This is a genomic window from Specibacter sp. NPDC057265, assembly GCF_042668835.1.
Taxonomy (GTDB): Bacteria; Actinomycetota; Actinomycetes; order Actinomycetales; family Micrococcaceae; genus Specibacter.
This window is the reverse complement of record NZ_JBHUYE010000022.1, coordinates 1-51,778: the sequence shown is the minus strand read 5'-3', so window position 1 is coordinate 51,778 and position 51,778 is coordinate 1. Positions and strand designations below refer to the sequence as shown.

Here is a 51,778-nt window from a genome sequence, read left to right as displayed (position 1 = left end):
GGAGGAATTCGAGCGTATCTACTATGATGAAAATTCCGGCTCGTTACCCGACGCTGCCGCCCACAAAACGGCGGCATGATTTCCGGGACGGTTCATATTGATGATTGCGTAGGTGTGGGTGCGTGAGTGAGTGTCGATACCGATGACGTAGTCGTATTTTTCTGCCACGATGGTCATAGCGGTGATCCTTCTTTCCAGTCGCGTGCCGTTATTGGTGGCACCGGTCTGGTATTGAAGTCTTGTCCGGCAAATCTCTAATGAGGCACGCAACCGCGTGGTTGCGGCCAACCTTTTATCAAGCCACGGCAAGGGGTCAGGCTGGTGCCGCCCCCTCAGGCGGACGAGTCGTGGAAAAGTCACCTGAAGCTCAGGGACTGATGTAGCGCGAGTCACGTATTCGAGGGCGAAACCAATCCTGCCAGCGGGTACCAGACCTGCCAACACCCATTAGAGATGTAGCGAGATTACACACCTACCCCCGGACCGCCCGTACCACCTACCCGGACTGGCCGTACCCTAAAGTCGTATTTGCCACCTGACCATCCACCAAGACACAGCGAAACCGGCAGCTGTTTCTGACATGGCCCGGCCTGAGCGGATCACGGCATCCACCAGATGGTCTCGGAGCCTGCTCGTGGAACGTGCCCGAGCAGGGACTTGGGTGGTGGATACAAAGAATGACGGCCGCTGGCACTGCAACTCTTGGCAGTACCAGCGGTACTTTCGCCACAACACTTCAATCCGGCCGGCAACGGGAATGTCGCGGATGCGTTGGAAGCGGCGTTCCTTCCGGCGTGTGGCCACGACACCACAACTCGGGCTCCCGGGCGGTTGCTCGCTTTCAACAAGAACTTGGCGGTAACCATCATCAGTCACGGTTGTTGATATGACGTGGTAGTCGGGCAGGTTGAAAAGGGTTGTGGCAGCGTCGACTACCAAAACGGTAGGCTCGTTCAAGGCTCGTGGTCCTGTTCCAAGTTGAATGCTTAGACACATTCATCCCAGCAGGGCCACGGGCCCTTTGCAAAGCTAAATCAAGAACTCAAACCCCCACCAACCACGAAGAGCCCCAAAACAAAGCCCCCGGCTCAAAAAATTACATCGTGATGTCAGGAGCCCTGAACCCTAATTAAAAGAGAACAAACAACCAAAAATATACGAGTATTGGTGGCATTCGTATGTGATAAATCGTTAGACATGTAGAACACTTGTCAGATTTTCGACAAGGTGTCCTGCCACAACTTGATGCCCCGCAGGACTGAGGTGGAGCTCATCGTAAAAGTATTTTGACTGGCCGTTAACTATTTGCTGAACGTCGATTAGTGGAATCGCATAATCTAGCGCCGTCTGCTTTAGGAGTGCAATCCATTGCCGGCGTCTGACCATTCCTCTGCGGAACCAGTCCTCACGTTCGTGATAGTTCTGCTTAAAAATAGGGTCGGTCTCATAGTCTCCTTCTCTATATGGCGTCGTCGCGAAGACTAGATGTAGACCCAAATGCCGCGTGGTTGAAACTAATAACTTAAGCACTGACTCTGCTGAAGCCATGCCGCGAGGAATGTCTACGTGACCCGCTTCCCCCGGAGGAAGAATTGTCGCACCGCGAGGTGTATTGCTCCAATAAGATCCCTGTTTATAAAGGTAGTCCCGATCGCTATGGGGTCCGAAGAATACGATCGTACCGCCCGGACCCGTCAAGGGGTAAACTTTATTGAGGATCACATTAATGAGCTGAAGTGTAGTAGAACCCGAGTAGCCGCCGTTTCGAAACTGAACGGAATGTCCTGCTTTGATTAGTTCCCGCTCAGCAACGGAAATGAACCGGTCCTGTTCGGGGCTATATACTGATTCGACAAAAGAATCACCGAGAAAAATTACCTGTCGAGGATCGGGCATCAAAGAATTCCCGGTTTCAATAAAGCCATTCAGGTCCGTGCGGCAACGAAAAGGTCCAGACCCCAGTGTCCCGTCAGTGCGCGCCAGATACTCCGGCGTGGGAACGCACATTTGGTCACTACCGGGCCTGTATTCTTTTAGTCTGATTACGCGCTTAGCCATACGTACTCCCAAATAAACTATTTTTTAAATTAATGAACTAACAAACGGATAAAAAATGCATAATATCACGAGGTGAGTACAGGATCCGCTACAACTCTCCCTCTAATTTCAGGAAACCCTGGCAGTCCACAAAGCTCTTCCTGTAGCTTGGAATAGTAGCTGGGCTGGTAGTGAAGGGGGCCGGGCCCCCAGGGATGATCGGCATCTCCTATGAGTCCAGCCGACAATCCAGAAATCTTAACCACGTCCATAACTTCACAGAAAACAGCCTCTAGTTTTTCCCAACGAAGATTGAGTGAACTTATTTCTTTGCTAGAAAATCGCCCAATTTTGTCGGTAGTGACGTACAACGAAGTTGCCCTAGCCTGGTTAACTACTATCAGACTGGAAGGAAAACTCTTCTCCCTAAATCTCTTGAACTTTATTGCGGCTGCTCTGAACTCCTCAATGTATTCTTCTTCATTATTTTTCATGCTTATAACCAATGGGTCATTTAAGGAACTGTAATAATCGGACGCTTGAAGCTTCCACTTATTGTTTGTCACCAAAGATTCACCCAGCTTCAATGCACCGTATTTGGCATCGGCCAAAAAGTCGATCAAAATAATGTCAGGAGAGTCTTCCGCGAGCTGTTTAAGGAACGATTTATCAAAGTCTTTCATCGTTATGGCTCGGGAGTGACGATCGAGATCAGAAAACTCGTCCTCCGATACGTGAACGGGGGAGGACATTAGCGATGTCAGGCTGCTCTGATAATATTCACTGTGGAGTGTATATAAATCTTTCCATTTGGGAACTAGTTTGGAATTAAATAAGTCGCGTGTAACGCAAGCTCCAAACACAGCTATCTGTGGCTTTTCGGCTTCGCTCGTGTCTTTTGTAAATTCTATGGTTCTGCCGGTATCTTTACTGAAAACTGAGTCGCCAAACCGCGCGCTAATGCGGACATTGTAAAGCCCGGGAAGTACGTGGCTGGCACTTACGCCCCGATATTTGAGTGTTGCAAAATATGATTTTGTATAATCATTCCATATATCGTCTATCATGGAGCTTGTTATTGCACGATGATCGCTAGCCAATGGTATTGTGTACTGCGTATCGCCCGTCTTGGGGTCGGAAAGAACAATGTAATAGGAAACGTCGTTATAATTGGGCGTCGCAAAACCTGGTTGTATAAAGTAGCCGCTTATGAATATTGTCTTTGATTCTAAGCGTAACTCTTCAACGTTGAAGATGGTGTCCTTGGAATCGAATCCGAGCGGGGAACGCCTAATAATACAAATGCCTGATTTGCTAGATGATATCTTGACGAGATCGTTTTTGACGATATTCCACGAAGATATACTCTTTGCTGACGTCGCCGGAACTGTTTTTTGTACCCCGCCGTGCTGTACGGATAATTTTAGGTAGGAAACTCCCAACGGAACAGCATCTAAATTGATTCCCTTAAACCCCGGTGTGGCAATAGCTGCATGAGAGTAGTCGCAGTACTCTGCCTCGTAATACAGATAAGAGAGGTTTGGATCTTTTACTGTTCCAAGGGAAAGGTGCCTTGAACCTTCAGGTGAGTCTAGGACCAGGTTTACTCTGACGCTCGAGTGTGACTCGGCTGCATTGCCCTTGACAAATGAATGCCCTTCAATGAAGAGCCGGTCATTGTCAATATCTACGCGTGTGAGGCTTTCTACAACTTCAGTTCGTTTACGTACATCGTCGATCGTTGGCTGTCGAATTGAGGATTGAAAAGCATCCGATCCATTGGTGACCTTGCCGAATTGGGGAACAGCTCGCTCGGTAATTGAACTTAGAATTGATATGATCAACGGTACGTTGTATCGTGAGACGATGCTATGACCGTCTACTATTGGACTTTTTGTTTCTATATAGTTAAAGTTTGAATATTTTGTGAGTCTGTCTATATAGGGCGCAACCTGATCCGCGTGTTGGGGATCGGCTTCCGATGAAAAAAGATAAATATTTCTCATCATCTCTTGATCACTAGAGATAAGGTCCGTTAGAGTTGCATCGAGTTTGTCAATCTCCTTTGCGGTTCCACTGCCCGTCATATGTTGGAGGACGGTAGGCCAGTGTTTATTTATATATGTCCCAATTTGGAACTGCGGGACTACGGAAATGATGGCTCCGTAGTTATATCTAAGCCCATAATAAATTGCCGCCGATCCACCCTTGGAAAATCCAGCCACAGTAACGTCACTTGTATTTAGTCCGAGGTTGATCCTAAATTTCTCTATTAGATCGAAAACAGCACGTTCAATCTGGTCGTTCATGTGCGTATTCAGATAATAACTGTAGTTATCATAGAATCGGTCTTGAATCCACAGTATATTAGCTCTTAGGCTGTCGGAGCTGCTGCCACTGAGGTCATAAGTGTCTTTCTTGCGAAATCCGGAGAATATCACAATTAGGTGCCGTCTGTCTTGCTTCGCTGGACGGAACTTGTAATCAATGTCAATATCTTTAGGGCTGTTGACACAGGTAGGATCTTCAGTGACTTTGTCACTGGTTTGATGCACTGTCTTTTCGGCATTAATGTTATTTGGAATCATTATTTACTTATCCTCGAGATAATCTTGGCTTCAATGATCTGGGCGTTTGCCGCGATTAGGTCATCTGCAACGTCGATTTCGACTGCATAGAAGGCGCTGATGTCCACTGGAGCCCACTGGACGTCGTCATTTTTGACAGTGAGCTCGACGCCACCTTCAAAGTAGTCTTGCTCGTCGACTGTCTTGAGGCGCTTTATCAGGGCCTTCTTGTCCTGCTTAGCCACATAGTTGATTCCCACAGCTTCACCTAGGGCAATATTTTGCGGGACGCGCTTGGAGAGTTCTTTGATGTAGCCGTCCTCGCCAACCGTGTACTTGACCTCTTCATCTGAAACGGACGAGACGTCTACAGTAATGAACGACTTGCCGGCAGCCATATGAGGTCGCAGCAGTTCCAGTATGGCTGGGTCAAAAACCACATCACCGTTCAACCACAGCACTCCGCCCTTGGTGGAGTTTGCCAAAGCCTTGAGCAGGCTCTTTGAGGTGTTGGTTTGATCAAAATTCTCGTTGTAGACAAAAGACGCATCCGGAACATGTTCCATGACTTGTTCCATCTTGTAGCCCACCACAATGGTGAGGCGAAGTTTTTTGCCAAACACGGCTCTCAAGTTGTCCACTTGCTGCTGCATGATGGTCCGGCCGTCCACCAGCTTGGTCATGGGCTTGGGATGCGGTCTGGCCAAACGCGTACCCATCCCCGCGGCAAGGATGACCACTTGCACCGTCATGAGCTAAATTCCACGAGGCGCTTGCCCAGGCCCACGAGCTCGGCGATGGCCGCTACGGTGCGTGCGGCCGCCTGGCCATCGCCGTAGGGATTGACGGCTGTGGCCATCAAATCAAAGTATTCGTTATCCGTCAGTAGGCCGTTCACTTCATCGACAATGGTGTCTTCCTCAGTGCCGATCAACTTCACTGTTCCTGCCACCACGGCTTCGGGGCGTTCGGTGTTATCCCGCATGACTAGGACCGGCTTCCCCAAGCTGGGCGCCTCTTCCTGCACTCCGCCCGAGTCGGTCAGGACCAGGTGGGAGAGGGCGATCATGCGCGTGAACTCACCATAGGCCAGGGGCTCCGTCACGATGACGTTGCTCTTGTCCCTAATGGCTGGCAGGACCGCTTTGCGTACCAAAGGGTTCTTGTGGGCCGGCAGCACAATCATCAGGTCCGGATGAGCGTCAGCCAAGCGCGCCAGAGCGCTCCCCACGCCCCGCATGGTGTCGCCTTGATTCTCCCGGCGGTGCGTGGTGACCAGCAAAATTTTTTGGCCCGTGGCGGCCAGCTTTTCAAGGGCTGGGTCCGTAAAGGGGACCTGCTTGTTCACCGTGGACAAGAGCGCATCAATGACCGTGTTGCCCGTGACCACGATGTCAGCCTCGGCAACACCTTCGTTCAAGAGGTTCTGCTTGGATGTGCCGGTGGGGGCCAGGTGCAAACTGGCGATTTGCGTGGTGATTTTCCTGTTCGCCTCCTCCGGGAAAGGAGAAAACAAGTTGTGGCTGCGCAGACCTGCCTCGGCATGCACCACGGGGATGCCGCGGTAGAACGCGGCAATGGCGGCAGCCGTCGACGTGGTGGTATCGCCTTGGACGACAACCACGTCCGGTGCATTCTTGGCGAATAAATCATCCAATCGTTTGATGGTCCGGGACATGATGCGGGACAGGGTCTGTCCCTGCTTGAGGATCTTCAAGTCATGGTCCGGCGTGATGTCAAACAGCTCGTTGACCTGATCCAACATTTCGCGGTGCTGCCCGGTCACCGTCACTACGCACTCAAAGTGCTCCGAAGCCTTCAAAGCGGCCACGATGGGCGCCATTTTGATGGCCTCCGGTCGAGTCCCATAGATCGGCATGACAATAGGCATAGTTCCCCCACTAAGTGAAATAGTATTCATCAAAGATTAGCCGAGAATTTACCCGGCCTTCGCTGTGCCGCTGTTATGGGGGCGTTAGCGAATGGGGGAGTCGCACTCTGGATTGACAATGACCGTGGCCAAGCCGGCGCTCTCAATCACAAAGCGCTTGAGCCACTGCCCTGCTGAGAGTTGCGGCTCAGTGGCAACCATCTGCACTTTTGACGGTGTGCATTGCCGCATCAAACGCTCTGAACGAACCACATGATATTTGGATGTCACCACCACTATGGAATCCCAACCATACTGCGTGGCTAATTGGCCAATAACATCGGCCTCGCCGCGGGTATCCATGCTGGAGGGCATAAAACAAATAACGTCCGGGTAAATGGCCTTGTTGCTGTGGGTATCGCAGTACTCGTCTGCTGTGGCGTTGCCTTTGGTGTCCGTATTGGAAAGAACCAAATACGGGGCATCAATTTCGGACCGCACCAGCATCGCGTCCAGCAGACGCTCCTTGCTCGCCCCACCCAGCATGACCACGGCATCGGCCTGGGTTGGCGTGGGCGGGTGCACATTGTAGAAAAGCTGGAAAGCCGTCACCAGCCACACCAGTGCCAGCGCAACCACGGCAGCCAGGGACCAGCCCAGCAGGGGCCGTTTGTTGGTGGTGGGCATGTCTTTAGCGCAGCAGTTCCACGCCGGGAAAGTCCAACTCCGGGAACAACGGGACAAGAGCCAAGGCCAGGCACACAATAGCAACCACAGCAGCGGCAGTGAACAGCAAAGCCAACACCCGGCGCTTGTTGCGAACCGAGTTGTCAATGTTGCGGTTCAGCCGCCGGAACGACGGCTGGGCAACACGACGGCGGCCACTTGCTGGCAGCTTCTTGGCCCGGGACATTGCACTCCATCAGTAATTTGCGGACTTTGCCCAGAATTTGTGATTTTAGGCCGGTGGATAGTCTACCGTGACCGGCTCAGACCAAGGCGCAGTCCGGCACCGTTCCGCCATTCCCCGCTGCACCACACGCCTGCGTGGATTAAGCTGGCCGGATGAGAACTGAATTCCTCCGCATCCATGGCCAAGAGCTGTATTCGGAAGTTGCCGGCGCGGGGGAGCCTGTTTTGCTGCTCCACGGGGGATTTTGTTCCCTGGAAAACCTGCGGGAACTGGCCAACACGCTGATGCAGGAGTACCAGGTTTTTGCCTATGAACGCCCAGGCCACGGGCGCTCGGCCGATCTTGCCGGTGACTACAGTTATGCGCGCGGGCTAACTGACACGCTTGCCTACCTTGACGCCCAAGGCTTGAAGTCGGTGCATGTGGTCGGTTACAGCGACGGTGCCATCCTTGGCCTCCTGCTGGCCTTGGAACACCCGGAACGGGTGCGTTCGCTCGTAGCCGTCAGCGCCAACTTGGATCCCGACGTCTTCACTCCGGCCGCCGGAGACGGCCCACGGTTGGACGCCCCGCCGCCGTCCGCGGCAGTGGGGGAGCAGGAGCCGGATTTGGAGCGCCTGCACTACGGGCGGCTTTCCCCGGATGGTGCCGGCCATGCCGAGGTGGTGTTGGCCAAACTCATGCGCCTGTGGACCACTGAGCCCCGGATTGAACCGGCCCGTCTTGCGTCCATCACGGCGCCCACGCTCATCATGTCAGGGGACCGGGACTCCATCCCGCCTGCCCACAGCCTGCTGATGGCGGCCTCCATTCCGGGCGCGCAGCTGGCCATTGTGCCGGGAACCGGCCATGGGCTGATTGCTCAACGCCCGGAGCTCATCCATACCCTCATCCGGGACTTCCTGGCCCAGGTGTGACGCACGTGGGCTAACCCCGCGAGCGCCGCAGCAGCCACACAAAGTAGGGCCCGCCAATGAGGGCAATCATGAGTCCGGCGGGTATTTGAGCCGGGGCGATGAGGGTGCGGCCCAGGATGTCGGCCACGGAAACCAGCAGGGCGCCCAGCAGCATGGAGACCGGGATGAGCCTGCCGTGCCGGGCTCCCACCAGGGCGCGCGCCAAGTGCGGCGCCACCAGCCCCACAAATCCGACCGCGCCAATGGCCACCACGCTCAAGGATGCCAACACGGCAGCCACGGCCAGCAGAAGCAAACGTGTCCGCTCGGACCGGATGCCCAGAATGCGCGGGGTGTCCTCATCAATGGCCAGCAGATCCAGTTGGCGGCGCATGAGGAACAACAACGGCACAGCAAGGACCACCGCCATGGCCACCGGGGCCACATCCGGGAGCGTCCTTCCGTAGGTGGTGCCGGAGAGCCAGGTTAAAATCCGGGGCGTGTTCCACGGATCGGCACGCAGCAGCAGGAAAGTGGTCAGGGCGCTGAGGCCATAACCACAGCCAATGCCTATCAACACAAAACGATCCGGCAGGAATCCGCCCCGCCACGCCAACACGGCAATCAGGGCGAAGGTGGCCAGTCCCATCACCACCGCCATGATGATCAGCAGGGGACGTCCGCCAGCCCCGGAGGTCACCACGCTGACGGCGCCCAATCCGGCCCCGGCAGTGATGCCAAGCAAACCAGGCTCCGCCAGCGGATTGCGCACGCTCGCCTGCACCACGCAGCCCGCCAAACCCAGTGCCGCGCCCGCCAGGGCGGCGGCGGCAACCCGCGGTCCGCGTTCATTCAATGCCCGGGCAATCAAGTCAGGTGCGTCGCCTTGGAACCACAACCCCAGATCGCCCAGACGCAGCCAAAGACTGCCTGCCAGCAGCCCCAACACCACGGCTATGAGCAGCAGCACCGTGGCGCTCAGCAGGGCAATGAGAAAGCGGCGGCGGGAGTGGATGCCCACGCGCGTGTGCGGCGGTTGGCGGATGGGTCCGGAATCCCGCATCCGCAGTGCGAGGATGACAATCACCACCGCGCCCAGCATCGCCGTCGGAATTCCCGTGGGGATGGAGGTGGCGCCTTCAGCGCTGAGGATGCCGCGCAACACGGCGTCGGCGAGCAGGATCAACAACGCGCCCAACAATCCCGACACCGGCACCAGCAACAGGTGCCGGTGCAGCGCCTGCACGCGATTGGCCAGGAGGCGGGCCAGGACCGGGGCCCCCAGGCCCACAAAGGCGATGGGCCCGGCCAGGGTGACGGAAATGCTGGTCAGCAACACGGCGCAAATCACGGCCATGAGCCGCGTTGAACGGATGGGCACACCCAGCGTTACCGCGGTGTCGTCGCCCAGCTTCAACACGTCCAGCCGGCGGCACAACAACAGCGCCACGCACAGGACCACAATGATGACGGGTGCGGCCCGGACCGAGGCGTCAAGGTTCAACTGGGCCAGGGAGCCGCTGCCCCAGGCGAACAGGCCGGTGGTGTTTTCCTTGAACAGGATCAGCAACATGGCCGTGGCGGCGTCCAGGGCCATGGCCGTGGCCGAGCCCGCCAAAATAAGCCGGGTGGTCCCATTGCCGGCGCTGTTCCCGGCCAGGCCCAGCACCAAGGCAGCTGCCAGCAGGCCGCCGACAAAGGCCACGCCGCTGGAGGCCCACAGCGGCACGGCCAAGCCGAAGGCGGCCACGAGCGAGAGCGCAAAGTAGGAGCCGGCCGTGACGGCCAAGGTGTCCGGGGACGCCAGCACGTTCCGGGTGATCGACTGCAGCAGAACGCCGGCCACACCCAGGGCAAAGCCCACCGCCACGCCGGCAAACAGGCGGGGGAGCCGCGAGCCGGTCACCACATCACGTACCGGCACCCCACCCACGCTCTCCTGCGCTCCGTTGAGCAGACACAGCAAATCACGCGGACCCACACCGGAGGTGCCCTGGGTCAAATGCCACAGACCCACCGCCACAATGGCAAGGGCCAAAATGCCCAGCACGCCAAGCCCCGCGGCAGTGCCGCGGGGCTTGGCGTTGGGCTGCAAGGGCTGGGCCTCAGCCCTTGCGGTGTGGGAGGGAGCGCTCACCCCTCGAGTGCGTCGACGAAGGCGTCAATGGCCTGCTGGCATGACAGCGGTCCGCCGGCTCCCCAAACCCCTGCCGGGAAGGCGTAGGCCCGGTTTTCCTTGACGGCCGGAAGTGCGCTCCAGATCGGGTTCTTGGCCAGTTCCTTCACGTAGCTGTCCGCCGTGTCGTCGTTGGAGTAGAACAAGTTCGCCGTACCCACCGCCGTCAGGCCCTCAATGTCCGTCTGGCCCAAGCCGTAGGACGGGTCCACGCCGCCGCTGCCGTAGCTCTTGTCAATTTCATCGGTCCAGGCGGTCTTCATGCCCAGCTCTTCGCCGAGCGCGGTGAACAAGGCACCCTTGCCATAGGGGCGGATGGTGACGTTGCCGCCCTCAATCCAGCCGTCAAAGAACAGGAAGTCCTGCGTGGGCAGCCCGGCAGTTGCCACCTTCGCCTTCGCGTCGCTGAGGTGCGCATCAAAGCCGGTCAAGACCGCTTCGGCCCGCTCGGTGCGGCCCGTGGCCTCGGCGATCATGGAAAACACGTTTTTCATGTTGCCAATGGGATCGGCGCCATTGGCGCCGAGGGTGGCCAGCACCGGCACGCCGCGCTGCTCCAAGGTGGTGATGAGTTCATCGTCGGCGCTGAAGGCTTCAATGATGATCAAATCGGGATTTGTGGCGTAGAGGGTGTCCAGGTCGGGCTCGCCGCGGGTGCCAATGTCAGCCACACCCTCGGGGATGGTCTCGGCGCTGACGTAGGTGCCGTAACCGGCGGAATCTGAAACGGCAACGGGGGCCACGCAGAGCGTGAGCGCGTCCTCAATCTGTTGCCATTCCAAAACGGCGATCCGTTCTGCGGGCTTGTCCAGTTCCACGGTGCGGCCCACGCCGTCGGTCAGGGACACGGCGTCGGTGGAGGTGGCAGTGGTGTCCGCCGAGCAATCCTGGGAGGCGGCTGCGACGGTGTCATTTCCGGCGCTGTCAACAGTGGTGGTGCCGCAGCCGGTGAGGGCCAAAGCGGCCACGGCCAAGGTTGCCGCGGCAGCCGTGAGGGAGGGAATACGGAGCATGGGTGATTCTTTCAGGTTGGGAGCTTTAGGAAAAATGGGGGGATCCGGCGCGCACCCGGGACGAATGGCGCCCCAGCGGATCAATGCGGAGCCGATGGGCGCGTTCATCGAAGCTGACCTCCACACGGATGGAATAGACCTGGCCAATGTTGCCGGCGGTGAGCACTTCCCGGGGAGGGCCGGACGCGTGGATTTTTCCTGCGGACAGCAGGAGCAAATCATCTGCAATGCGGGCTGCGTGGTCCAGATCGTGCAACACGATGCCCACGGCCACGCCATGGTCGTCGGCCAGCTCGCGGACCAGATCCAGGGTTTCCATTTGGTAGCGCAGATCCAGGTGGTTGGTGGGCTCATCCAACAGCACCACACCGGTCTCCTGCGCCACGCAGGCTGCGAGCCACACCCGCTGGACCTCGCCCCCGGAGAGTTCCCCGACCGGCCTGTCGGCCATGGCGTCCACTCCCGTGGCAGCCATGGCATGGTCAATGGCGCTGCGGTCCTTGGCATCCAGCCCGGCAAAACCACGCCGGTGCGGGTGGCGGCCAAAGGCCACCACCTCACGCACCGTCAATCCCTGGGGAGCGGGCCGGGACTGGGAGAAAAGAGTGACTTCCTTGGCAAATTGGCGGGCCGAAAGCAGGGCTGCGGGCCGCTTCGCCGCACCGTCGCGCCCGCCCAATGCCACGTGGCCGGCATCCATGCGGTGCAGGCGGGCCAGGGAGCGCAGGAGTGTGGACTTTCCGCTGCCATTGGGGCCCACGAGTGCCGTCACCCGGCCGGGTGCGAGGGTGAGGGACACGCCGTCGACCACTGTTTGCTTGCCATAGCGCAACACCAGCTGTTCCCCCTGCAGGGACGTGCCCGGCATCATGGTGCGCAGCCGGGGCGCGGCGCACGGGCGCAGTGGTTGGCGTGCAGCAGGGGTGCGGGGTGCATGGGTACCTCGGGCAGAAGCGGAAAATGTGACGGCGTGCAGGCCCATCCGGGCCAGCGGCATGCGCTTCCCGCAATCACTTACTTAGGGTCGCCTTGCCTAACAAAGTATATGGTTGCCCGGGAGTGTCCGCAATCGTGAATTCAGGACACACCACGCGGAGTAACGGACACGCGCCCTTTAACGCACCGGGCCCATGAACGTGCCCGGGGTGGCTCCCATGACCTGCCGGAAGGCGGCAATAAAGGAGCTGGACTGGGCGTAGCCCAGCTGCTCCGAGGTGCTGCGGATGTCCCAACCCCCGGTCAGCAGTGCCAGCGCCTGATGCATGCGCACGGCACGCCGCCACTGGGCAAAGGACAAGCCGGTGCTGTGGCGGAAGGCGCGCGTAATGGTGCGCCCGCTGATGCCCAGCAGCAGGGCCCAGTCCTCCAGCGAGCGGCCATCGGCGGGGTCATGGAGCAGCGTCTGGGTGATCGGATCAATCCGGCTGTCGTCCGGGACGGGGAGTTGCCGTTGTTGCCTGGATGGTTTGAGGACGTCGAACACCACTGACTCGGCCCGGGCCCGGGCCGCAGGGGAAAGTTCAGTGCTGGCCAAATGCCTGAGCAGGGATTCCAGCAGCGGGTCCATGGTGATCACTGTGGGCGCATCGAAAACCACCGGGATGCGGTGCGGGGTGAAGAAGGCGCTATGGAATTGAACGTTGGCGGTAAGCCGGCCGGCGTGGATCAATCCGGCAGGCAGCCAGAGGCCTTCGCCCTTGGACACCGTGAACAGTTGCTCTGCCACGCGTGCGCTCAAGGTGCCGTTGCCCACCCAGACCAATTCATGCAGGGGGTGGCGGTGCGGTTCCCATTCCAAGGGGGAGTGCACATTTTCCGATTCGGCATAAATGGCAAAGGAATCACGCATGTTCTGCGGCTGGCTCTGTCCACGGCGCACCACGGTGCTGGGCTCCCGCGGCCACGCACCGGGCCCGGCGGGCGGAGAAAGTCTCATGCGGGCGAGTGTACCGTCAGCGGTTGTGCGCCGGCGGCCGGCGGGGAAGTTGGTGTTGATGCCCATCACATGTGTATTCTTATTTGGCCGCCACTATCGGCGGCTGTCATCGGGATTGTAACTTTCGGCAATAACCTGGGACGCCACGCCTCTCGCATCCATGTGCAAGGGGCGATCCGTCTGCATCTGTCCGAGGTTCATCCAGCACTGCGCACTCGCGCGGGCCGCCCATGCTGCATCACAGTGGCTTCCTTTGGAAGCAATGATTCCCCGGCTCAGATTCTTGTCTTGACAATGCAGTCAAGACGCGAACGTTAAGGAGTCGCAGTGTTTAAGCAACTATCAAAGATCGGCAAGGCATTTATGCTGCCGATCGCCATTTTGCCGGCCGCCGGTTTACTGCTGGGCGTGGGTGGCGCATTGTCCAACGCCACCACCGTCGAGGCCTACCCCATCCTGGACAACAGCATTCTGCAGGGCATTTTTGGCGTGATGTCAGCCGCCGGAGCAACGGTTTTTGATAACTTGGCGATCCTGCTCGCCGTGGGCCTGTGCATTGGTTTGGCCAAGCGTGACAAGGGCACCGCAGCCCTTGCCGGCGTGGTTGGCTACCTGGTCATGGTTGCCACCATCAAAGCGTTGTTGGGAATCTTCACCCCCGATGCGGCCGCCATTGACACCGGTGTGGTGGGCGCGCTGGTGGTGGGAGGGGCCGCTGTCATGCTGCACAACCGCTTCCACAACATCCAGCTTCCGGCCGTGTTGGGCTTCTTTGGCGGCTCGCGCTTTGTGCCGATTGTGACCGCCTTTGCCGCCATCATTGTTGGGGCCGCGTTCTTCATTGTCTGGCCCCCCGTTCAAAATGCCCTGGTGGACGCCGGAACAGGCATTGCCAGCATGGGCGCCTTCGGCACCTTCCTCTACGGAACCCTGCTGCGTCTTAGCGGTGCCGCGGGTCTGCACCACATGATCTACCCCATGTTCTGGTACACCCCGCTGGGCGGCACCGAGATGGTCAATGGCATTCAAGTGGCCGGTGCGCAGAAGATCTTCTTCGCCCAGCTTGCCGATCCCAACCACGTGGGCCTCTACACCGAAGGCACCCGCTTCTTCGCCGGACGTTTCGCCACCATGATGTTTGGCCTGCCGGGCGCGTGCCTGGCCATGTGGCACTGCATCCCCAAGGGCCGCCGCGCCAAGTACATGGGCTTGTTCGCCTCCGTGGCGCTGACCTCCTTTGTCACAGGCATCACCGAGCCCATTGAATTCATGTTCCTCTTTGTGGCCCCCCTGCTGTACGTGGTCCACGCCATCTTTGACGGCCTCTCCTTCCTGGTGGCCGATCTGCTCAACATCAGCATTGGCAACACCTTCTCCGGCGGCCTGATCGACTTCCTGCTCTTTGGTGTCTTCCAAGGCAATGACCGCACCAACTGGCTGCTGGTCATCCCCGTGGGCATTGTGTGGTTCTTCCTGTACTACTTCACCTTCAAGGTTTTGATCAAGAAGTTTAAGTTCGGCACGCCCGGACACCTTGAAGACACTTTGGACAGCGAGGACGGCACCCCGGCCGCCGTCGACGCCGGGTTGGTTCCCGCCCCCGTGGGCGGCGCCACCGCCGGAACAGCCGTCCAACGTGAGGCCGCCCAGGTGCTCGCCGCCCTGGGTGGGGCTGCAAACGTTGATGACGTTGATGCCTGCATCACCCGGCTGCGCGTGTCGGTGAAGGATCCAGCCCAGGTGGACAAGGATCAGCTGCGCAGGATGGGAGCCGCCGGCGTCTTTGAAGTCAGTGGCGGCGTGCAGGCCGTCTTTGGCGGCAAGGCCGTCCTGTACAAAAACGCCATTAATGAGACCCTGGGCCTCGACGACTAATCTCCAAGCAAGCGCTTGAAACCATAAGGAGTCACTTAGATGTTGAAAATGTTCAAGAAAAAGGGCGAACAAATCTTCGCCCCCGCAGCCGGTGCCGTCCTGGCCCTGGCGGATGTTCCCGATCCCGTGTTTGCCAGCGGCGCAGTGGGCGCGGGGTTCGCCGTCGACCCTGCCGAGGGTTCCTTTGTGAGCCCTGTGGACGGGGAACTCATTTTGCTGGCAAAAACCCTGCACGCCTTCGCGGTCCGCACCGACGCCGGCGCGGAAATCCTGGTCCATATTGGCATGGACACCGTCAAACTCAAGGGCGAGGGTTTCACCGCCCACCGTGCCAAGGGTGAGCGTGTGCAGCGCGGCGATGTCATCATCAGCTGCGACCTTGCGCAGATGGCACCCCTGGTTCCCTCCATGGTGACCCCGGTGCTGGTCACCAATGGCAAGGATTTTTCCATCGCCGAGACAGCCCTGGACGCCGCCGGCGGGGCCCCGGTTCTGACAGTTCGGAAGAACTAACATGTTGCCCGTCACGGGAGCAGCATCATGGAACTAAACCGCGCGGGCGCGGCCACCATAAAAAGGGTGTACAACAACAACGTTTTACTGGCCGGGCTGGGTGATGGCAGTGAAATGATCCTGGTGGGCAAGGGAATTGGCTTCAGCCACAAGCCCGGGGAGCCTGTGGACGTCGAGGCGGCGGACCAACGGTTTGTTCCCGACGGCAGTTACGCGGCCAGCCATGTTGCCGGGGTGCTCGGCGATGCACCCCTGGAGCAGATCGAAGTGGTGCAGGAAATCATGGCGCTGGCCCGGACGGAGCTGAAATTGGAGCCCCGGCAGTCGTTGCTGGTGCCGATTTTGGACCATTTGGGTTTTGCCGTGCAGCGTGCCCGGGAGAGCATGAAGGTGGACTTTCCGCTCCGCTGGGAAGTGGCCCAGCTGTACCCGGCCGAAGGGCAGCTGGGGCGTCGGGTGGTTGAGCTCGTCAGACAGCGGCTGGGCGTGACCTTGCAGGAGGAGGAGTGGGTGGCGTTTGCCCTGCACTTTGTGAACCAGCAATGGTCCAAGGCTGACTTCTCCAAGACTGTTTCCATGACCGAGACCATAGCCAGGACATTCACCTTGCTGTCCGTGCGCTGGGGCAAAAACATCGATGAGAATGGGCTCAGCGCTGCACGGTTTGTGACGCATTTGCGGTACTTGTTTGCGCGGTCCATTGAGGGCGCACCCGCCGATGTGATCCAAATGGATGTCCTGACGGCCATTCGGCGCAGCTACCCTGAAGCAGCCGACGCGGCACTGGAGACAGCCAAGCTCATTGGCGGTGCCCTCCGGCGGGATTTGGGGGAGCAGGAAATTTCCTACCTGGCCTTGCACACTGCCCGGCTCTATGCCGAGATGCACACTATTGAGGACAAAAAATGATTGACATTGCTGACGCCACTGCCGGAACGGGCGTTGTGGCGGGGTTGGGCTACGCGCCGGCCCTCTGGGTCAAAGCTGCGCCTGTGCTCCCGGCGGGCCATGACGCCGTGCTGGATGAAAGCCTCCGGGACGCCGAAACCGCACGCTGGCACTCGGCCGTGGAGACGGTGTCCGCCCGCCTTGCACGCCGGGCCCGGCACGCCACGGGCGCGGCCGCCCAGGTGCTCGAGGCAACGGCGGCCATGGCCGGCGACACTGGATTGCGGCGGGCCGCCACCAAGTCGCTGACGGCCGGCACCACCGCCGAAGCCGCCACTGATGCGGCGGTGGAGCAGTTCATGGCCAAGTTTCACAAGCTGGGCGGCCTGATGGCCGAGCGGACCGCCGATTTGAAGGACATCCGCAACCGCGTCATCTCCGAGTTGCTGGGATTGCCCGAACCCGGCGTTCCCACCCCGGAAAGCCCCGTGATCCTGCTGGCCGACGATTTGGCCCCTGCCGACACGGCAACGCTGGATCCGTCCCTGATCCACGGCATTGCCACCCGACTGGGTGGACCCACCAGCCACACCGCCATTATTGCCCGGCAGCTGGGCATTCCCTGCGTTGTTGCAGCCGCCGGTCTGGGTGCCATTGCCGACGGCACAGTGGTTTTGTTGGATGGGGCAGCCGGGACCGTGGAAGCAGGCAGCGACCCTGCCGCGGCGCAGGCCCAAGTGCACGCCGATGCTGCGCGTCGGGCAGCCCTGCAGTCATGGCAGGGGCCGGGCCGCACCCAGGACGGAACCGCCGTGGAGCTTTTGGCGAATGTCCAGGACGGTGCCGGCGCACGGGCCGCCGCAGCTTTCCCGGCGCAGGGCGTGGGCCTCTTCCGCACCGAGCTGTGCTTCCTGTCCGCGCAGGCCGAACCTTCCGTGGCCGAACAGGCGGATATTTATGGTGAAGTCTTTGCGGCATTCGCGGGCCGCAAGGTCATTGTGCGCACCTTGGATGCCGGCTCGGACAAGCCGGTGCCGTTCGTGGCGCATCCCGAGGAGGAAAACCCGGCGCTGGGTGTGCGCGGCATCCGGCTGGGGCAGGCCGATCCCGGATTGCTGGAACGGCAGCTGGACGCCATTGCCCTGGCTGCGCAACGGCAGGGCATCAGCGCTGCCAAGGCCATGGCGCCCATGGTGGCCACCCTTGACGAGGCCCGGGCCTTTGCCGCCGCCTGCCGCGCACGGAACCTCTCGCCCGGCATCATGGTGGAGGTGCCCAGTGTTGCGCTGCTGGCCGAGGCCTTTTTGGCGGAGGTGGACTTCATGTCCATTGGCACCAATGACCTCACGCAATACACCATGGCCGCCGACCGCATGGCACCGTCACTGGCGGCGCTGACGGATCCGTGGCAGCCGGCCGTGCTGCATTTGATCCGCTCCGCCGCCGCAGCCGGCCGCAGCCTGAACAAAGCCGTGGGGGTGTGCGGTGAAGCGGCAGCGGATCCGCTCCTGGCCTGCGTTTTGATGGGTCTGGGCGTCAACAGCCTGTCCATGGCTCCCAACGCACTGGCCGCCGTCGGACTGCAACTGCAGTCAGTGACATTGACGCAGTGCCAGTTGCTGGCCCAGGCGGTGCTGCGCTGCACCACCGCGCGTGAGGCCCGCACCACGGCCCGCGGAATGCTTTCCTAATTTTTTTCAACAGTTACCCCAAGGAGTACAGAGAATGAACCAGCAAACAGTTGCCGTGGGATCCAAGGTTGGCCTGCACGCCCGCCCGGCGGCCACGATTGCCCAGGCCGCAGCCGCCTACGACGATGAGATTCTGCTGAGCATCGACGGCGGGGATGAGGTGGATGCCAGCTCGGCCCTGATGATCATGACCCTCGGGGCAGACGTTGGAGCGTCCGTTACGGTTGAGTCGGAAAATGCCGACGCCGTTGCCGAGATTGCCGCGCTGATTGCCAAGGACCTGGACGCCTAAGGCAGCTTTGAAGCAGGCCAGCAATGGTGGCCAAGAGGCCCCCCGGTTTTTATGAACCGGGGGGCCTCTTGCCTGGGCGGGGACAAAATGTGCTTGTCGAGCCCAGGGAGAGGGTATATCGTTAAGTATCGCTGAGTATCGTTCGCGTTCTACGAAGGAGAGCATGATGAACAATTCATTCCCCGCAGGCGGCTTCATGGGCAACGGCTTCGACGGCATGTTGCAGGCAGTGGAAGAGTTCCGCACCCGCTTCGAAAAGCGTTCAGGCACCCGTGCCGGCAGGGGGGAACTGCGCTCGGCGGTCCTGTCGCTCCTTGCCGAGCGGCCCATGCACGGCTACCAGATCATCCGTGAAATTGAAGAGCGCAGCTCCGGCAGCTGGAAGCCCAGTGCCGGCTCGGTCTACCCCACCTTGCAGTTGCTGGCCGACGAGGGCTTCATCAGTGCCGAAGAATCCAACGGCCGGAAGATCTACTCCTTGACCGAGGCCGGCAGGGAAGAAGTTGCCGGCACTGAATCAGCGGCACCGTGGGAATCAGCGGCCGCCGGCGGTGGCTTTGCCGCACTTCCCAAGGCCGGGGTGGAACTGGCCCAGGCCGCCGCCCAGGTGGGCCGCTCAGGAAACCAAAAGCAAGTGCAGGAGGCAGTTGCCGTGCTCGATGAAGCACGCCGCCGCCTGTACTCCATCCTCGCCCAAGACTAGGCGTGGAGGCTGGCGCCCGCCCCACCGTCCTGCACTTGGCGCACACGGCAGGAAGCGGACGTGCCCGGTACCGGCGCATCATCCGTTTTGCCGGATGGAACCTGGCCATCACCTGGTGGTATGAGCTGGTTCTGCCGCGCCTGGGCCTGCGCTTTATTGCCGAGCGCACCCGGGTGCGGCGCATGCGCCGGTTCGCCCAAAAATTTCACGTCCTTGCCGTGGATCTGGGCGGGCTGATGATCAAGGTGGGACAGTTCATGTCCTCCCGCCTTGACGTGCTGCCGCCGGAAATCACGAACGAGCTCAAAGGGCTTCAGGACGAGGTGCCCGCGGTGCCCTTTGCCGCCATTCGGGCCCTCGCGGAAGCGGAGCTGGGCGGGCCGCTGGAGCGGTTTTTTGCGTCCGTGGCGGAGGTTCCCGTCGCTGCCGCCTCGCTGGGCCAGGTGCACCGTGCCCGGCTGCACCCGGACGACGCCGCCGAAACCGGCCTCAGTGCCGTGGTGATCAAGGTCCAGCGTCCGGGCATAGCCGGGATTGTTGAAGTGGACCTCGCTGCCCTGCGCAAGGTGGGCGGCTGGCTCAGCCACGTCCGCCTGGTGTCCAACCGGGCCGACGCCCCAGCCCTGGTGGAGGAGTTTGCGCAGACCAGCAGGGAGGAAATCGACTACCTCCACGAGGCGGCCAACTCCGAACAATTTGCCGCCGACTTTGCCGACGATCCCCGGGTGCGGGTTCCAGCCGTGGTGTGGGAGCGCAGCACCCGCCAGGTCCTGACCCTGGAGGATGTCACGGCCATTAAGATCGCCGACACCGCACAGTTGCAGGCGGCCGGGATTGACCCAAAGGAGGTGGCGCTGGTCTTTGCCGAGGTCATGTTCAGGCAAATGTTCACCACGGGTTTCTTCCACGCCGATCCGCATCCGGGCAACGTGTTCATCACCCCCGCGGCCGGACCTGGGCCGTCCCGGCCCTGGACATTGACCTTCATTGACTTTGGCATGATGGGCCAGGTCCCGGCCTCCACCCGCTCGGGGCTTCGCAGGCTGCTGATTGCCGGCGCCGCGCGCGACGGCAAGGGCATGATTGCCAGCCTTGGCGAACTGGGCGTGCTGCTGCCCACGGCGGACACAGCCGAGTTGGAGCGGGCGGTCTCAGCGACCTTTGCCCGTTTTGGTGGCATGGGATTTGCTGAACTGCGTGAGGTTGACCCCCGCGATTTCCGGAACTTTGCAGCGGAGTTCGGGGACCTGCTGCGCACTTTGCCGTTTCAGCTGCCGGAGAATTTCCTGCTGCTGTTCCGGGCGGTGTCGCTGACCTCCGGGGTGTGCAGTTCCTTGGATGCCAGCTACAACGTGTGGGACTCCGTGGAGCCGTTCGCCGCCCAACTGCTGCGCGACGAGCGCGGGAATCTGGTCCAGGACCTTGCCAAGGAGGCCCTGGAGGCGGGGAGCTTGGCGTTGTCGCTGCCTAAAAAGGTCTCGGGGCTGGTGGACCGCCTTGACGAGGGAAAGCTGCAGCTTTCCACGCCCCGTCTGGAGCGGCAGGTGCAGCAGCTGAACCGCGCGGTGAACCGCATCTCGCTGGTTTTGGTGTTCGCCGCCCTCATGATCGCAGGCGCCCTTGTCCGGGCCAACGATGAAATCCTGGGCAATGTGTTGTTCATTGCCGCCCTGGTGCCCCTGCTGCCGGTGCTGGCAGGCGGACGCCGGTGACCGGTGCGTGCACAGTGCGGCGTAACCGTTCTCAGCGCTGCCAATCGTTTCTCAGCGCTGCCAATGGTAAGGCACGGTGGTGGAGACCTGCAGCAGCCCGCAACGTTCCAAAATGGGGCGGGAATCCTCGGTGGAATCACTGTGGATGAGGGTTTTTCCCAGCGCCTGCGCGGACCGGGCCCTGGCAGCGGTCAAGGCCCGGTAAATGCCCCGCCCCCTGTAGGCGGGCAGGGTGGCGCCACCCCAGATTCCGGCAAAATCGCTGTCCGGCACCGGCTCCAGCCGGCCGGCACTGACCATCAGGCCATCAATCTCCGCCACCCACAGCTCCATGCCGTCCCGACGGTCCAGGCGGGCCAGCAGGGAATCGGCAATCCGGATGCTGGTCCTTTCCCCAAAAGCCTCATCCACCATGGCACTCATGGCGCGCACCTGGGCCTCCTGCGTGACCTTGCGCAAAGTCACGCCGTCGGGCGGGGAAACAGGAACACACAGACCGGCCACGGGACCCACCATGATGGATTCGGCAGCCTCCGGGACAAATCCCTGCGCCAGCAAAGCCTGCCCCAGGCCCGGTGCGGCGTCGTGCAGGCGGGTTTTCCACTCCACCTTCTCAATGCCCGCATCCGCCCGGTAATGCGCCAAGGCCCCGCCCACCAGCCCGGGCATGTCCGCGGCCGCCACACCCTTGAGGTTTTGGTACGTGATGAAGCCCAGGCCGCCGGCAAATGTGGCCAGCCGCAGCGGCCCCAGCCTGGCCACACTGAGCGCACTGGGCGTCTCGGCGTCGGTGCGGAGCTGTTCGTCATAGGCTTTGAGGTACTGCGCATGGAGTGTCATTGACCTCAGCTTTGCAGCTGCCCGGGCCTGCCGGCAACAGTGGGTCCCCCAGGCAGGTTCCGGCAATGTCAGCTGCACCGGATACGGTTAATCCATGACCCTCATCGTGGCCCAGCTTTCTGAAACCGAACTTTTGGCGCGGATTTTTCCGCGCCTGCACAGTGGCACCTCCATGCTGCTGGGACCCGGTGATGACGCGGCCATCATTGCAGCCCCTGATGCGCGCACGGTCATTTCCATTGACACCCAGGTCCAAGACAAGGACTTTCGCCTGCTGTGGCCCAACGGCAGCGCCTCCTCCGGCTTTGACGTGGGGTGGAAGGCCGCGGCCCAGAACCTCAGTGACATCAACGCCATGGGCGCCGTCGCCACCGCCATGGTCATCAGCCTCACCCTGCCCGGTCCAACCCCGGTCAGCTGGGTTGAAGAGTTCGCCGAGGGACTGAGCGCGGCCACCGTGGCCCTGGGTGCCGGGCAATGTTCCATGGCCGGAGGCGATCTTTCCGGGGGGAACGAAATTGTGGTGACGGTGGCAGTCACCGGTTCCCTGCAGGGCCGCCAGCCCGTGCTGCGCAGCGGCGCCAAACCCGGAGACCGGCTGGCGGTGTGCGGCAATGTGGGCCAGGCCGCGGCAGGGTGGGCGCTGCAGGAAAGCCCGCTGGACCCGGCCAGGCACACCGCAGCCATGGCCGCGGCTGCGCAGCTGTTTGCCCGGCCCCAGCCGCCCCTGGCCGCTGGCCCCGCCGCAGCGCTCGCCGGGGCCAGCGCCATGCTGGACATTTCCGACGGTTTGCTCCGGGACGCCGGCCGGATTGGCACAGCCAGTGCAGTGGCTCTGGACTTTGACGGCCAGGCGCTGCAGGCGCTGGCGGAAAAGCTGCGTGAGAGCGCCAACGCCCTCGGGCTGGACCCGCTGGCATGGGTGCTGACCGGAGGCGAGGACCACGGGCTTTTATGCGCTTTTCCGGCGAGCGCTACACTGCCGGCGGGCTTCTTTGAGATAGGCTCGGTAGTGTCTTTTGAGTCCTCAGCAACGGGGCTGACCGTGGACGGTAGGAATTTTGAGGGCGCCTCTGGTGGCGCCCGGGGATGGGATCATTTTGCAGTCTAAGATCACCGCAACTGCACCCGTGGTCCGCCGCTGGCTGACCATGGCGGAGCAGACGTTGGCCAATCACAGCGACAGGCTCAACGCCATTAACATTTACCCGGTGGCCGATGCTGACACAGGCACCAACCTGTATTTGACCATCCGCGCAGCCGCCCAGGCCGTGGCGGAATCAGAACCCGCGGACGTGGGCGCCACCATGGCGCTGGCGGGCCGCGCCGCCATGGAACAGGCCCGGGGAAATTCCGGCACCCTCATGGCGGTGGCGCTCGCAGCCATGGCCGAGCCCCTGCACGAGGCGACCCGCCTCAATGGGCCGCTGTTGGTCGCGGCCCTGCACCGGGCCCAGCTGCGTGCCTGGTCCGCCCTGAGTGATCCGCTGCCGGGCACCATCCTGTCGGTGCTGGAGGCCGCCGCCCGGGGCGCAGCCTCCAGCGAGTCCCACCTGCACAACGACGAGTCCAACCAGGCACTGGCGGACACCATCAACGGTGCCGTCAACGCGGCCCGGGAGGCGGTGGTGTTGACGGAATCGCAGTTGCAGGTGCTGAGCGAGGCGCGCGTGGTGGACTCCGGCGCCGTGGGTTTTTTGTTGATCCTGGACTGCCTGCGCTCGGTCATCCTGGGGGACCCCCTGCAGGAGGACCTGCTTGACGGGCTCTCCGGCTACAACGTGCAGGATCCCAACATTGCCCTGACCATGCCGGCGCAGGACGGGGTGGAGATCATGTGCACCATTTTGCTGACCCCGCTGGCAGCTGCGGGGCTGCGGCGCGAACTTGATGAGCTGGGGGATTCGGTGATCATGAGCGCCGTCTCCGAGGAGGCTGATGAAATGGGGGCCTACCCGTGGCGCGTCCATGTCCACGTGCCGTCGGCGGCCGTGGCGCTCGCTGCCATCCAGGCTGTGGGTGATCCCAGCAATGTGAGCATTTCAGCCCTGACCGCCAATGCCATTGAGGACGCCCATGACTTCCTCTAGTCCAGCGGACCCGGCAGCGGGCGGACCTTCACGGCCGCGCACCGAGCTGGACCTTGAGCTGTCCCGCCTGGTGGGCGCCGCCTCCGCCAAACAGGTGGCCAAGGCCCTGGACATCACCACGGTGGGCCAGATGCTCCACCACTTTCCGCGCCGCTACATTGCCCGCGGTGAACTGACGGATTTGGACCAGTTGACAGTGGATGAGGAGGTCACCATCCTGGCCAGGGTGGTGACCTCCCAGACCCGGTACATGCAAACACGCAAAGGCATCATCACGGACGTGGTCATCACCGACAACTCCGGCCGCCCCTCCGGACTGGTCATCAGCTTCTTCAACGGCTTCAAGGCCAAGACCGAACTCACCGCGGGGGTGCTGGCCATGTTTTCCGGCAAGGTCACGTATTACCGCAACAACATGGTGTTGACCAACCCCGGCTATGTCCTGCTGCCCGATGACGAGCTGGCCGAACATGAGGCGGAGTTCCATGCCGCCAAGCCCGTGCCGGTGTACCCGGCCACGGCCAAGTTTCCCAGCTGGAAATCCCAGCACATCCTGGATTCGCTGCTGCCGGTCCTGGAACTGGAGAACATTTCCGATCCCGTGCCGGCGGCCATTGCGGCCCGGGAAAAGCTGCTGCCGCTCGCTGAGGCCTACCGGGAGATCCACGCGCCCGCAAGCATGGACAGCTGGCCGCGGGCCCGCAAACGCTTCCGCTATCAGGAGGCGCTGGCGCTGCAGACGGCGCTGGCGCAAAAACGCCACCAGGCCCGCACCCAGGACGCCACCGGCCGTCCGGCGGTGCGGGCGGGCCTGCTTGACGCCTTCGACGCCACCTTGCCCTACACCCTGACTGCAGGGCAGCAGGACATTAGCGCCACCATTGCCGCGGAGATGGCCGCCGGACACCCCATGCACCGCCTGCTCCAGGGCGAAGTGGGCTCCGGCAAGACCGTGGTGGCGCTGCGCGCCATGCTGCAGGTCATTGACGCCGGCGGCCAGGCAGCTTTTTTGGCCCCCACCGAGGTTCTGGCCGCCCAGCATCTGCAGTCCATCACGGCGCTGTTGGGCCCATTGGGGCAGGGCACGCTGCTGGGCGGGCCGCATGCCACCGAGGTGACCTTGTTGACCGGCTCCATGCCGGCGGCCGCCAAAAAGAAGGCTCTGCTGGCTGCCGCATCCGGGGAGGCCGGGATAGTGGTGGGCACCCACGCCCTGTTGTCCGACAATGTGCAGTTCGCCGATCTGGGCTTGATTGTGGTTGATGAACAGCACCGTTTCGGTGTGGAGCAGCGCGATGTGCTCCGGGCCAAGGCGCTGAAGCCCCCGCATGTTTTGGTCATGACAGCCACCCCCATCCCACGCACCGTGGCCATGACGGTCTTTGGGGACCTGGAAATGTCGGAGCTGACGGAGCTCCCGGCCGGCCGCACCCCCATCCGCACCCACGTCTCGCCCCTGGCCGAACATCCGGGCTGGGAACCGCGCGTGTGGGCGCGCACCCGGGAGGAGATCGACGCCGGGCACCAGGTCTATGTGGTGTGCCCAAAGATTGGCGACGACCCCGATGCACCTTTGCAGGGCGTCGCGGACGAGGACGTGCCGGCGGCGGAGGGGGACACCCGTCCCATGGCCGGAGTGCTGGAGGTCCTCCAGTACCTGCGCGGCAATGCCGCCCTGGGGGGCAAACGCATTGAAGTGCTGCACGGGCGGCTGGATTCCAGTGACAAGCAAGGCACCATGGCCGCCTTCGCCCGCGGTGAAATTGACGTGCTGGTGGCCACCACCGTCATTGAAGTGGGGGTGGATGTGCACAACGCCACGCTCATGGTGATTTTGGATGCCGACCGCTTCGGGATCTCCCAACTGCACCAGCTGCGGGGACGGGTGGGACGCGGCGGTCATGAGGGCACCTGCCTGCTCGTGACCAGCCTGGAAAAGGACCACCCCTCCCGCAAGCGCCTGGAAGCGGTTGCTGCCACCAGTGACGGTTTTGTGCTGGCCCAGCAGGATTTGGAAATGCGCCGCGAGGGCGACATCCTGGGGGCCAGGCAGTCGGGGGGCAACAGCGGGCTGCGGATGTTGAGCGTGCTGCGCGATCAGGACCTCATTGAGCGGGCCCGCCAGGACGCCACGGCCATTGTGGACGGCGACCCCGAACTAAAAGCCCACCCTGCCCTTAAACTTGAAATTCAAATGTACTTGACGGAGAAAAATGAGGCTTTCCTTGAACGTGGCTGACGTGGGGCCGGTGCCGGCATGAGCCGGATCGTGGCGGGCCTGGCAGGCGGCAGCAAACTGCTGTCCGTACCCGGTGATGGCACCCGGCCCACCACCGACCGGGTGAAGGAAGCCCTTTTTTCGCGCCTGGAAGCCATGAACATGCTGGCCGGCACGCGCGTGCTGGACCTCTATGCAGGGTCCGGTTCGCTGGGGGTGGAAGCCGCCAGCCGCGGGGCCGACTCCGTGGAACTGGTGGAATTCCATGAAAGGGCCGCCGCCGTGTGCCAGCGCAACGCCGAGCTGGTCAACAAGGTCCTGGGCGGCAAAGTGGTCTCGGTGCAGCGCTCCCGGGTGGAAACGTTCCTGGCCAGGGCTGCCGAAGCCGGGGTGGACCAGTGGGATCTGGTCTTCATGGATCCGCCCTACCCGCTCTCCGAACGGGATTTGTCCCTGGTATTGGAGCTGCTGGGCCCGCGGCTGAGCCCTTTTGCCGTGGTGGTGGTGGAACGCTCCGCCCGCACCCCGGAACCAATCTGGCCCCCCGCACTGCAACGCCTGGCCGAGAAGAAGTACGGGGAAACCCGCCTGTGGTTCGCCGAGCCCAACGCCACACCCTAGCGCGCAGCCCCGCACCGAAGTAGGGTGGGAGCATTTTGGTCCCAGGATGCGAAGGATGGTGGATGAACGGCTTGCGGGTGGGCATCATAGGTGCCGGGGGCATTGCCGGCGTGCACATTGCCGGCTGGCAGCAGCTGGGCGCCCAGGTGCGCATTTATTCACGATCCGGCGCAGCCGGGCTCGGGCAGCGGTACGGCATCACCGAGGCGTCATCCCTGGCCGGGCTGCTGGACGGGGTGGACGTGATCAGCATCCTCACCCCCACCAGCACCCATCATGACTACGCACTGGCGGCCATCGCTGCGGGAAAGGACGTCATGTGTGAAAAACCCCTGGCGGAAAATGCCGCCCGTGCCGCCGCCATGGCCAATGCCGCCGCCATGGCCAATGCCGCCGCCGCTGCCAACGTCCTGCTTTTCCCCGCCCACGTGGTGCGGTTCTTTCCTGAATACCTGCAGGCCAAGGAGACCCTGCAGGCACCGGCCGCGCCGGCGCCCGGCAGGCTCACACTGCACCGTTCCAGTGCAGCGCCGGCCGCCGGGTCCTGGTTCTTCGACGAGTCCCGGGGAGGCGGCATCATTTTTGACCAGATGATCCACGATCTGGACCAGGCACGCTGGCTCGCCGGAGAGGTGGTGCAGCTCGAGGCCACGCAGACACCGCCGTCGGTGGCGGGCGTGGTGCCCCGGCCCGTCACCGCCCGCGTGCGCCTGACCCACGCCAACGGCGCGATAAGCGAACTGCGGGGGGAATGGGGGCCACCGGGGCTGCCGTTCAGCACGCACCTCAGGGTTCAGGATGCAGAAGGGGCTGAACTGTTCCGCTGGCCCCGTGGGCGGCAAGCGGGTGCCGGCAGGAACGCGGCGGGGGATTATCTGCCCGCGCACACTCCTGCCACCAGCCCCTACACCCGCCAAATTGCGGACTTTGCCCAGTCCCGTGCCTCCGGTGCCCGCCCCGGGGTCAGCTCCCTGGACGGCGTGATGGCGGTGGCCCTGGCCGAGGCGGCCACCGCCTCCCGCACCACGGGGGCGGCCGTGGGTTTCTCGGCCGCGGCCGTGGAAGCCCTCCTGGATCTGCCGGCCTCCGGCGCCGGCCACGGACATGGCTAGCCGCCCAGTTCATCCAGTTCCACAGCTGTGAGCACGGTTGCCGGGTGCGGCCCCGCCGCCCTGAGCTGTTCGGCCCAGGTGGCCGGCCACGGGTCCTTGCCGGCCAAGAAAATGATGTTCCCCGGATAGCGGCGCGTGAACAGCATGCTGGTGCCGTACGCCGCCACATGTGGCATGACCTCCTGCAGCGCCCTGCATTGGCTGGCGACCAGGGTGAAGCCAGGCTCGTCGCCCACATTGACGGCCAGGATGCCCCCGGGGGCCAGCAGGGCCGCCGCCTCGCGGTAGAAATCCGCGCACGCCAGGTGCGCGGGCGCGTCGGGGCCGCTGAAAATGTCCACAATGACGGCGTCGAACTTCACATCCGGAGGCAACTGGGCCAGCCCCGCCCGGGCATCGGCGACCACGCTGGTCAATTGCGTGCCCTCCGGAAGCGGCAGTTGTTCCAGCACAAAGTCCAACAACTCGCGCTCCAGTTCCACCGCGTGCTGCACGGAACCGGGCCGGGTGGCCTGCAGATAGCGGGCCAGGGTCAGGGCGCCGGCACCCAGGTGCAGGGCAGTGATGGACTCGCCGCGGGGCTTGAGTAAATCCAGGGCATTGGCGATGCGGCGCAGGTACTCATAAAAAACCTCCTGCGGCGCCGCCAGGTTGACATGGGATTGTTCGGCGCCGGCAATGCTCAGCACCGCGGCCTGGGGGTTCCACGGGTCCGGTTCGATCGTGGCGTGCACGCCGCTGGTGCGCAGATACCGGCTGGGAGCGGCCACTAGAGCCTGCCCCCGAGCGTGGCCAGGCGCTCCGCGGCCTCTTCCAGCACCTGCGTCTGCTTGCAAAAGGCGAAGCGGAGCAGCGAACGGTTCCGCTTCGCTCCTTCCGGATGGCAGAACATGGGCACCGGAATGGCTGCGACACCAATGAGTTCCGGCAGCCGCCGTGCCAATGCGGTGGCGTCGGTGATGCCGAGTTTTTGGGTGTCGGCGTTAATGAAGTACGTGCCCTGCGGCAGATGCACCTCCAGCCCGGCAGCGCGCAGCCCCTGGGCCAAAATGTCCCGCTTGTGCGCCAGGGTTGCCGCCGTGGTGGTGAAAAAGTCCCGCTCCAGGCGCAATCCGGCGGCAATGGCACCTTGAAAGGGCGTTCCGGAGGAATAGCTGAGGAACTGCTTGACGGTGCGGGCCGCCGCCACGAGCTCGGCCGGGCCCGACATCCAGCCGATCTTCCAGCCCGTGAAGGAGAAGGTCTTGCCGGCGGAGGAAATGGTCAGTGTGCGCTCCGCGGCACCGGGCACGGTGGCCACGGGTATGTGCCGGGGACCAAAGGTCAGGTGCTCATAGACCTCGTCGCTGACAATGACGGCGTCGTACTTGATGGCCAGCCGGACAATTTCAGCCAGCACGGCCTCCGGGAACATGGCGCCGGTGGGATTGTGCGGGTTGTTCAGCAGCACCATGCAGGTGCGCTCGCTGAAACTGTCCTCCAGGGCGGCAATGTCCGGCAGGAAGTCCGGAGCCAGCAGGGCGGCAGTCGTGTGCCGGGCGCCGGAGAGGGCAATCATGGCGCCGTAGGAATCATAAAAGGGCTCAAAGGTGAGCACCTCATCGCCCGGGCCGGCCAGGGCCAGCACTGCAGCGGCAATGGCCTCGGTGGCGCCGGTGCTGACAATGACCTCGCTTTCCGGATCCACCGTGATCCCGTAGAAGCGCAGTTGATGTTCCGCCACGGCCTGGCGCAGGTCCAGGATGCCCTTGCCGGGCGCGTATTGGTTGTGGCCGGCGGCAATGGCCTCCTGGGCCAGCCGGCTCAAAACCGCCGGCCCGTCCTGATCCGGGAAACCCTGCCCCAAATTAATGGCCCCGTGCCGGTTGGCCAGGGCGGTGATCTCCTCAAATATGGTCACGCCCAGGGCGCCGTCGGGACCGAGCAGATTGGCGCCGTGCGCAGTGCGCTGCCAAGGACTGTTCATAAACTACGCCGCTTTCTGAAGTTGGGCGGGCCGGGCACTGCCGGCGGCGTCCCTTGACCCCATGCCGGCCCTGGCGGTCCGCGTGCTTGGCAACGGATTTGGCCCTGTTTTCACGCTGTGCGCAGCAGCAGCGGCTGGGCTGCGGTGCGGAGCTTTGGTGGTGTCCATGAGTCCCTGCGGTGAGAAAGCTTCCTTGGGCCATCCACTTTACTCCAATGCAATATCCGGGTGGACCCAGGGGTCTGCGGGCGCCAAGACAAGGGTGGGCGTGGGTGCAGCGTCACGGTGGGCAGATCATTGGCTTTGAACGTTGCCGGTGGGCTACATTCATTCCTATGCGACGCGCTGTGTGCCCCGGCTCCTTTGACCCCATCCACAAGGGGCATATTGAGGTGATTGCCCGGGCGGCAGGACTCTTTGACGAAGTCATTGTGGCCGTGTCCACCAACTATGCCAAGCAGTACAGGTTCACGCTCAGTGAGCGCCTGCACATGGCAACGGCCACCTTCTCGGCAATTTCCGGAATCCTGGTGGAACCCATGGGGGAGGGGCTGCTCTCGGACTACTGCCATGACCGGGGGGTTTCCGCCATTGTCAAGGGCCTGCGCTCCTCCTCGGACTTCGACTATGAACTCCCCATGGCCACCATGAACCGGCAGCTGTCAGGGGTGGAGACGGTGTTCCTGCCTGGTGACAGCCGCTACCTGCACCTGTCATCCACCCTGATCAAGGAAGTGCATGCCCTCGGCGGTGATGTGGCGGACTTTGTGCCGCGGGCGGTCATGCGCAGGCTGCAGGGGGACATTGGTCCGGACACCACGCCCGTGACGGTGGTTCCGCCGCGGCGTTGACAGGCCAGGCTGCGCGCAGCCGTGGGGGCCTTGGGGCACCCGGCCTTGGCTGAGAGTTACATCACCTGGCACACGGGCAATCGGGTTCGCTGTAACAGCGTGCGTTGTCGTAGACTGGATAAGGCCCATTTGGTCTGGCACCGCACATTTTGATGCCCGTGAGCTTTCGGGCTAAGATGGTGCGTCGGTCATATGTTCTTTACAGGAGTTCTCATTAGCGAAACCACGTTGGGCAAAAAACCCAACCATGGCACGCCCCTCACCGTCGGTGTAAGGGAGCTTGGGCGCAGCCCGGGCAGTATGTGGAAGTTCGAAGAGCATGTACCTGTGCCGGAAGATTTTGGCACCCCGCTCATTGGCGTGACGCCCGGATCCATCATGGATGTGGAACTCCGTTTTGAGGCTGTTCACGAAGGAATTTTGGTATCAGGTTCTGTGCTGGTCGATGTGACCGGCGAATGCTCCCGCTGCCTGGAAACCTTCGAGGATGACCAAGAAGTCAATGTGCAGGAACTTTTCTTTTACGAGGAGCCGTCCGCGGAGATCCTTGCAGAGAGTGAAGATGAGCAACGTTGGGTCGAGCACGATTCTGTCGATCTTGAACCGGTGTTGCGGGACGCAGTGGTAACCGCCCTGCCGTTCCAGCCGGTGTGCCGGGAAGACTGTGAGGGTTTGTGTTCCGAATGCGGAATTCACCTTGCAGATGAGCCGGGGCACCACCACGAGGTCACAGATCCTCGGTGGGCTGCCCTACAGGGCTTTACCGGCGAAGAAAACTAAGTTTTACTTTCGGGCATGAGCCCGTAAGTTATCGAGAGAAAAGAGTTTGCCGTGGCTGTTCCGAAGCGGAAGATGTCCCGTGCCAATACGCGCGCACGCCGTTCCCAGTGGAAGGCCACCGCGCCTGCTCTGGTCAAGACCATTGAAAACGGCCAGGTTGTCTACAGCCTCCCGCACCAGGCCAAGGTCGTCACCGACTCAGCCGGCACCGCGTTGTTCCTTGAATACAAGGGCCGCAAGGTAGCCGACGTTTAAGACGTCCCAGCGGACCAACCGGTCCTCGTAGATTATTAATATTGAGCAGGAGTGTCATGCCCGCAGAACTTCCATCACCGGAACTCACGGACAAACACAGACTGCTGTTGAAGCGTCTCGGTGTCAGTATTGATGCCGGGACGCTTCGTCTTGCCCTGACACACCGCTCCTACGCCTATGAAAACGGTGGGCTGCCCACCAATGAGCGTCTGGAGTTCCTGGGGGACTCGATCCTGGGCTTCTCGGTCACCGACGCCCTGTACCGCGACAACCCCACCCTGCCCGAGGGGGAGCTGGCCAAGCGCCGCTCCGCAGTGGTCTCCACCCGGGCACTGGCCACCATTGCCCGCTCCCTGGGGGTGGGTGAATTCATTTACCTGGGCCAGGGCGAACGCCTCACCAAGGGCCGCAACAAGTCCTCCATCCTGGCCGACACCATGGAAGCGCTCATTGGCGCCACCTACCTCACCCACGGCATTGAAACGGCCCGCCAGTTCGTGATGCGCCTGGTGGGACCCCTGCTGGCCGATTCCTCCATGATGGGAGCCGGAACGGACTGGAAGACACACATCCAGGAAATTTCCGCCGTCCGCAATTTGGGGGCCGCCAGCTACAACATTGTGGGCACCGGGCCCGACCACAACCGGTCGTTTTTTGCCGAGCTGATCATTGGCGGCGAATTTTTTGGCAGCGGAACGGGACCGTCCAAAAAAGAGGCTGAACGTGCCGCAGCCGCTGCCGGCTGGGTGGAACTGCAAAAACGTTTTGGGCAAAACCCCTACGCAAACACCAGCGCCGCCGGCAAACATGGGGCCGGGCCCACTCCGGACTCCGGGGACGCAGACGTTCCCGCCCGGATTCCGGCTCGCCCCGGCACCGCCGCCGCCGAAGAATAATGCCTGAACTTCCCGAAGTTGAGGTGGTGCGCCGCGGCCTGGAACGCTGGATTGCCGGCAGGCAAATTCTCGACGTCTCCGTGCCGGATCCCCGGTCCATCCGCCGCCATGCCTTGGGCGCCGAGGATTTTCGCGGGAACCTGCTCGGTGCCACGGTCCTTGACGTGGTGCGGCGCGGCAAGTTCCTGTGGCTGCCGTTGAGCGATGACCCTGCCGCGTCCACCCCGCCGCACACGGCCCTGGTGGCGCACCTGGGCATGAGCGGGCAGTTGCTGGTGGAATCACCGGAGCAGCCGCACGAAAAGCACTTGAAGGTCCGGCTGACCTTTTCCCGCCGCGGTGACACTCCCGAGGAGCTGCGCTTTGTGGATCAGCGTATTTTTGGTGGACTGTTTGTCACACAGCTGGTCCCCACGGTGGATGGGCAGGCCGGCGGCACCGGGATGGCCGGTGCCGCCTTCGCCGGCTGGCCGCTGATTCCGGCCGAGGCGGCGCACATTGCCCGCGACCCGCTGGATCCCTTCTTTGACCTTGAGGCTTTGCACCGGAAACTGCGGGCACGCCGCACAGGCCTCAAGCGCGCGTTGCTGGATCAGGGATTCGTGTCCGGGATTGGGAACATTTATGCCGACGAGGCGTTGTGGGCTGCCAGGATGCACTACGCCCGGCCCACCGATACCCTGCGCCGGCCCGACACCGAACGCATTGTGCACGCAGCCCGTGACGTCATGAGCCGGGCACTTGCCGCTGGTGGAACCAGTTTTGATTCGCTCTACGTCAATGTCAACGGCGCCTCGGGCTACTTCTCACGCTCCCTCAATGCCTATGGCCGGCAGGGCCAGCCCTGCCCCCGCTGCGCGGAGTTGGGACTCGCCACCACCATTCGGCGCGAGACCTTTATGAACAGGTCCTCCTACAGCTGCCCCGTCTGTCAGCCAAAGCCCCGCAATGCCCGCCTCTAGATGACGCGTGACGGCATCTGCCCGCCGCCGGGCCTGGCACGTGGGCGTGCAAGCCGCCGGCGCTAGATTTGCCGCCGGCGGTAATGTTCGGCCAACCGGGCCAGACCCTCATCGAGACTGATTGCGGGCGTCCAATCCAGCACCGCCTGCGTGTGCCGCTGATCAAACCAGTGGGCTGTGGAGAGCTGTTCGGCCAAAAAGCGTGTCATGGGCGGTTCGTCCCGCACCCAGCCGCGGGCACCTGCGGCGGTCCATGCCTTTTCAATGATGGACCCGGCCCCCCGTGCCAGGCCGCCGGGGACCGAATGGCTTGGCGCGGGCACGCCCGCGGCGGCGCAAATGCCGGCAATCAGCTCACCCACCGGACGTGGTTCGCCATTGGTGATCACCAGCGCCTGCCCATGGGCATGGTCCATGCGTTCAAGTCCGCGCACAATGGCCTCCGCGGCATTGTCCACATAACTGGTGTCGATCAGGGCGCGGCCGCCGTCAATCAGCGGCAGCCTCCCGGCACGGGCACGTTCCACCACCCGCTCCACCAGCTGGGTGTCCCCGGGCCCCCACACAATATGCGGGCGCAGGGCCGTGACCCGGAAGGTGGGGGAGTCCTGCGCCAGGGCAATCTCCTCGGCGGCGGCTTTGGAACGGGCGTAGTGGCCCCGGGCCAGCGTGGGATTGGCCGCCTGGGCCCCGGCACCAACAATGGCGGAACCAAAGTGCGCCACGGAGGGCGAGGAGACAAAAACGAAATCCCGCACACCCGCGCGCTGTGCCGCGTCGAGCAGTTGGCGCGTGCCCACAATGTTGGTGGCGACAAATTCGTCCCACGCACCGGTGAAGGACACCTTCGCGGCCAAATGCACCACGGCGTCAACGCCCGCCACCGCTGAGGCGGCCACCGCAGGATCGGCCACTGAACCCTGAACACTCTCCCAGGGGGAATCCACGGCGCTGCGCTGCAGGGAACGGACAAGGAAACCGCGCTCATGGAGCAGCTGCGCGACGGCACCGCCCAACATGCCGCTGCTGCCGGTGACCAGCACGCGCCGGACGGCCGCGTCCCCGGCCGGCCAAGCACCGCTCACGGCTTCCCGGGCTTTCCGCCCGCAAGCATCCGCGTGGCCCAACGGGCCAGCCTGGCCCGGTCAATTTTGGAGTTGTGCCGGACATCGGTGGGCATGGCGTCAATGACCAACACCGCCGACAGTGTCAGCCCCAGGGGCTCCGCGGCTGCCCGCACCTGCGCGGCCAAGGCGGCGGACGCCAATCCCGGGCGCTGCGCGGCGGGCTGGATCTCCACAATGGCCACTGCCGCCTGCGTCCCGGCCGGACCCACACCCACAAGGGCCGCGCGGGACACCGCGGGCACCAGTTCCACTGCCTGTTCGGCGGCCACGGGGGTCCTGATGCCCGTTGCCGTGGTCAACACATGGGCCAGCCGGCCCTCGACCCACAGCCGCCCCTGTGCATCCAGGTGGCCCACGTCACCGGTGCGGTGCCAGCCGGAAATGGCGGCACTGTGCTGCTGGGTGATCCACAAGCCGTCATAGCGGTCCATCACGTGCGCGGCGGACACCAGGATTTCCCCGGTGATGCCCGGCGTCGTGCCCGCTGCAAGCTGCACCGTGCCATCGGCCTCAAGCGGGGCAATGGCCACGGTGGCCCCGCTGACGGCGGTCCCCACGCAGACGCCGTTGGACGGACCTGCCGCGCGGATTCCGGCCAGGTCAATGTCGGTGACGGGCAGTGCCTCGGTCATCCCATAGGGGGTGTGCAGCTGCGCCTTGGGCGCCAGTTCCTGCACCTGCTCCAGCAGCGGCAGGGCAAGGGGTGCCCCGGCGGAAAGGACCAGCTCCACCCCGGCCAGGGCCCGGCGTTGTGCCGGCGTCAGTTCCGCCGACGTCGCCACCACGTTCACCAGCGCGGCGGGGGAGGCGAACACCACTGTGGCGTCGATGGCGGCGGCCGCCTGGGCCAGTGCGGTGGCGGTCAGGGTGCGCGGGGCAGTGACGTCCATGGCGGGGGTCACCGTGGTGGCGCCCAGTGCCGGACCCAACAGGGCAAAGGGGGCAAACCCCGCCACCAGGGAAGTCCTGGCCGCCAGCCCATAGCTGCTTTTCAAGGTGTCACGCATGGCGGCCAGTTGGCGGTGCGTGTACACCACGCCCTTGGCGGGGCCGGTGGACCCGGAGGTGAACAGCACCGCGGCATCATCATCCGGGCTCCCGGCGGCAAAGGCGGGTGCGCCGCCGGCAAGCCGCAGCACCCGGCCGTTGGCCAGCAGCTGCGGCACGGTGGCCACGGCATTGAGCACGGCACGTTTGGCCGTGGCCGAGGAGGCGGTGAAGTCCCCGGCGGCTATTTTAATGCCCGGCCAGTTGTACAGGCGGGCCCCGGCAAGTGCCCTGTCAATGCCAATGAGGTACCGGGGACCGGCGCCCTTGATGGCCCGGCTCATGCCCTTGGTGCCCAGTCCGGCGTCGGCCACCACAATGATGGCCCCCAGGCGCAGGCAGGCGTAGATCAAGGTGGTCAAGGTGATGCCCGGGGGGACCAGCAGGCTGACCCGGTCCCCGGACCTGACGCCCAGATCCTGCAGGCCGCGGGCCAGGTCGTCAACATCGCAGGCCAGCTGGGCCCAGCTGAGCTCCTTGCTGCCCGTGCCGGAGGGGACCATGTCCACCACCGCGGTGCCGTGGTCTTCGCGGCGTGAATCCAGCTCCGCCAGCATGGGAACAAAACCGGCCCCGGGGTTGGCGGCGGGCGGCGCGGCGGGGGACGCCACTTTTTGGGCCAGCCACGCAAAGGTGGGGGTGGCGACGTCGCGGTCCTCCTGCACCAGGTGGCTGGCGCCTTCAAAGCGGTGCACATCGGCGTGTGGCAGGCGGGTGCGCAGATCACGCAGATAGCGGTCCGAAAACACCGGGTCCTGGGGGCCCCACAGCATCAATGCCGGAACGTCCAGGGTGCCGACGGCTGTGGAGACCCCGGCCAGGGCCGGCCACGAGGGGTGGTCTTCGCCGGCGGGGATGTCGGCCACAAAATTGCCCACCCCGGCCCGGCGGGAGGAGCTGCGGTAGGGGGCCATGAACGCCGCGCGCACGTCCTTGGCCAGGGCGGGCCGCGCCAAATCGTGCGTGACGCGCAAAAAGGCCGGCGTGGTGGTGGTCCCCCAGCCGTGGACAGCCGGGTGCAGCGCCAGCTGCAGGGCCGGGGGCAGCGCAAAACCCGCCGGGTGCACGGCCGTGTTGGTCAACACCACCGCGGCCAGCTGATCCCGGTGGCCGGTGGCCCAGCCCAGGGAAATCAGGCCTCCCCAGTCATGGCCCACACTGACCACGGGCCCGCTCAAATCCAGGGCGGCGGTGAAGTCGGACAGGTCAGTGATGCGGTCGGCCAGGCGGCGGAAGGTGCCGGTGCGTTCGGAAAATCCCATGTCCAGCTGGTCCACCGCAATGACCCGCCACGGCCCGCCGGCCGCCAGCGTCTCCGGGGCGGTGGCGGCTGCCAGGAAGGTGCGCCATAAATACGACCAGGTGGGGTTGCCATGGACGCACAGCAGCGTGCCCACCGGCTCCATCCCGGTGGCGAGCACATCGTCTTCATTGTCCAGGTAGTGCCATTGGTGCGCGGACCCGGCCGGATCAACGGCGGCGGTGGAAGCAATGGTGCGGCTGCGCTGCCAGGACGCCTCCACCCCGGGCCACGGCTGTGGACGGGACGCAGCGTGTGCCACAGCTACCACGCAATTTCCATCATGGTGGTGTTCAGCCCGGAGCCCACGCCCATGCACAGCACCCGGTCCCCGGGCTTGAGGCTCTGGGATTCCTGGGCCAAGGTCATGGGCAGTGAGGCAGGGCCCACATTGCCCCACTTGGGGAAGGTGATGGGGACCCTGTTTTTCAAAAGGTTGACGGCCTTGATGATCGCATTGGTGTAGGAATTGGACACCTGGTGGGTCACGTAGCGGTCCATGGCACGCCAGTCCCAGCCATCGGTGTGCGCTTCATTCCAGGCGTCGGTGACCAGTTCCAGCCCGTTGTCCAGCAAACCTTTGGTGTCGGTGAACATGCCGTCATGGCCGCCCACGCACAGTTCGTGGTGTTCGGTGCCGGCGCGGGACACCCCGCCGAGGATCCGGTGCCCTTCTGGGTGGCGGTCCGCCGGTCCCATAACGGCGGCGGCGGCACCGGAGCCCAGGGTCAAGGTGGCAAATTCGCGCAGGTAGTCCGCACGCGTGGAGCCTTCGGCGTTCAGCCGTTCAAAGGTGGTTTCCTGTGTTGTCTGGGCATCTTCACCGGCAACAATCAGGGCGTACTGGATTTGGCCTGAATCAATCATGTTCGCGGCCAGGGTCATGCCGTTGACGAATCCCAGGCAGGCGTTGGCGACGTCAAAGTTCATGGCCGACGACGGCAGCCCCAGGCCATTGTGGATCTTCACCGCAACCGATGGTTCCAGGTTCCGGCGCGTCACGGAGGTGTTGATGAGCAGGCCCACCTGGCCCGGTTCAATGCCGGCCTCGGCCAGCGCCTTGGCACCGGCCTCGGTGGCGGCGTCGTCAAAGGAGGTCCCAGGGGCCCACCAGCGGCGTTCCTCCACTCCGGCAACGCGTTCGAGCAGCCGTTTGGACAGGCGCAGCCGCTTCAGGCTCGGGGCCAGCCGGTTATCAAAGTCACTGGACCTGACGACCACCGGCGCCTCAATGCTCGAAACGGCAAGCAAGGCAGTGTTGTGGTGACGAAAGGTAGCGTTGCCGATCAAATTCCAGCCTTTTTCTTATGGATTCCGGTAGTGGACGGCACCGCTGTTTTGGTGACCATGCCGTGATCCTGGCGGGACCGGCCCTGTGGGGCTCCCCGCGCAGATCATGACCCACCGTTAACTATGCACCTTGAAGGGGTATTCGCGCACATCCTCTTTGTGGCATACAAGGACCCACGGTCCCCGGTGCATGTCCTGCATTCACGGTAGATTGGCTTGTGAAGATCAGTGCCGGAGCAGGGAAAGAAAACAGTTTGTATCTAAAAAGCCTGTCTGTGCGTGGATTCAAGTCCTTCGCCTCTGCCACCACCTTCGACTTTGAGCCCGGCGTGACGGCAGTGGTGGGCCCCAACGGCTCCGGAAAATCCAATGTTGTGGACGCCCTGGCGTGGGTCATGGGCGAACAGGGCGCCAAAACGCTCCGTGGCGGGAAGATGGAGGACGTCATCTTCGCCGGCACCTCCGCACGCCCCGCGCTGGGCCGTGCCCAGGTGACGTTGACCATTGACAATGCCGACGGCGGCCTGCCCATTGACTACGCCGAAGTCACCATTTCCCGCACGCTGTTCCGGGCAGGCGGTTCCGAATACGCCATCAACGGCACCGCCTGCCGGCTGTTGGACATTCAGGAACTGCTCTCGGACTCCGGCCTGGGACGCGAGATGCATGTCATTGTGGGGCAGGGGCAGCTGGACAAGGTGCTGCATGCAACCCCGGAGGAACGCCGCGGCTTCATTGAAGAGGCTGCAGGGATCCTCAAGCACCGCCGGCGGAAGGAAAAAACGCTCCGCAAACTTGATGCCATGTCCGCGAACCTGGCGCGCATCACCGACCTCACCGGGGAGCTGCGCCGCCAGCTGACGCCCCTGGGCAAGCAGGCAGCCGTGGCCCGCCGGGCCCAATCCGTGCAATTCGCCGTCCGGGACGCCCGTGCCCGGCTGCTGGCCGATGAGGTTGTTTCGCTGCGCGCCGCCGCCGCCCGGGATGAAGCCGCAGAGCACGCCCACCAGCTGCGCCGCCAGGAAATCCAAGGACAGCTGGCAGGGAACCGCGAACGGCTTGCTCAGCTGGAACAGGCAGCCGCCGCCGGCACGCCGGTGCTGGACGCCGCGCGGGGGACCTGGTACCAGCTGTGCGCCACGCGGGAGCAGTTCAAGGCCCTGGCCGTCCTCGCCGCCGAACGCCGCAGCCACCTGGCCCCGCAGGACAGCGCCGCCGATCCCAACCGTGACCCCGACAAGCTGGCCGCGCAGGCCGCCCGGCTGCGTGCGGAGGAAAACGGGCTGGCATTGACGCTGCAGCAGCAGCGCCTGGACCTGGAAAACGCGGTGGCACTGAAGGAGGACGCCGAGGCTGCGGTGCGCGCGGAGGAACAACGCGTCCGGGAGCAACTGCGGGCCATGGCCGACAGCCGGGAGGCCATGGCGCGCTGGGCCGGGAAGGTGGCCGCAGCCAGGTCCAGGGTGGACTTTGCGCAGGCTGAGATTGGGCGCCTGCACCAGAACCAGGCCGCCAGCGCCGACAGGCACAGTGCCGCGGCCCGGGAATTTGCCGCCCTGGAGTCCGAGGTGGCGGCGGTCGAGGCGGGGGAGGAAAACCTTGACAGCGGCTACGAGCTGGCGGCGGCCGCGCTGGCTGAAATTACTGCGCGGATGGACGCGGTGGGGGCCGAACAACTCGCGGCCGAGCGTGAACGGGACTCGCTGACCGCCCGCCGGGAGGCCTTGGCCGTGGGTTTGCTGCGCCGGGATGCCGGGGCACATCTGCTGGAAGCGGCCCCGGCGGGCGTGTTGGCCTCCCTGGCCCGGCTCATCCATATTGCCCCCGGCCAGCAGCGGGCCATAGCGGCGGCGTTGGGCAGCGCCGCCGAAGGGGTCGTGGTGGCCGACGCCGCCGCGGCCCTGCACGCGGTGGAACTTGTCAAGGACCATGACGCCGGCCAGCTGACCCTGGTGGTGGCCGGCGGTTTCGGCGGGACCGGCCGGCATGCCGGAGCCGCGCAGCAGGAACTTCAGGAGGCTGCACGGCAGGCGGCGCAGGCCATCAGCGGGGCCGTGGTGGCCCGGGAACAGGTGGGCGCAGCCGCTGAACTCGGCCCGGCACTCGATGCCCTGCTGGCGGGGACGGTGGTGGTTGCCGATCTGGCTGCCGCCCAGCAGGTGGCTGCCCGCCACGCGGGCCTGCGGGCAGTCACCGTGGACGGTGACGTGGTCTCGGGCCACCGCTTCCAGGGCGGTTCCGCCACGGCGCCGTCGTTGTTGGAACTGCAGGCGGCGGTCGATGCCACGGATGTGCAACTGCATGCGGCCACCGTGCGCGCGGAGCAGGCGCGCTTTGCGCTCGCCGGGCTGCGGCCACGCCGGGCGGAGCTGGCCCAGGCCGAGGCGGTTGCGCAGGCGGCCCTGCATGAGTCCGACGCCAAGTTGGCGGCTGTCTCGGAGCGCCTGGGTGCCCTGGGCGCCACCTTGCGTTCGGCGGCGGGGGAGTCCGAACGCCACGGGCAGGCATTGGCCGCGGCCAACGGCAAACTGATCCAGGAGCAAGCGGCGCTGCAGGAGCTTTCCGCCCGCTTGGCGCAGCTGCAGGACACCGGTTCCGCCACGGCGGCGGAGCCTTCCGTGGCCGAACGCGACACGCTCGCAGCAGCCGCCGTGGCGGCGCGGGCCGTGGAGATGGAGACACGCCTGAGCCTGCGCGGCACGGAGGAGGCCCTCAAGACGGCCTCCTCCCGGGCGGCGGGCCTGGAATGGGCGGCGGCGGCGGAACGCAGCGCGCGCGGGCAGGCGCAGCAGCGCGCACAACGGCGGCTGTTCGCCGCCGGCAAGGCGGCAGCAGTTGCCGAGGGGGCATCGGTGCTGGTGCAGGCGCTGGAGCGTTCCATTGAGCTGGCCGCCCAGGAGCGCGACGCCGCGGAGCAAAGCGGTGCCGCCCGGGACGTGGAGCTCGTGGCGGTCCGCAAGGCCACTGCCGGGTGCGAACAGGAACTGGCCGCACTGACCCGGAGCGTCCATCAGGACGAACTGGCGCGAAATGCCCAGCAGTTGCGGATTGCGGCCCTGGCGGACCGGGCAAAACTGGAACTGGGGCTCAGCGTTGACCACCTGGTGCAGGAGTTTGGACCGCACACGCCGGTGCCAAGTGATCCGGACCCGGCAGGGGACAAGTGGGCCCAGCTGCGTGTGGCCGTGGACGCCGACGGCACGCCGCTGCAGGAAGGCGTGCCCTATGTCCGGGCGGAGCAGGAAAAACGCCTCAGGGCCGCCGAGAAGGATCTTGCGGCGCTGGGGAAGGTCAATCCGCTGGCGTTGGAGGAATTTGCCGCCTTGGAGGAGCGCCACCAGTTCCTGTCCGGACAGCTGGAGGACCTCAAGGCCAGCCGCAAAGACCTTTTGGACATCATTAAGGAAGTGGACCAGCGGGTGGAGGAAGTGTTCGCGGCAGCGTACGCGGACACGGCCGCACAGTTTCAAGAGGTCTTTGGCCAGCTGTTCCCTGGCGGGGAGGGCAGGCTGGTGTTGACCGAGCCCGGGAACATGCTCACCACCGGCATCGAGGTGGAGGCCCGGCCGGCCGGGAAGAAAATCAAGCGGCTCTCCCTGCTCTCCGGCGGGGAGCGTTCACTGACGGCGGTGGCGTTGCTGGTGGCCATTTTCAAGGCCCGCCCCTCACCGTTTTATGTGATGGATGAAGTGGAGGCGGCTTTGGACGACAGCAACCTCAGCCGGCTCATCACCATCTTTGAACAATTGCGCCAGTCCAGCCAGCTGATCATCATCACCCATCAAAAACGCACCATGGATGTGGCGGATGCGCTGTACGGGGTGGCCATGAGGGGCGACGGCGTCTCAACAGTGATCAGTCAGCGCATGGACCGGTCCGGGACCGCCCCGGCGTGACCCTGGAGGGAAAACCACAGGCCAGAACCACAGGCATCGCCTTCGCGCTCCCATTCTCCAGGGGGTGGCTGAAGGTGTCCGTCAGCGGGCACACTTGTTTGTATGACTGATTCTGAAGCAGTGACAACCCAGGGCTCGACGGTTGAGGATTGGACCCGGGCGTTGGCTGAGGCCTCCGGTTCCCCAGGTGGCGGTGCCGGGGCGGGGGTGATGCTTGCAGTAGCGGCGTCTTTAACGTCAATGGTTGCCGGCTACACGCAGGTGGAAGGGCAGCAGGGCAAGGAAGTGGCGGATATCCGGACGCGGGCGCGTTCACTTCGAGAAGCGGCCCTCCGGTTGGCCGACGACGACGCGTCCGCATCCCAGGCTTTCGGGGACGCGTTTCGGCGGGAACCCGGACCCGAACGGGAGGATGCAATACACCGGGCATCCGTGGCAGCCGCCCAGGCATCTGCGAAGCTCGGGGAGCGGGCCATCGATGCCATAGAAGATTTGGGGTGGCTCGCCAGCCATGGCAACCCAGCGCTTATTGCCGATGCCGTGGTCGCGTTCGGGGCCCTCAGGGCAGCAATAACAGGGGCGCGCACCAATGTCAGTTTCGACCTCGCTGCCCTCAAGTCAGGGGGCGCCACTTTGGAACAGATTCAACAACAACATCCTGCGTTGTGGTCCACCGTCGGGCGCCTCAACGCCGCACTTGACCGAATTGACGGCCTGACCGCGGACATCGATCACCGGGCCGCACCAACCGACGCGGCATGACTGGCGCGGCCTCCAAGTGAAACCGGTCAGAATTGATGAACCTGACTGGGCGTGACAACACCATCCACAGGCCTGTCATGGGACTCGCTTGGAACCGTTGTGCGCACTTCGTCGTCGTAGACAACGGCGAAAACCGGAGGGGGATCCTCCAAGGAGGCCAGCGCCCGGTCAAAATAGCCCCGGCCCCAGCCCATCCTCATTCCCGAGTGGTCCACTGCAGCGGCCGGAACAAGGAGCAGATTGACCTTCCGGAACACGCTGGCGGGCACCACTTCACCAACCATTTCGGATATTCCGAACAGGCCGGGCTGCTCAGGTCCGCCGCGCGAATATACCCAGTCAAGATGCCCGTCCGCCCTGCTGATCGGGACGAGGACATCCAGGCCTTCCGCCGCGGCCCAAGCCAGGAACGGCCGCGTCCCTGGTTCATCCGCAGAGGACAAATAACATCCCAGCGATGCGGGCGCAAGCTGACGGACCAGGGCGATTAAGTTTTTCGTCAGTCCGGCCGTCGCCAAGTCCTGCTCACTGGACAACCGGCTTCGGCGGCGTAGACGAATCTCGGCACGCAAAGCACGTTTTGCATCCGCCACCGCTGCGTTCGACATCATCCAACAACACTAGCGTCTGGTTCCATGAGCTGCAGACCCTCCGGCCGCACTCGCAGGGGCCGCCAGTATATTTGCGACAGGAAGAGTCCGGGTTGCTCAGTTCACCTGCCTATTTATGCAGGCGTTTTTTCGGATCGCAAAAAGAGAGGGCCAGCACCATGGTTCGGGGTCCGCAACTGGATCTTGGGCGGGACGCAGCACCGTGATTGCGCGTGTTTCCAGCCGGAGGTCCGGATCATGTGGCCCATCCCGAGCGGCGGGGCGTGATCCGGGACAGTGGCTTCAGCAAGGAAGGAAAGCGCTGCCCTCCATGAAGCGTACGCAGCGGCCCGTCAGCAGGGTGCGCCCACCTGCTAAGTTGATCCGCACGGTTCCGCCCCGGGCCGAGGCCTGTCGAGCCAGCATGGCATTCTTGCCCAGGCGTTCGGCCCAGAGCGGAGCCAGCTGGCAGTGGGCGGACCCGGTGACCGGATCCTCGGAAACGCCCGCTTCGGCACCGAACCACCGGGAGACAAAATCATATTCGGTTCCGGTGCCCTGGGCGGTGACGATCGTCCCGCGAACCGGCAGTGCGGCCAGGACCGAAAAATCCGGGGAAAGGTCAATGACGGTCTGGGCGTCCGCGACCATGTAAATCAGGTCGGTGGCCTGCAGGGCCTCGGACACCGGAACCCCCAGCGCCTTGGCGATCTCAGGGTCGATGGCCACCGGCACGGGGACCTCGGAGGGGAAGTCCATGGTGTATTGGCCGTCAGTGGCGCGGGTCACCGAAAGCCAGCCACTGCGGGTATAGAACTGCAGCTCCTTGGCCTCGGGATGCTCGTCAGCAAAGAGGTATGAGGCGGCGGCCATGGTCGCGTGCCCGCACAGTTCCACCTCCACGGCCGGGGTAAACCAGCGCAGGTGATAGGCAGGGGCGGGGCCAGGCTCCAGGACGCCGTCGGGCAGGGTCTTCACTAGAAATGCCGTTTCGGAGAGATTGTTCTCTTCGGCCGCCTGCTGGAGGACTTCGTCTGGCAGCCACCTTGGCAGGGGCATGACAGCGGCCGGGTTGCCCTGGAAGATGTTGTCGGCGAAGGCGTCGATCTGCACCAGGGGAACCTTCAGGTAACGTTCGCGGGGCGCCTGGGCATCGGGGGAGGCGTTTGCTGCTGGGTTGCTGTGCATGGGTTTTCCTTGCTGTCCGGATGTACATGTTGCTTGCACAAGGTGGTTGGCTGCCGTACGTCAATCGACGTGGTGATGGGCCAAAGTGTAGCGGTCAAGCCCGTGGTGGTTGGTCCTGGCGATCCCGCGGTCCCAATGGCCCGGACAGACGAAAGGGCGCCCATTTTCTTCCCGGGCCTGGATCAGCGGTGCCGGATGCGCGGGTAGTCGGTACCGCAGCAGCCAAAAATCCAACCGGGAGCAATGAAGTGCCGCGTTGTTGGCCGCGCTCGCTGCCGTAACAATACGCATTGGCGCGGCGACAGCCACGGCCTGTGGCTGTGACGGCACTGCAAACGTGATGGGTGGGCTTGCCTCCAGGGAAGTCATGGTCCAAAGACGCCCGGGGTGAACCCGTGTGGCAGAGGCCCGTTGTTACGCCGCGTCACGGCATGTTGAGCCGTGTTGCCGTGCGTTGCGTGGTACTTGAAGAGCCGGCGGGCCGGGTGGTTTTGTTGCACCACCACCACGAAAGGAAGCGCCATGACACCGCCCGTCACCCCGCAGGAACTGCGCACCGTACTGGGGCACTTCGCCACCGGACTGACCATCATCACCGCAACGACGCCCCATGGCCCGGTGGGTTTCACCTGCCAGTCCTTCGCCTCCCTCTCCCTTGAGCCGGCGCTGGTCACCTTCAGCCCGGCCCGGACCTCCTCAAGCTGGCCGCTGCTGCGCGCTGCGGGACGGTTCACCGTCAATATCCTCCCCGCCGAGCACCAGCACCTCTCGGGACAGTTTGCCCGCTCCGGGGCGGATAAGTTTGCCGGCGTCAGCTACAGCAGTTCGCCCCTGGGAAATCCGGTGCTGGACCAGGCCCTTGCCTGGGTGGACTGCGAACTGCACCAGGAGTACGACGGCGGGGACCACACCATTGTGGTGGGTTCCGTCCAGGCCCTGCAGGCCCGGGCCGAGGCTGAACCGCTGCTGTTTTACAAAGGGTCCTATGCCCGCATTCAGCAGCAGGCAGCCCTGGTGGGGACCGCGGCATGAAGGTTCTCGGCGTTGACGGCAGCCCCTACGGGCCCGGGAAGACGGCCGCCGCCATAACGGCCGTTTTGGCCGGGGCGGCGGGCAGCGGGGCTGAAACGGAGCTGATCCGCCATGATGATCCGGACGTTGTGGAACGCATTGCCGCCGCTGACGCCGTCGTGCTGGGAAGTCCCACCTACCGGGCCACGCACACTGCCGCGCTGCGGGCGCTGTTGGAAAAAATTGACCGCAAAGCGGGCGCCGAACCATTGGCCGGTACCCCCGTGGCCGTGGTCATGACAGGTGCCTCCGGGGAACATTTCTTGGGCACCCGGGAGCTGTCCACCACCTTGACGGGGTTCTTTGGCACCCAGGTGCTGGCCCCGGACCTGTACTTTCGGGGCACGGACTTTGAAGCCGGCGGCCAAGCGGACGCACGTGCCACGGAGCTGTCCAAGCGCCATGGTGCAGCCTTGGTTGATTTGGCCCGTGCGGTTCAGGGATCGGCGGCGCTGCAGTCCCTGCGCCCGCTGGTGTGAACGGGCATCTACAAGGATTGGCGGGTGTCCTTGGCGGGCAGCCAGAAGAGGAAGCTGAGCAGGGCCACCGCGGTGGCCATGAGGAAGGCGGGGCCATAGGAAAAAGCGTCCACCAGGACGCCGGCCGCAATGGGCCCAATGATGGCGCCGAGGTCCCCGCTCATTTGGAAGGTGGCAAGGACCTTCCCACCGGAACGGCCGTTGCCGATGACGTCGGCCACGGTGGCCTGCTGGGCAGGCCCCATCAGGCCGCTGCCCAGGCCGGCAATGGCTGAGACAATAAAGAACCAGAGCTCATTGCCGGTGAAGCCCAGGGCGCCCATGGCAATGCCGTTGACGGCCAGACCGGCCATGATCATGGGTTTGCGCCCCCAACTGTCGGCCAGTTTGCCTGAGAACGTCAAGGCAGCTCCGGTGCCAATGGCAAACACGGCCAGGGAAACTCCGGCCACTTCCGGGCCTGCCCCCAGCACGGCCGTGGCAAAGAGCGGAACCAGGGCCATGCGGATGCCAAAGGCCGACCAGCCATTGGCGAACCCCGAGCTCAGCACGGCGCGGTAGGCCGGCAGCGTCAGCGCTTCACGCAGGGGCAGCACCACCTTGGGGGCGGCGGCCTGGGTGCTGGCGCGGCCTTTGCGTTTGCCCAGGGCAATGGCGGGCAGTTGGGTGGCCACCAGCAGCGCCACCAGCACCAGCGCCCCGGCGTAGACCAGGAACGGCAGCTGCATGCCGAGGCCGGCGAGCAATCCGCCCACGGCCGGTCCGGCAATGTTTCCCAGCAAAAACGAACCGGAGTACAGGCTGGAGACGCGGCCCCTGGCCTGTGGGGGAGCGAGGCGGATCAGCAGGCCCATGGCGGCGACGCTGAACATGGTGGAGCCAATGCCGCCCAGGCCCCGGAAAATGAGCAGCTGCCAGTAATCCTGCGCGAAGGCGCATGCCGCCGAAGAGGCGGCCACAATCAGGATGCCCACAATGTACGTGATCCGCTCGCCGGTGCGTTCCACCAGCCAGCCGCTCAGCGGAGCAAAAATGAGCCGGGTGAAAGCGAAGGCGCTGACCACCACGGCCGCGGCCGTGACGCCCACGTCGAAGCTCTGCGCAAATTGCGGCAGCACGGGCGCCACAATGCCGAAGCCAATGGCAATCATGAAGGCGGCGGCCACCAGAACCTTGATTTCGCGGGGCAGTTTTACGGCTGCCGGCTCTGGATTTTTTGTGGCGGAAGTGGGCGTTTGCATCACAGATGAGTGTGCCACATGTCAAGGGTCCGGCAGCTCCCCAGGCTCGCCGTGAGAGACTGGGGACGTGAATGAAATCCTCCCCATCATTTTGTCCATTGTGGTTGGGCTCGCCGTCATTGGCGGACTCATCCCCGTCTTCCTCAAGTCCCGGCGCAGCAAGCAAAACTATGTTGGCCCGCGTGACGCGAACGATCCCGCACCGCTGGATGCCGCCGATTCCCCCGGTGGCAGCACCCTGGTTCAGGAGCGCCCGGAGGCCCCGGCGCCGCCGTCGGACGTGGAAATGGTTGTGCCGGCGCCGACGGCTCCGGCGCTGGAGACCCCGCTGCCGGTGGACGGACGCCTGGTGCGTCTGCGTGCCCGGCTGGCGAAGTCCAACAATGCCCTGGGCAAGGGCCTGCTGGCGCTGCTCTCCCGCGACACCATTGATGAAGATGTGTGGGAAGAAGTGGAGGAGACGCTGCTGCTGGCCGACATTGGCACCAATGCCACCATGGAATTGGTGGACACGCTGCGCGACCGCGTGAAGGTTTTGGGCGTCCGAAGCCCCGAGCACGTGCAGTCCATGCTGCGTGAAGAGCTCATTAAGCTGGTGGATCCCACCATGGACCGCACCTTGAACATTGCCCGCCACGAGGGCCGGCCGGCGGTGCTGATGGTGGTGGGCGTCAATGGCGTGGGCAAGACCACCACCGTGGGCAAGCTGGCCCGGGTGCTGGTGGCCGAGGACAAGGACGTGCTGCTGGGCGCGGCCGACACCTTCCGCGCCGCCGCGGCCGAGCAGCTGGCCACCTGGGGTGCCCGCGTGGGTGTGCCCACCGTGAAGTCCGACGTCGATGGCGCGGACCCAGCGTCTGTGGCCTATGAGGCCGTCAAGGCAGGCATCGACCAGGAAGTCGACGTGGTCATGATTGACACTGCCGGGCGCCTGCAAAACAAGGTGGGCCTCATGGACGAACTCGGCAAGGTCAAGCGCGTCATTGAAAAGCAGGCCACCGTTGATGAGGTCCTGCTGGTCCTTGATGCCACCACCGGCCAAAACGGTTTGACCCAGGCAAAGGTGTTTGCTGAGGTGGTCAACATCACCGGCATCGTGCTGACCAAGCTAGACGGCACCGCCAAGGGCGGAATTGTGGTGGCCATTCAAAACACCCTCGGTGTTCCAGTGAAGCTGATTGGCTTGGGCGAGGGCGCTGACGATCTGGCCCCCTTCGATGCCGAGAACTTTGTCGATGCCTTGTTGAACTAGCGGTTTCCATGTGATGTGTTACCAAAAATGCCCGCTTCGGCGGGCATTTTTGCGTTGACGCCAGCCTGTTGATGGCCCAGCTAAGGCGCACCTCCACCCGAGGGGGCGCGGAGCCCGAAAATGCCGTGGATCCGGTAATCATTAGCCTTTTGGATGAGGCTTTCCAGCAGATCGCCTGGCCCCTCTAGGCTAAAATGGTAGGTGCATCACAGACCACTTTGATGAAGTGGGAAGCCAGTTGATGGGATTCGCCGTGAGCAATTTAATGGTGGGCAGGACATGACTTTAGTCCTCGACGATCACATCCAACCCTTGCGCGTGGCGGTGGTGGGTTCGGATTATGTGACCAATCTGGGCCTGTCCCAACTCTTGAACGTTGCCGAAGAGATCGTCATTTGTGGCACGCCGGCAGATTCGCAGGAGACATTGGAGCTGCTGCGGGAAGAGCCTGTGGATCTGGTGTTGGTGGTAGCCGGCATGCAGCAGGAGCCGTTGGCTGTGGCTTGCCGGACCTTGGCCAGACTGCCCCAGCCACCCATAGTGGTGGTCATGGGAAATTTGCCGTTTACAGAAGCCGAAGAACTTGTTTTTGACGGTGTGAGCGCGGTTTTGCATAACAATGTCATTGCCCAGGACCTGCCAGTGGTCCTGCGGATGGTCCACCGCGGCGGGGCCTTGCTGGTGAGCGATGAAGCACGTGCGGCCCTGATGGCCCGGCACACGGGGCACGACGTCGATCAACGAACCCGGTGTGAGGCCCTCAATTCCAGGGAACGAACCGTTGCCATTGGCATTGCTGAAGGGCTGACCAACGTGCAATTGGCCAGCTCCATGGCCCTGAGCGAGGCCACGGTCAAACTTCTGGTCTCCAACATCATGAACAAGCTCGGTGTCACCAACCGGGTGCAGATAGCCGTGGCCATCACCAAGGCCATGAGCCGCTAGGGGCCGGCCCGTTAGGCAGGAAACATGCCTGAAACACGGGTGCAGCGTCGAATTTACCTGCGCGTTGCAAACGTAACGCAGGTGAAATATTCACAGCCCTGATGTGAAACATGGGCAACACAACATTGTAAGAGTCCACAGTGCACCGCCTCCATGATGCGGCAAGCAGCAACTCTTGCAATGAAAGGCCAGCCCAATGAACACTGGCGATACAGCATGGGTCCTTATCTCGGCAGCCTTGGTGCTGTTGATGACCCCGGGACTCGCGTTTTTCTATGGCGGCATGACCCGCTCAAAAGCAGTCCTGAACATGATGATGATGAGCTTCGGCGCCATTGGCATTGTCGCCGTGCTCTGGGTCGTGTTCGGCTACTCGGCAACATTTGGTGCCGATGCAGGGGCCGGTTTGGTGGGCAACCCGCTGGAAAAGCTGGGCCTGCAGGGTGTCCTCGACACAGGTGACGGGGCTCCGTTGGTGGGGTCCATCCCGGAAGTGGTGTTTGTTGGTTTTCAAGCAGCCTTTGCCATCATCACCGTTGCCTTGATCACTGGCGCCATTGCCGACCGCGCAAAGTTCGGTGCCTGGATGACCTTCGCGGCCATCTGGGTGACGGTGGTGTATTTTCCCGTGGCACACTGGGTCTTCTCGTTTACGGAGGACGCCGCTGGCAACCCCACGGGCGGCTGGATCGGCCAGGGTCTGGGCGTGATTGACTTTGCAGGTGGCACGGCCGTGCACATCAACGCCGGTGCCGCCGCCCTGGCCCTGGCCCTGATCCTTGGCAAGCGCAAGGGCTTTGGCAAGGATCCCAGCCACCGCCCGCACAACCTCCCGTTCGTCATGCTCGGCGCCGGCCTGCTTTGGTTCGGTTGGTTTGGCTTCAACGCCGGCTCCGCGCTCGGTGCCAATGCAGTGGCCGGCTATGCCTGGATCAACACGCTGGCCGCTCCCGCCGCCGCGATCCTGGGCTGGATACTCATTGAAAAGATCCGCGACGGCCACGCCACTTCACTGGGTGCCGCCTCCGGTGCCGTGGCAGGGCTGGTGGCCATCACACCTGCCTGCTCGGCGCTGACCCCCATGTGGTCCATTGTTTTGGGAGTGCTGGCCGGTGCCGCCTGCGCCCTGGCGGTGGGGCTGAAATACCGTCTGGGCATTGATGATTCGCTGGACGTGGTGGGCGTTCACCTGGTGGGAGGCATGGTGGGAACGTTGTTCATCGGCCTCGCCGCCGACCCCGGTTCCCCTGCAGCCGGCACCGGCCTGTTTTACGGTGGTGGATTTGAACTGCTGGGCCTGCAGGCCATTGGCGCACTTGCCGTTGCGGTGTACTCCTTTGTCCTGGCGTTTGTCATTGGCTGGACCATCAACAAGACCATGGGGTTCCGCATCAAGAGCGAACACGAAGCTGCCGGCATTGACGTTTCCGTTCATGCCGAGTCCGCCTATGACATTGGCGGGCGCAGCTCCGGGGCCTTCATGCCCATGGCGGAGAAGGCGCCCATCACCGAGGCAACTGTGGAGAAGGTCGACGCATGAAACTCATTACAGCGATCATCAGGCCCGAGCAACTTGACGAGGTCCGCAACGCCCTGGAAAGCTACGGGGTCCAAGGGCTGACAGTAAGCAGCGCCCACGGCTACGGCCGCCAACGCGGACACACCGAGGTTTACCGGGGTGCCGAATACACCGTGGACCTGCACGCCAAGGTCCGCATTGAGGTCCTCGCCGCAGACGACCAGGCCTACGACCTCATGGACGTCATCGTGGCCACCTCCAACACGGGAACCGCCGGCGACGGCAAGGTCTGGCTCGTGGAGGTGTATGACGCCGTGCGGGTCCGCACCGGCGAGCGCGGGGTGGCAGCCATCTAATGCGGACGACGGCGGCAGCCGGGTGGCTGAAAAGCCCGCCCG

46 protein-coding genes and 1 pseudogene are annotated in these 51,778 nt (G+C 63.5%); 26 read left to right on the top strand and 21 right to left on the bottom strand.

Annotation, left to right across the window (positions count from 1 at the left end; genetic code table 11):
* Positions 1-69: 69 nt before the first annotated feature.
* The 8 genes and pseudogenes from ACFUCV_RS13190 to ACFUCV_RS13155 form a co-directional block, all read right to left on the bottom strand.
* Positions 70-177: pseudogene (locus ACFUCV_RS13190) on the bottom strand (IS110 family transposase); the annotation flags it as partial.
* A gap of 339 nt (positions 178-516) precedes the next feature.
* Complete coding sequence (locus tag ACFUCV_RS13185; RefSeq protein ID WP_380816442.1) at positions 517-996, bottom strand: transposase family protein; 480 nt, start codon at positions 994-996, stop codon at positions 517-519.
* 195 nt (positions 997-1,191) lie between these two features.
* The gene (locus ACFUCV_RS13180; protein ID WP_380816440.1) at positions 1,192-2,058 is read right to left on the bottom strand and encodes an SGNH/GDSL hydrolase family protein; all 867 of its coding nucleotides are present in this window, start codon (positions 2,056-2,058) and stop codon (positions 1,192-1,194) included.
* 65 nt (positions 2,059-2,123) lie between these two features.
* Complete coding sequence (locus ACFUCV_RS13175; protein WP_380816438.1) at positions 2,124-4,625, bottom strand: accessory Sec system protein Asp2; 2,502 nt, start codon at positions 4,623-4,625, stop codon at positions 2,124-2,126.
* Complete coding sequence (locus tag ACFUCV_RS13170; protein WP_380816436.1) at positions 4,625-5,356, bottom strand: NTP transferase domain-containing protein; 732 nt, start codon at positions 5,354-5,356, stop codon at positions 4,625-4,627. Before ACFUCV_RS13170 ends, ACFUCV_RS13175 begins: the two co-directional genes overlap by 1 nt.
* On the bottom strand, positions 5,353-6,495 hold the full coding sequence (gene wecB, locus ACFUCV_RS13165) for a non-hydrolyzing UDP-N-acetylglucosamine 2-epimerase (RefSeq protein WP_380816434.1): 1,143 nt from the start codon (positions 6,493-6,495) through the stop codon (positions 5,353-5,355). The genes ACFUCV_RS13170 and wecB overlap by 4 nt, the downstream gene beginning before the upstream one ends.
* Before the next feature lie 84 nt (positions 6,496-6,579).
* Positions 6,580-7,161: a YdcF family protein gene (locus tag ACFUCV_RS13160; protein ID WP_380816432.1), complete on the bottom strand. Its 582-nt coding sequence runs from the start codon at positions 7,159-7,161 to the stop codon at positions 6,580-6,582.
* Positions 7,162-7,165: 4 nt separating this feature from the next.
* Positions 7,166-7,387: a hypothetical protein gene (locus ACFUCV_RS13155; protein WP_380816429.1), complete on the bottom strand. Its 222-nt coding sequence runs from the start codon at positions 7,385-7,387 to the stop codon at positions 7,166-7,168.
* Between the two features lie 152 nt (positions 7,388-7,539).
* Here ACFUCV_RS13155 and ACFUCV_RS13150 point away from each other — a divergent pair, with 152 nt between their 5' ends.
* Positions 7,540-8,304: an alpha/beta fold hydrolase gene (locus tag ACFUCV_RS13150; protein WP_380816427.1), complete on the top strand. Its 765-nt coding sequence runs from the start codon at positions 7,540-7,542 to the stop codon at positions 8,302-8,304.
* A gap of 10 nt (positions 8,305-8,314) precedes the next feature.
* Here the strand turns inward: ACFUCV_RS13150 and ACFUCV_RS13145 are convergent, their stop codons facing one another.
* The 4 genes from ACFUCV_RS13145 to ACFUCV_RS13130 form a co-directional block, all read right to left on the bottom strand.
* Positions 8,315-10,420, bottom strand: coding sequence for an iron ABC transporter permease (locus ACFUCV_RS13145; RefSeq protein ID WP_380816425.1), 2,106 nt, complete (start codon positions 10,418-10,420; stop codon positions 8,315-8,317).
* Positions 10,417-11,472, bottom strand: coding sequence for an iron-siderophore ABC transporter substrate-binding protein (locus ACFUCV_RS13140; protein WP_380816422.1), 1,056 nt, complete (start codon positions 11,470-11,472; stop codon positions 10,417-10,419). The genes ACFUCV_RS13145 and ACFUCV_RS13140 overlap by 4 nt, the downstream gene beginning before the upstream one ends.
* Before the next feature lie 25 nt (positions 11,473-11,497).
* Complete coding sequence (locus ACFUCV_RS13135) at positions 11,498-12,343, bottom strand: ABC transporter ATP-binding protein (protein ID WP_380816420.1); 846 nt, start codon at positions 12,341-12,343, stop codon at positions 11,498-11,500.
* A 243-nt stretch (positions 12,344-12,586) separates the two neighbouring features.
* The gene (locus ACFUCV_RS13130) at positions 12,587-13,408 is read right to left on the bottom strand and encodes an AraC family transcriptional regulator (protein ID WP_380816418.1); all 822 of its coding nucleotides are present in this window, start codon (positions 13,406-13,408) and stop codon (positions 12,587-12,589) included.
* A 327-nt stretch (positions 13,409-13,735) separates the two neighbouring features.
* On the opposite strand from ACFUCV_RS13130, the gene ACFUCV_RS13125 reads away from it, so the two are divergent.
* The 7 genes from ACFUCV_RS13125 to ACFUCV_RS13095 all read left to right on the top strand — a co-directional run bounded on the left by ACFUCV_RS13125 (position 13,736) and on the right by ACFUCV_RS13095 (position 21,082).
* A complete protein-coding gene (locus ACFUCV_RS13125) occupies positions 13,736-15,283 on the top strand; it encodes a PTS transporter subunit EIIC (protein WP_380816416.1) in 1,548 nt (515 codons plus the stop codon).
* A 39-nt stretch (positions 15,284-15,322) separates the two neighbouring features.
* A complete protein-coding gene (locus ACFUCV_RS13120) occupies positions 15,323-15,796 on the top strand; it encodes a PTS glucose transporter subunit IIA (RefSeq protein WP_380816413.1) in 474 nt (157 codons plus the stop codon).
* 27 nt (positions 15,797-15,823) lie between these two features.
* Positions 15,824-16,705, top strand: a complete 882-nt coding sequence (locus tag ACFUCV_RS13115; protein ID WP_380816411.1) for a PRD domain-containing protein — start codon at positions 15,824-15,826, stop codon at positions 16,703-16,705.
* The gene (gene ptsP, locus ACFUCV_RS13110; protein WP_380816409.1) at positions 16,702-18,375 is read left to right on the top strand and encodes a phosphoenolpyruvate--protein phosphotransferase; all 1,674 of its coding nucleotides are present in this window, start codon (positions 16,702-16,704) and stop codon (positions 18,373-18,375) included. The genes ACFUCV_RS13115 and ptsP overlap by 4 nt, the downstream gene beginning before the upstream one ends.
* Positions 18,376-18,409: 34 nt before the next feature.
* On the top strand, positions 18,410-18,667 hold the full coding sequence (locus ACFUCV_RS13105) for an HPr family phosphocarrier protein (RefSeq protein WP_380816408.1): 258 nt from the start codon (positions 18,410-18,412) through the stop codon (positions 18,665-18,667).
* Positions 18,668-18,833: 166 nt separating this feature from the next.
* The gene (locus ACFUCV_RS13100; RefSeq protein WP_380816406.1) at positions 18,834-19,370 is read left to right on the top strand and encodes a PadR family transcriptional regulator; all 537 of its coding nucleotides are present in this window, start codon (positions 18,834-18,836) and stop codon (positions 19,368-19,370) included.
* 2 nt (positions 19,371-19,372) lie between these two features.
* On the top strand, positions 19,373-21,082 hold the full coding sequence (locus ACFUCV_RS13095) for an ABC1 kinase family protein (protein ID WP_380816404.1): 1,710 nt from the start codon (positions 19,373-19,375) through the stop codon (positions 21,080-21,082).
* A gap of 51 nt (positions 21,083-21,133) precedes the next feature.
* Here the strand turns inward: ACFUCV_RS13095 and ACFUCV_RS13090 are convergent, their stop codons facing one another.
* A complete protein-coding gene (locus ACFUCV_RS13090) occupies positions 21,134-21,922 on the bottom strand; it encodes a GNAT family N-acetyltransferase (RefSeq protein WP_380816401.1) in 789 nt (262 codons plus the stop codon).
* A gap of 94 nt (positions 21,923-22,016) precedes the next feature.
* Between ACFUCV_RS13090 and thiL the strand changes: the two genes are divergently transcribed.
* The 5 genes from thiL to ACFUCV_RS13065 all read left to right on the top strand — a co-directional run bounded on the left by thiL (position 22,017) and on the right by ACFUCV_RS13065 (position 27,963).
* Complete coding sequence (gene thiL, locus ACFUCV_RS13085; RefSeq protein WP_380816399.1) at positions 22,017-23,033, top strand: thiamine-phosphate kinase; 1,017 nt, start codon at positions 22,017-22,019, stop codon at positions 23,031-23,033.
* Positions 23,034-23,073: 40 nt separating this feature from the next.
* Positions 23,074-24,012 carry a DAK2 domain-containing protein gene (locus ACFUCV_RS13080; protein ID WP_380816446.1) on the top strand — a complete coding sequence of 313 codons (939 nt, stop codon included), beginning with the start codon at positions 23,074-23,076 and terminating at the stop codon, positions 24,010-24,012.
* Entirely contained in the window at positions 23,999-26,251 is a 2,253-nt protein-coding gene (locus ACFUCV_RS13075; protein ID WP_380816397.1) for an ATP-dependent DNA helicase RecG, read from the top strand. The genes ACFUCV_RS13080 and ACFUCV_RS13075 overlap by 14 nt, the downstream gene beginning before the upstream one ends.
* A gap of 18 nt (positions 26,252-26,269) precedes the next feature.
* Positions 26,270-26,851 (top strand): 16S rRNA (guanine(966)-N(2))-methyltransferase RsmD, encoded by a 582-nt coding sequence (rsmD, locus tag ACFUCV_RS13070; protein ID WP_380816395.1) that lies wholly within the window; start codon positions 26,270-26,272, stop codon positions 26,849-26,851.
* A gap of 62 nt (positions 26,852-26,913) precedes the next feature.
* A complete protein-coding gene (locus ACFUCV_RS13065) occupies positions 26,914-27,963 on the top strand; it encodes a Gfo/Idh/MocA family protein (protein WP_380816393.1) in 1,050 nt (349 codons plus the stop codon).
* Here ACFUCV_RS13065 and ACFUCV_RS13060 read toward each other — a convergent pair.
* On the bottom strand, positions 27,960-28,733 hold the full coding sequence (locus ACFUCV_RS13060) for a spermidine synthase (protein ID WP_380816391.1): 774 nt from the start codon (positions 28,731-28,733) through the stop codon (positions 27,960-27,962). The genes ACFUCV_RS13065 and ACFUCV_RS13060 overlap by 4 nt on opposite strands.
* Entirely contained in the window at positions 28,733-29,929 is a 1,197-nt protein-coding gene (locus ACFUCV_RS13055; protein WP_380816389.1) for an aminotransferase class I/II-fold pyridoxal phosphate-dependent enzyme, read from the bottom strand. The genes ACFUCV_RS13060 and ACFUCV_RS13055 overlap by 1 nt, the downstream gene beginning before the upstream one ends.
* Before the next feature lie 335 nt (positions 29,930-30,264).
* Here ACFUCV_RS13055 and coaD point away from each other — a divergent pair, with 335 nt between their 5' ends.
* The 5 genes from coaD (at position 30,265) to mutM (ending at position 33,673) form a co-directional block, all read left to right on the top strand.
* Positions 30,265-30,780, top strand: a complete 516-nt coding sequence (gene coaD / locus ACFUCV_RS13050; protein ID WP_380816387.1) for a pantetheine-phosphate adenylyltransferase — start codon at positions 30,265-30,267, stop codon at positions 30,778-30,780.
* 300 nt (positions 30,781-31,080) lie between these two features.
* The gene (locus ACFUCV_RS13045; RefSeq protein WP_380816444.1) at positions 31,081-31,560 is read left to right on the top strand and encodes a YceD family protein; all 480 of its coding nucleotides are present in this window, start codon (positions 31,081-31,083) and stop codon (positions 31,558-31,560) included.
* A gap of 51 nt (positions 31,561-31,611) precedes the next feature.
* Positions 31,612-31,815, top strand: a complete 204-nt coding sequence (rpmF, locus tag ACFUCV_RS13040; RefSeq protein ID WP_044579357.1) for a 50S ribosomal protein L32 — start codon at positions 31,612-31,614, stop codon at positions 31,813-31,815.
* Between the two features lie 56 nt (positions 31,816-31,871).
* A complete protein-coding gene (gene rnc / locus ACFUCV_RS13035; RefSeq protein ID WP_380816385.1) occupies positions 31,872-32,711 on the top strand; it encodes a ribonuclease III in 840 nt (279 codons plus the stop codon).
* On the top strand, positions 32,711-33,673 hold the full coding sequence (gene mutM, locus ACFUCV_RS13030) for a bifunctional DNA-formamidopyrimidine glycosylase/DNA-(apurinic or apyrimidinic site) lyase (RefSeq protein ID WP_380816382.1): 963 nt from the start codon (positions 32,711-32,713) through the stop codon (positions 33,671-33,673). Before rnc ends, mutM begins: the two co-directional genes overlap by 1 nt.
* A gap of 62 nt (positions 33,674-33,735) precedes the next feature.
* On the opposite strand, the gene ACFUCV_RS13025 is transcribed toward mutM, so the two are convergent.
* Genes ACFUCV_RS13025 through ACFUCV_RS13015 form a run of 3 tightly spaced genes read right to left on the bottom strand, consistent with a single transcriptional unit; the run spans position 33,736 to position 38,437 of the window.
* Positions 33,736-34,758, bottom strand: a complete 1,023-nt coding sequence (locus tag ACFUCV_RS13025; protein WP_380816379.1) for an NAD-dependent epimerase/dehydratase family protein — start codon at positions 34,756-34,758, stop codon at positions 33,736-33,738.
* On the bottom strand, positions 34,755-37,418 hold the full coding sequence (locus ACFUCV_RS13020) for an alpha/beta fold hydrolase (protein ID WP_380816377.1): 2,664 nt from the start codon (positions 37,416-37,418) through the stop codon (positions 34,755-34,757). Before ACFUCV_RS13020 ends, ACFUCV_RS13025 begins: the two co-directional genes overlap by 4 nt.
* Complete coding sequence (locus ACFUCV_RS13015; protein ID WP_380816375.1) at positions 37,412-38,437, bottom strand: 3-oxoacyl-ACP synthase III; 1,026 nt, start codon at positions 38,435-38,437, stop codon at positions 37,412-37,414. The genes ACFUCV_RS13020 and ACFUCV_RS13015 overlap by 7 nt, the downstream gene beginning before the upstream one ends.
* 254 nt (positions 38,438-38,691) lie before the next feature.
* Between ACFUCV_RS13015 and smc the strand changes: the two genes are divergently transcribed.
* Both smc and ACFUCV_RS13005 read left to right on the top strand, forming a co-directional pair.
* Positions 38,692-42,333, top strand: coding sequence for a chromosome segregation protein SMC (gene smc / locus ACFUCV_RS13010; RefSeq protein WP_380816373.1), 3,642 nt, complete (start codon positions 38,692-38,694; stop codon positions 42,331-42,333).
* 102 nt (positions 42,334-42,435) lie between these two features.
* Positions 42,436-43,095 carry a cyclodeaminase/cyclohydrolase family protein gene (locus ACFUCV_RS13005; protein ID WP_380816371.1) on the top strand — a complete coding sequence of 220 codons (660 nt, stop codon included), beginning with the start codon at positions 42,436-42,438 and terminating at the stop codon, positions 43,093-43,095.
* A gap of 26 nt (positions 43,096-43,121) precedes the next feature.
* Here the strand turns inward: ACFUCV_RS13005 and ACFUCV_RS13000 are convergent, their stop codons facing one another.
* Together ACFUCV_RS13000 and ACFUCV_RS12995 are read right to left on the bottom strand one after the other, a co-directional pair.
* Entirely contained in the window at positions 43,122-43,706 is a 585-nt protein-coding gene (locus tag ACFUCV_RS13000) for a 5-formyltetrahydrofolate cyclo-ligase (protein ID WP_380816369.1), read from the bottom strand.
* A 282-nt stretch (positions 43,707-43,988) separates the two neighbouring features.
* On the bottom strand, positions 43,989-44,873 hold the full coding sequence (locus ACFUCV_RS12995; protein ID WP_380816367.1) for a PhzF family phenazine biosynthesis protein: 885 nt from the start codon (positions 44,871-44,873) through the stop codon (positions 43,989-43,991).
* Positions 44,874-45,395: 522 nt separating this feature from the next.
* On the opposite strand from ACFUCV_RS12995, the gene ACFUCV_RS12990 reads away from it, so the two are divergent.
* Positions 45,396-45,905, top strand: coding sequence for a flavin reductase family protein (locus tag ACFUCV_RS12990; protein ID WP_380816365.1), 510 nt, complete (start codon positions 45,396-45,398; stop codon positions 45,903-45,905).
* Complete coding sequence (locus ACFUCV_RS12985) at positions 45,902-46,423, top strand: NAD(P)H-dependent oxidoreductase (protein WP_380816361.1); 522 nt, start codon at positions 45,902-45,904, stop codon at positions 46,421-46,423. The genes ACFUCV_RS12990 and ACFUCV_RS12985 overlap by 4 nt, the downstream gene beginning before the upstream one ends.
* Before the next feature lie 8 nt (positions 46,424-46,431).
* Here the strand turns inward: ACFUCV_RS12985 and ACFUCV_RS12980 are convergent, their stop codons facing one another.
* Entirely contained in the window at positions 46,432-47,664 is a 1,233-nt protein-coding gene (locus ACFUCV_RS12980) for an MFS transporter (protein ID WP_380816357.1), read from the bottom strand.
* Between the two features lie 67 nt (positions 47,665-47,731).
* Between ACFUCV_RS12980 and ftsY the strand changes: the two genes are divergently transcribed.
* The 4 genes from ftsY (at position 47,732) to ACFUCV_RS12960 (ending at position 51,736) form a co-directional block, all read left to right on the top strand.
* Positions 47,732-48,916: a signal recognition particle-docking protein FtsY gene (ftsY, locus tag ACFUCV_RS12975; protein WP_380816354.1), complete on the top strand. Its 1,185-nt coding sequence runs from the start codon at positions 47,732-47,734 to the stop codon at positions 48,914-48,916.
* Between the two features lie 279 nt (positions 48,917-49,195).
* Positions 49,196-49,861 (top strand): LuxR C-terminal-related transcriptional regulator, encoded by a 666-nt coding sequence (locus ACFUCV_RS12970; protein WP_380816351.1) that lies wholly within the window; start codon positions 49,196-49,198, stop codon positions 49,859-49,861.
* Between the two features lie 196 nt (positions 49,862-50,057).
* A complete protein-coding gene (locus ACFUCV_RS12965; RefSeq protein WP_380816348.1) occupies positions 50,058-51,401 on the top strand; it encodes an ammonium transporter in 1,344 nt (447 codons plus the stop codon).
* On the top strand, positions 51,398-51,736 hold the full coding sequence (locus tag ACFUCV_RS12960) for a P-II family nitrogen regulator (protein ID WP_380816346.1): 339 nt from the start codon (positions 51,398-51,400) through the stop codon (positions 51,734-51,736). The genes ACFUCV_RS12965 and ACFUCV_RS12960 overlap by 4 nt, the downstream gene beginning before the upstream one ends.
* Positions 51,737-51,778 lie beyond the last annotated feature (42 nt).

Bases quoted from the DNA above. Each gene is read 5' to 3' on its own strand.
- ACFUCV_RS13150 (WP_380816427.1), top strand. From the start codon at position 7,540: ATGAGAACTGAATTCCTCCGCATCCATGGCCAAGAGCTGTATTCGGAA.
- ACFUCV_RS13115 (WP_380816411.1), top strand. From the start codon at position 15,824: ATGGAACTAAACCGCGCGGGCGCGGCCACCATAAAAAGGGTGTACAAC.
- ACFUCV_RS13155 (WP_380816429.1), bottom strand. From the start codon at position 7,387: ATGTCCCGGGCCAAGAAGCTGCCAGCAAGTGGCCGCCGTCGTGTTGCC.
- ACFUCV_RS13180 (WP_380816440.1), bottom strand. From the start codon at position 2,058: ATGGCTAAGCGCGTAATCAGACTAAAAGAATACAGGCCCGGTAGTGAC.
- ACFUCV_RS13185 (WP_380816442.1), bottom strand. From the start codon at position 996: ATGTGTCTAAGCATTCAACTTGGAACAGGACCACGAGCCTTGAACGAG.
- ACFUCV_RS13075 (WP_380816397.1), top strand. From the start codon at position 23,999: ATGACTTCCTCTAGTCCAGCGGACCCGGCAGCGGGCGGACCTTCACGG.
- rsmD (WP_380816395.1), top strand. From the start codon at position 26,270: ATGAGCCGGATCGTGGCGGGCCTGGCAGGCGGCAGCAAACTGCTGTCC.
- ACFUCV_RS13135 (WP_380816420.1), bottom strand. From the start codon at position 12,343: ATGATGCCGGGCACGTCCCTGCAGGGGGAACAGCTGGTGTTGCGCTAT.
- ACFUCV_RS12995 (WP_380816367.1), bottom strand. From the start codon at position 44,873: ATGCACAGCAACCCAGCAGCAAACGCCTCCCCCGATGCCCAGGCGCCC.
- ACFUCV_RS13170 (WP_380816436.1), bottom strand. From the start codon at position 5,356: ATGACGGTGCAAGTGGTCATCCTTGCCGCGGGGATGGGTACGCGTTTG.
- ACFUCV_RS13065 (WP_380816393.1), top strand. From the start codon at position 26,914: ATGAACGGCTTGCGGGTGGGCATCATAGGTGCCGGGGGCATTGCCGGC.
- ACFUCV_RS12960 (WP_380816346.1), top strand. From the start codon at position 51,398: ATGAAACTCATTACAGCGATCATCAGGCCCGAGCAACTTGACGAGGTC.
- ptsP (WP_380816409.1), top strand. From the start codon at position 16,702: ATGATTGACATTGCTGACGCCACTGCCGGAACGGGCGTTGTGGCGGGG.
- rnc (WP_380816385.1), top strand. From the start codon at position 31,872: ATGCCCGCAGAACTTCCATCACCGGAACTCACGGACAAACACAGACTG.
- ACFUCV_RS13120 (WP_380816413.1), top strand. From the start codon at position 15,323: ATGTTGAAAATGTTCAAGAAAAAGGGCGAACAAATCTTCGCCCCCGCA.
- ACFUCV_RS12980 (WP_380816357.1), bottom strand. From the start codon at position 47,664: ATGCAAACGCCCACTTCCGCCACAAAAAATCCAGAGCCGGCAGCCGTA.
- ACFUCV_RS13140 (WP_380816422.1), bottom strand. From the start codon at position 11,472: ATGCTCCGTATTCCCTCCCTCACGGCTGCCGCGGCAACCTTGGCCGTG.
- thiL (WP_380816399.1), top strand. From the start codon at position 22,017: ATGACCCTCATCGTGGCCCAGCTTTCTGAAACCGAACTTTTGGCGCGG.
- ACFUCV_RS13100 (WP_380816406.1), top strand. From the start codon at position 18,834: ATGAACAATTCATTCCCCGCAGGCGGCTTCATGGGCAACGGCTTCGAC.
- ACFUCV_RS13055 (WP_380816389.1), bottom strand. From the start codon at position 29,929: ATGAACAGTCCTTGGCAGCGCACTGCGCACGGCGCCAATCTGCTCGGT.
- mutM (WP_380816382.1), top strand. From the start codon at position 32,711: ATGCCTGAACTTCCCGAAGTTGAGGTGGTGCGCCGCGGCCTGGAACGC.
- ACFUCV_RS13080 (WP_380816446.1), top strand. From the start codon at position 23,074: ATGGCGGAGCAGACGTTGGCCAATCACAGCGACAGGCTCAACGCCATT.
- ACFUCV_RS13045 (WP_380816444.1), top strand. From the start codon at position 31,081: ATGTGGAAGTTCGAAGAGCATGTACCTGTGCCGGAAGATTTTGGCACC.
- ACFUCV_RS13090 (WP_380816401.1), bottom strand. From the start codon at position 21,922: ATGACACTCCATGCGCAGTACCTCAAAGCCTATGACGAACAGCTCCGC.
- ACFUCV_RS13130 (WP_380816418.1), bottom strand. From the start codon at position 13,408: ATGAGACTTTCTCCGCCCGCCGGGCCCGGTGCGTGGCCGCGGGAGCCC.
- ACFUCV_RS13005 (WP_380816371.1), top strand. From the start codon at position 42,436: ATGACTGATTCTGAAGCAGTGACAACCCAGGGCTCGACGGTTGAGGAT.
- ACFUCV_RS13105 (WP_380816408.1), top strand. From the start codon at position 18,410: ATGAACCAGCAAACAGTTGCCGTGGGATCCAAGGTTGGCCTGCACGCC.
- ACFUCV_RS13000 (WP_380816369.1), bottom strand. From the start codon at position 43,706: ATGATGTCGAACGCAGCGGTGGCGGATGCAAAACGTGCTTTGCGTGCC.
- wecB (WP_380816434.1), bottom strand. From the start codon at position 6,495: ATGCCTATTGTCATGCCGATCTATGGGACTCGACCGGAGGCCATCAAA.
- ACFUCV_RS12965 (WP_380816348.1), top strand. From the start codon at position 50,058: ATGAACACTGGCGATACAGCATGGGTCCTTATCTCGGCAGCCTTGGTG.
- coaD (WP_380816387.1), top strand. From the start codon at position 30,265: ATGCGACGCGCTGTGTGCCCCGGCTCCTTTGACCCCATCCACAAGGGG.
- ACFUCV_RS12970 (WP_380816351.1), top strand. From the start codon at position 49,196: ATGACTTTAGTCCTCGACGATCACATCCAACCCTTGCGCGTGGCGGTG.
- ACFUCV_RS13160 (WP_380816432.1), bottom strand. From the start codon at position 7,161: ATGCCCACCACCAACAAACGGCCCCTGCTGGGCTGGTCCCTGGCTGCC.
- ACFUCV_RS13175 (WP_380816438.1), bottom strand. From the start codon at position 4,625: ATGATTCCAAATAACATTAATGCCGAAAAGACAGTGCATCAAACCAGT.
- ACFUCV_RS12990 (WP_380816365.1), top strand. From the start codon at position 45,396: ATGACACCGCCCGTCACCCCGCAGGAACTGCGCACCGTACTGGGGCAC.
- ACFUCV_RS12985 (WP_380816361.1), top strand. From the start codon at position 45,902: ATGAAGGTTCTCGGCGTTGACGGCAGCCCCTACGGGCCCGGGAAGACG.